Here is a 57,671-nt window from a genome sequence, read left to right on the forward strand (position 1 = left end):
CAAGAAGTTTATCTAATTGTGAAAATTGGATCACATTTTCAGTGCAGCAATTATCATCACCTGTTGCCTTGCTTTTAGCTAATTCTTTATGGTGATGATGCGTTGTTGAGCCTTCATGGTGATGGGAAGTTGCTGTTGCCAAAGAAACGGGATCATCATCATGGTGATGTTTTGCGTTAAACCCCATATTCAAACCTACAGCGCAAGCAAAGCCTACCAGCGTATTTAAGCTAAATACTACTAGTAAAAAGATCGCTTTTAACTGTATTGTTCTATTTGTTTTCATTGCAACTAATGCAAAATTATGAATATCATCGATGCAAATATCCTGCCAGCACTAATTAGCCCAAAGCAAAGGTTTTCAATGATTTAAATAATTGTATAATTATGAAAAAAACTTATATAAATATCAGGTATTCAACTATTCAGTTGCGATGCTTAATGGCCGCCCATAACACCAGTAAGGTGTAGGATGGCAAACATCAGCACGGCCAGACAAATCAGCCCAATCAGCACATACAGTCCCCAGGGTTTTCTGGTTGTAGAAATGCACAAGGGGCCCGTCTTACGCTGTTCATTCTCCTTGTTCACGCCATACTGGGTTCGGCCCCACGGCTTATATACCGAAATTGCTGTAATAACAAGCAGCACGAGCAAGGCTGCGCCTGCATCTGCCACAAAATGAATGCGCAGACTGGGATAATCGGCAACCCGGAAAGTCGCCAACATGGCTGTGTTAGCTACATGGCTGACGAGCTGCATATGTACCAACAAAACAACAGTGGCTACAATGGTTAAAAAGAGCTTCACCACAATCCAATAATACCTGAAAAAGCCCCACGGGGTGCCTAATGATTCGACAAGCCCGGTCAACAGAGAAGCAAGGCAGAATGGGACTATGACGTACCATCCAACCAACTCCAGAGCAAGGTAGAGGGATTGAGCCATCTGTGCATTCTGACTGATCAGACCCGCAATGGAAATGGCCAGGAAGGCGGCAACTGCACCCAGCCAGCCAATCGAAAAAGTGATATGTGTGGTAAGAGTAAGCTTTCGAAAAAAGGGAGAGAAGGTCATATATTTTGAGTTTTTAATAAATCAGTCCCCGCCGGGTATCAAAAGGATTGCTGCCGGTTTCCATTACCAGGTATAATATAGCTACTCACAAATACTTTGGCATCCATGCGCTTCAGTTCCACCACAAAGTTAGCCTGGCGGCTACCCAACCTGTTATATAATTGAAGGAAAGATTTACATAATTTTCAGTTGTTAAGCTGATTTGGCTATTTTTTCCATAATATGATGGCTTTCGCCAAATTTGCATAGCGCATCGCAATGTTGTTGCAGATCAGAAAACAGAATGAATTTGATAGGGACATTATTTTGCCTGATGGCTGGCCTGGATAATTGTAGAACCACATCTTTTACCCGGTTGTCTGGCACTATTAAATAAAATACCTCATCGCCATCAGCAATGGTGTAGCTTAAATCAGACAGGCGAAGGATGCCTGAATAAATACTTGTGCTTTTTTCTACTTCAAAGGCTGCTATCACGTTATTGGTGCCTTTTTGAAACCATAATACATCAATAAGCTGTATGGTATTCAGAACTTCCCTATCACAGTTCATGGAAGGAAATGCGGGCAGACTGATAAAAGAAAAGCTTTGCCCGTTACAATTTTTGGAACGATCGTTGGAGGCGGCAATTACATCATAACCCAGCGCATGGCCGATCTTCAGTAAGTGATACTGCATCTGTGTATGTAAATTTTCCTGCTCTTTTTCGTCCTGCACTTCTTTATGCCGTTTTTCTATGGCCTTCTCCAACTTTTTTCTTTCATCTTCATTCAAATATTCATCAGTCCCTAAAATCAATTTTTGAGTTCCTATTTCAAACAATAATCCGGCAATAGCGCCTAAATCGCTTGACAATTCAGCACGATGCTGATTGTTGGAATCTATCATTACCTCACGTAATTTTAAATATTCGCTCCAACTACCAAGTTTCTTTTTGTCTTTGAACAAAAAGTTGAACCCGTTAATGATGGCGGTATTGAAAGGTGGGATAATGGTAGGATGCAGAAAGTAAAGAATACTGGCTACGGCAGGCCCAAGACCTTTAATTTTTAAACTGTCCAGCCGGATGATTTCTTTTATAATCTGTTCTTCGCCTTTTGCATTCAGGCAGTTTTCCAGGAATTGCCCAAAAGCCTGCTTATTGGCTTCATGCTCATAAATATCAGGAATACGGAGTTTGGGTTTCCAGTAAAAAGGATGGGCTGCTCCTTCAAATACCTGCTTTTGCTCTGTGATACAGGTAAGCACAAACTCCAGGGAGGAACCTTTGAAGTCGTTGGGGAACCGTTTACACCTGATATCATCTATTACCTGCATTACGCCCCGCCGTATGGAACGGAAGGCTTTTAGCCGTTCTTCGTTATTGATAAACCAGGTATTGTAGACCGATTCTTTATCAGTTTTATATTGTTGAATGATCGGGTAAAGGGGGGTGTTCATTTTTAATAGCTCTAATCAGTAGTTTACCGTACCAAAAAGAGTTTCAAAATACTGAGTTTCTTTCATATTTAAAAAAGCCAGGCAGGAGAACCTGCCCGGCAACACTTAAAATCTAAAATAATAATGGGTTAGAATTTTTTTGAAAAATTTATAGGGTGGCGTTTTTCTATTGGTTATTCACTTTTAACAGACTTGCATTTATGGCTACAATAACTGTACTCACACTCATCAGTACAGCGCCGGCAGCGGGACTTAATAAAATACCTATCTTATATAGGACACCTGCTGCCAATGGCAATGCGACAACATTATAACCTGTTGCCCACGCCAGGTTTTGTATCATCTTGCGATAGGTCGCTTTGCCGAACAGAACTAAATTCACGATATCTTTCGGATTGCTGTTTACTAAAACTATACCGGCTGTTTCAGCAGCTATATCAGAACCTGAACCTACCGCAATGCCAATATCTGCCTGCGCGAGTGCGGGAGCATCGTTGACTCCATCGCCTGTCATTGCCACATATTCGCCTTTGTCTTGTAACTCCTTTATTTTTTCTAATTTTTGATGTGGAAGCACTTCTGCATAAAACTGATCAATACCTAGTTTTTTACTTACACTTTCTGCAACCTGTTTATTATCTCCGGTCAGCAAAACACATTTGATATGATTATTGTGAAGCGTTTGAATGGCTTCAGCAGATTCAGGACGAATTGTATCCGATAAGGAAATATACCCCGACAACTTATTATTGATCAGAACAAAAACAATCGTTTCCGCAGCATCCGATTTGAAGTTATCAGGCGAAGCTATATTCTTTTCTTTCAGGTAACCTGGGCTAACAACCTTTACTTGTTTTCCTTCTACGGTTGCCTCTATGCCTTGTCCGGTAATCGCTTGAAAGTTTTTAGCATCAGGAACAGCAATGGAAAGCTCTTTTACTTTTTGCATAATACCGGTAGCAATAGGATGCTCAGAGTTTTGTTCCAAAGCAGAAGCAATGCGAAGCAAATCATTTTCATTGATACCACTATCCAACGTTACAATTTTGGATACTTCAAATTTTCCTACTGTCAGTGTTCCTGTCTTATCAAATACCAGCGTGGTTATTTTCCTTGCATTTTCAAAAGCCGTTCTGTTTTTAATAAGCAAGCCATTCTTAGCCGACAAAGCAGTTGACTTAGCAACGACTAAAGGCACCGCTAATCCTAATGCATGAGGACAGCAAATTACGATCACAGTTACCATTCTTTCAATGGCAAAAGCCAAATCCTTACCGGAAAGATACCAAATTAGGAAAGTAGCAACACCTGCCATGATAGCAATAATAGTAAGCCACCTGGCAGCATTATCAGCCAATAATTGTGTTTTTGACTTTGATTGTTGCGCATCCTGAACCAATTTAATTACCTGAGACAGAAAAGAATCTTTCGCAGCATGCGAAACAGTTACTTTAAGGGAACCATTGCCATTAATAGCACCCGCAATTACTTTATCACCCTTCTTCTTTTCGACAGGTTTTGATTCTCCTGTTAACAAACTTTCATTCAAATAACTTTCACCTTCAGTTATAGTTCCGTCCGCAGCAATTTTTTCACCGGGTTTTATAAGAATAATATCATTTTCCTTTAAAGTTTCTGTTTTTACATCCATAATTTGATCACCACGAACAAGGTGGGCGTCATCCGGCATTAACTGCACGAGTAGTTCTAATTCCTTCGATGCGCCGGCTATTGACTTCATTTCAATCCAATGCCCTAACAGCATAATCAGGATAAGTGTGGTCAGTTCCCAAAAGAAGTCCATCCCTTTTAAACCGAAAACAGTAGCTACGCTATATACGTAGGCTACGGTAATAGCAAAGCCAATCAGCGTCATCATACCGGGATTTCTGCTTTTCATTTCAGCCAGCCAGCCTGTTAAAAATGGCCATCCACCATAAAAAAAAACTATCGAGGACAATGCTAATAAAACATCCCTGGAACCAGTAAAACTGATGTGTATGTTTAACCAATGCTGAATCATTTCGGATAAAAGCATAATGGGGATCGTAAGCACCAGTACTACGTAAAACCTTTTTTTAAAGTCATCAATCATCATAGCATGATGATCATGCCCCTCCGCCGACTTTTTAATCGGCACCAGCTTCATGCCACAGATAGGACAATTGCCAGGCCCACCCTGGATGACCTGGGGATGCATAGGACAGGTGTATTTCTGGGTGTGATCATGTGTCATAACAAGAGTACTGCTATGATCTGTATTTCTGGAACTATCATGAGAATGATGCTGTTCATTTTTCATAATAAAGTAGTTTTCTGATGAATGCCACCCCAAAAAAGCTTTGCATTTTCATGTTCCCCATCATGGGGTGGCATTGACTGCGTGCATTATTTTAGATTATCTTCTTACTGCTGTAGAATCCTTTTTCATTTTCATTTTTTTATTGGGCGATTTTTTCTTTTCTACCAAATCCATCCCGCATTTTGGACATTTACCAGGTTTATCGCTTGTTACATCCGAATGCATGGGACAGGTATACATTTTCATGACTTCCATTTTCATTTGCTCTTTTTTTGATAATGCCAGATCCATTCCACACTTGGGGCACTTGCCTGGGGTAGCACTTTTAACATCCGGGTGCATGGGGCAGGTATAAACGGCATGATGTTGTGCCGTATCCTTTTTGCCGGCTTTCTCCTGTGCAAAAATAGTAAGTGAGGTGATAAAAAAAGCTACGGTTAAAACGAACATTCTTTTCATAATTGTTTGTATTTTTTTAAAAGTGAGTATTGGGCCTAACTTATTCTTGGGTAACGGCAGCAGTCAGGAAGTAATGCATAATCATTCTTTGTTGCATTAAACTTTTCGGTATCATGTCCGGCATCGGCTATTAATTGCTGTATTTTATCCGGTTTGATTTTAAGTCCGTCATACTTAACAAGAAGTGTTTTGGAGTCTACATCCCAGTTGGCAAACCACATGCCTGGTAAATTTTTAATGGCATTTTCAATCCGGTGTTTGCACATTTCACACACACCGTTTACTTTTAATGTTTTAGTGATTGCAAATGGCCCATCCAGTTTATAGTTGTAGTTCTGTGCTTTTGCAAAGGATGTGATTGTTAATGCAATGACAATAACAAACAATCTTTTAAGCGTTTTCATACATTTAAAATTTAATTGTCCCAAAAGGGAAAAATAAGTGCTGTCAGAAAGTTGTGTAAATACTTTAAACCCAACAGATTGTTCGGCTATATAAAGAGTGGAATAAATCAAATACGGAAAACGCAATTACGAACGAAAAGTGGGGCGTACCCAGTTCGTGGGGGGGCATGGGTAACTGGATATTTTTCAGTTATTGAAGAAACGTATTCAAAGGAATAATCCGAAATGGTGTAGATTATTGCGTTAGCAGAAGTTGGGGAAAGGAAAATAGACGCTTCGGTAAGTTTCTGGTCATTTTCCAGCTTTATCTGCTTTTGGGTGTCTTTGCAGCAACCTTTGCCATCTTTAACACAATGTTTATTAGGAGTAGATTTGCTCATGCCGCAATTAGGGCATGATTTTTTAGCAGCTTTTTCATTTCCCAAACCCCAGGCAACCAATTTATCCATGCAATAATGCAGGTGCACCGTAGCTCCAATGGAACTGGTAAGATAAACGAGTGCTAATATGGTTACCAAAAACTTTTTCATTATTTTCTACATAAAAGTAGATACTATTCCTTCGATATCAAAAATAAGCAATGTTAATTCCACTAATGGTCAGCAGTCTGACAACCCCAGTTGAGCATACCTATTTGCAACACTCTTTTTTTCGAACAAATATAGATTTCAACAATTTAAAGAAAAGCCGACCTATGGTTGTTACAACAGACATTTTATGGGAATAATGATACAAAAGTATATATTATGCTAGAAAATAAATTTATATAATTCCTGAAATCTTTTATATAATTACCGATACTGATATCCCACTGCTGCTTTTACTATCTTTCCTGTTTTACACTTGCATTTCAATCTTACTTAAACTTATCCAACAGTACGCCTACAGTGGCAACGCCAAACGTTTTATGGGTCCCGTCATTTCTATGGCCCCTAATAGGAGCATCAGAGTCAGGCAATAGACGCAATTTTATTTTTGCATACCCTTTCGATAATATCCTGTAACTTTTTTACTTTTTCAATCAAAGTAGTTAATTCTTCTTCGGTTATAATGTATTTGTCGTTATACCTGGCATCAACGTAAGCCTTCTTCAGTAGAGTAAATAAGTGGATTTCGTTTTTTGAATTATTCGGAAACACTGTCGATAATTCAGGGGAAAACTCCCTGCTCATTTTTAACAGCTTGCCTAAATTGTGGGTCTTTGGTTTATAACCTGTAAATACTAACATGATAGTATTGTAGAACCTTTCTGCTGATTGATGTAAAAGGAAAACAGCATCATTTAAGGCTTTTTTCTTCTTGCTGGCACTTTCTGCAAATTCTAATAAATTTTCCCCACTATTAAAATATTTATCAAAATCGCGTTCTGCGATTATTCTTCTTTCTGTGACTGATAATTCCCTTTGTTCAGCAAGATCAACACTTCCAGCATCATACAGTAAAATACCTTCTTTCTTTATGTCAGTAAAGAAAAATTGCCCTTCTTCAATCTGCCGGTTAACATAATCAATTCCATGTACGATTATGTTTATGGGTATTGAGGTTAAAGGTTGGGATTTCGTTTCCGACAGCTCCTGTATTTGATGCTCTGGGCGGGTGTCTCCTTTGCGGGTTACTACTAACATATCATAGTCACTCACATATTCATAGGTTACATGCCCTTCGATGTGCCGATCTTCCTGCCACTTACCAGTAGCGTAGCTTCCAAACAGTATAATTTTTTCAGGCATTACCAGTTGGACAACACTTTCGGTTATTGCCTTTATCTCCTTTTGTTTATCTTCTGGTAAATGCTTCAACGATGACTTCACAGAAAATTTTTTTTATGCAAAATAGTTTTTTTTATCTTTAGAGAACATATTGCTATGAACCAGCGGTTTTAACGCCCTAATAACTTATAGCAATATGGACGTTAAACTTACAAAAAACCTAAGAACTCAATATTGGAAGTTCCTGGTTTACACCTGCCAATCTTCCCACCACATCCGGGAAAGGCTGGTTAATTTATCATCTACGCCGAAAATACGGCATTCCCTCTTATTATCACGATTTCAGCTTCAATTTAGAAGTTTTTTTTATTTGTTGGTTTTAGCCAAAGACCAATCAAAGAATACAGAGACAGGACCACCGGTTAGGAACATATGAACGAAGCATGGAAAATTCACTTTTCCGGCTTCGTTTTTTTCTGCCCGGTAAGGTTTAATCCTCTGTAACAGCAATTAATAGTTGCTCAAAACTTATTCTATGCCTGCAAATAAAAAAACACAACAAGAGCGTTTTAAATTACTTAGAAACGCAGTTGACCCTTTTGTTCTTTACCTGGAAGATGAACCATATATATTGACTGAAGAAGGTTTAAAAGGTCAGGTTGATACCAGTATTCAGAAAAAACGAAACTGGGATTATCCCACAATAAAGTTTATTTCCCTTCAGGGCCAGATTTTAAAACTTCGAATTTCAAATCGGGAAGTATCCTACGAATTGACTGTAAAAATTGAACCAGATAAGCTGCATATTTCATGTTCTTGTGGCTGCCAGGCTCAAACATTATGCAACCACGCCTATCAAACCCTAAAAAAATTAATTGCATTTGAGCGAACTGATTATTTTAAAAGGTATGCGCCCAAAGGTTTAATTGAAATTGCATTAACCAACAAAAAGCATTTTAAGATTGAACCCAACGAAACTGGATTGTATATAAAACCAAGTGCTGCATTAGGAAACATTTACAAAATAGCAGACAAAATGGGTGGTGTCGATCTGAATGGGGTATTGAATTTGCCACAACAGCCAGCCCAACAGGAAACGATAAGGGTTACTGATCTCACTTACATCATTCTTTATTCCTCCAGGGATAGCCACTTTCCATTTTTGTTGCCTTGTTTAGGGATACTTAATAAAGCAGGAACGGATATAAAAGGATTTTACAATTTCATTCTTGATACACTAAACGAGTACGATGCTGTTTTAACAAATGATCAAAAGGAATTAAATGGCTTATGCTATGAAATGCGGCAGGAAATTAAAAACGGAAGTGGCTCAATAATAGACTGCGATCCAGAACAAACCAGTTGCGCCGTTAACATTTTTAACCTGTGGAATAAAGCATTACCCATACTGCACCAACAGTCATTTATTTACCGGTATAACTTTTATTATAAGATTCAATTAACAGGTAGGCCAGAAAAAGGCAGACTACAGCGCATCAGCCTTTCAAGAGAAAAACCACTCCTGCACTTCCAGCTTAATGATAAAGGCGCTTTTTATCAGTTAGAAATGAATGTTTCTATTAAAGGGAAAAATCTTAAACATTTCGATACAGTTTCCACATTCTTCATTTGCAATGATAAAAATCTATACCTGCTATCGTCTTTAAAAGATGTAGGTATTACGCAGTGGATGCGCCGGTGCCATAACCGCATTACTGTTTTTAAAGAGCATTTCACGGAATTTAAGAAGGAATACTTAGACCCGCTTTGTAACCATTACCCGCTTAAAATTACCAATTCACAAAAATAAATAACCTTAAAAAACACTCTCATATGCATATCAACGGCCCCGGTAACAGGATAGAGTTTCACACCAATATTTTTTTAAATGAAGATGGTCATGCTAAGGATATAAGCAATTGGAAGGAGCGGTTACTCGCTATCATTCAGCATGTGCCTGACAAAGCAGATACTCTAAAGCCTATAATTCAATTTTTGGTAATGACTATTGCTCCTGCCAGGATCTATATGTTGGATCATAAAAATATTGTTAACCAACCAGCGCCCACTCACATTGATTTATTGCTGGTAATTCCCAACAAAAACAATATTCCATTTACAGAACTTGAACCTGTAATAGAAATACCCTACCTGAAAGAAAGCCGGGTTGCCTGTTCTCTGCATAATGAAGGTGTAGTACTGGAGGCTTTAAGAAATGGGCATATTTTCTATGCTTTACATTTTACTGCCGAAAACCTTATTTACGATAATACAACGATTAGTTATCCGGCGCTTTCAACCGAGGCAGTAAAGGAAATGAAGCAGCGGGCAAGAGAAAAATTCCTTCAGCATTTTGAAAGAGCAGAAGACTTTTACACCAGTGCTGAATTTTTATATCAAAAAAGGCCCGGTAAAATAATAGCTTTTTTATTACACCAGGCCGCAGAATTTAGTTACCGGGGTATTTTATTAAGCCTTAACGGATATGATAAACGTACACATGAGATACACTCTCTTAAAAAACATTCCCGGCGTTGCGCCCCCCAATTGAACACTATATTTTCCGGTGATGCGGAAGAAGAAAAAAGATTGACTGAACTGCTGAATAATGCTTATTTGGAATCCAGGTATGACAGTAACTATGAAGTAAATGAAAACGACCTAAATATAATTTTTGAGAAGGTAAAGGCCTTGCAGAACACTTGTAAAGAGCTTGTAGAAATAAAAACTAACCTGGACGCCTGAAAATGATAAAGATCAGCATCAAATTTACCCGATACAATGAAAAGACACTACAAATACAACCTACAACCGATGAAACTAATTACTGTTATCAGCGAGATTTTTTGCCCTGCATTTTCCCAACAGTGCATTCAGATACAAAATCTGCAACAGACTTTACAGATTTTGACTGAACATAAGAATGAAATAGCTGCCAAAGAAAGGATGCTTAGAAATGAATTGCAATTTATCTATTCCATTCTTATACACCGCAGTGGATGCCTGTTCCGGTTATTTCCAATGGTGCAGCAGGAATCGCTGCTACTGGCAGTTGCTCATAATATCAATCAGGTAAACTTTTTCCTGTACATACCCAACCAGCAGTCAAATGAGATCGCCCAGGCTTATACCAATGTAAAGGATAATACCCTTGTTATTCATGAATTGTATGTAAGCCCGTCCCACAGCAACCCGCAAATCTATAGTTTCTTACTGCATCAGATAAAATCGGAGGCAAAAACGCTAGGCTTATCTGTGATCTATGCTTATCAGCCGGATGCCGTCAAACCATTAACTACCCAACCATCAATGAATCCTTTATGAAACTCGTTCCTATAATATTGTTGCATTTTATCTTCATCAGTCAATGCTGTGTTGCTCAACCAGTTTCCTGGTTTGCAGGTGCTGGGGTTGGAATGACCCAATTGCATTCTAATCGATTTTCCGGCAATCAACTAAACCATAGCGGTAAGATGGCTATTGTTATGGGAGGCGTTGATCTGCACTTGCAGGAAAATTTACGATCAAGAATAAGAGCAACCCTTTCTATTTATAAAGCCCTATTCCGCACATCCCAAATCACAGACTTTTATGGGCAGGGTATCCTTGACACCTATACCATTCATATGAACAGTATAACCCCGGAGATATCATTTCTATATAATATAGTAAACAAGAAATTGAAAATATACATGGGAGCGGGTATAGACCTTAATTTTTGTTGGAGTGACGGTAGAATTTACAGGTCAGAGAATTTAACTACCGGCCAAATCTACCGTTTTAGGGAGCCTCCTGTAGAATTAATATCCGAATGGCCTTCTTATAATGTAAAAGCAGGAATAATGCTAGGTCACTGGGAGTTAGGAGCTACAGGTTATATCAGGGGGATAGTTGCTTCAGGGAACTATGAAATCCTGAATGGAGATCTCTATTTCATTTGGCTTGGATTTCATTTTAGTAAAAAAGCATTAATAAAACCAACACTGCAAAAGTGAAAATGCCTGTTATTTCAGCCACTACCGGCGCTGCAAAAGAGAGCCTATAAAAGCCATCTTCCGACATGAACTATAACATTATTTTCTCATATTCCGGTCGTAAATGACCTTTTACATCCATCCATTGTGGTAATACATAATAATAGCCCCTAACACCTTTGATCTTTTGTTGGAATATCCGGCCATATTTTACCGCATTACTTAAAAAAGCAGAAAAGTATTGCATTTTATTTGGGTGCTCGGCTAATGCTGGTTCTCGCTTTTCTAAGAGGCTTATTAATTCCGGGGAACGCAATGGCCGGTTTTCCTGCTGTAAGGTGAAAACAATTTTACTGATCCAACTGGAAGTGCTAGAATAACCATCACTGTTTCGCTGATCATACAGTTGTTTTTCCAGTTCTTGTACTTTACGGCGCAGTAATTCATTCTCAGCAACCGTTTCTTTCAGTAAATCGTATAGCTGGGCAATCGTTTTTTGTTGTTCCTGGATTGTTTGTTGCGTTTTTTCAAGGAAATCCGGTCTTATTTTCTCGGTGTTATGGGTTTTTAGGGGTGTTTGATTACTCATTTGTAATGATTTTAATAAAGGATAATGTTTTTTTAAATCGTAATCTTAATGAACTCTAATTAGAATCTAATCGGCCTCTTACACAAGTCTGGTAAATTCTAATGTGTTTCTAATTGTATTCTGTATTGATTTAATTGCATACAAAGTTAAAAATTTATTCTGAAGTTACTTTATTTTGCATTTTAAAATAACATTTCTATATTTATGCTATGGAAACCATCAAAAAGCCTAAAAAGATCACCATCAAATTTTTCTTGAACCGGTTATTAGAGCCTGTTACACATGACCAAAAGCAATCGTATTATCCTTTATATATCCAGGTTAGCTATAATCGTAAAAACATGCAGTTCAAAAGCATGTATGGGGAGTATTATAAGGATTTAAAGGATGTGCAGCCCGGATTAATGGATTTTGAGGAGCGGGTTATCCGTAAGATCATTACCCATGAAGCTGGTCAAACGCTAAACGATTATGAACTAAAAGGGTTAAAACGAAAATTCGAGGTGTATTCAAGGTCTGTTCTATATGCGCTGGAACTGTATTTAAAACCGAAACTCAGAACGGCTATTATGAAAACCAACGATGAATTAACAACAGTGCTTGCATTTGATACGGTTCATGCTACGGTAGCCCGTTTGTATAAAGCCGCCCAATTATTATTTAAGGATTTTGATGGCTATTTGTCCTCAAAGCTATCGGATGAATTGACCGCTTTGTGGAATTATCAGAAACTTTATCCAGAGCCCAATTTCGATTATACTTTCCCCACCATTATTGATTGGGTGGATGGCAGTTACCGGGTAGAACTGGAAAAGAAGCTAAAAGCCATCTATAAGAGCAAACCGGAAGTGGTAAAAAAAGTATTGGCGCTGATCGAGCAAGCGGTTGGAGAGAACCTGAAACAGTTGGGTACATAATTTTGCCCGATGAATTATTATAAGCATTCATTCAATATAACAACCATACAAACCAGTTTTCTATGAATTCAAAAATCCCCCAACCAAACACCGTCAAAGACTGCATTGCACTAGCTGAGTCTTTGAATCCGAAAAAACAACCATTAACCATTGAAAAACTAAAAACATTCCCTGGCTGTGAGCAGTACAGTGATGAAGAAGCCACCCAAATCATACAAACTTTTGAACAACTTACTGTTATAATATTTGAAGCTATGACACATTGTAACTCTGATGTACCAGTTATATCGTTACAAGATAAAATATCAGATAAACAAACCTTAAACCATTTAAATAAAGCAGCATGAAAACTAATTTTGATCTTTTTCACCAGTGGTCAAAAAGAACACCGGTAAAATATGTAAAGACTTCTGATGAAAAAGTAGCTGTAGTATATACTCGTGTATCCTCCAAAGAGCAATATGATACCAACCTCAGTTTAGACTGGCAAAAGAAGGCCATTGATGAATTTGCAATTAGGGCCACTATTAAAACAGCCGCTTATTTTGGAGGCACCTATGAAAGTGCCAAAACAGATGGCCGCAAGGAATTTTTGCGAATGCTTGATTACATTAAAAAGAACAAAGAAAAAGTTACCCATGTATTAGTATACCTGCTCGACAGGTTTAGCCGCTCAGGGGATGGAGCCATGCGACTGTCTAAAGAGCTACGCGAAAAATATGGGGTTACCATTATTGCAGTTACCCAACCTATTGACACCAGCAATCCGGGCGGTGTATTTCAGCAAAATCTGCAATTTCTATTCAGTCAATATGATAATGAACTACGAAGGCAGCGGGCTATGGCAGGTATTAAGGAACACTTGGAACAGGGAATATGGTGTAAAAGACCACCAATGGGGTATTCTGTTATTAAGGAAGGTAAGGAACGCAGGATTGTAGTCAATGAAACAGGTAAAAAATTACGCAAGGCTTTTGAATGGAAGGCACAAGGGATAAAAAATGATCAAATCCTGCAAAGGCTGCAAGCAATGGGCGTAGAAATCTATAAGCAGAAACTCAGCATGATGTTTTCAAACCCATTCTATTGTGGCGTAATAGCTGATAAAATGCTCAATGGAAAACTGGCTGAAGGTACCCATGAAAAGTTGATCTCCCCGGAAGTATTTTTACAAATACACCAGGTACGGGCTGCTGCAAAGGGGAAATATGGAGTAACCCATAAAAAGGAAAATGAGCAGTATCCCTTAAAGCTATTTATGAAATGTGAAAATTGTGGTATTGGCTATACAGGGTATGTAGTGAAGAAAAAGTATAAGTCGGGTAAAGTAGGCAAGTTTCATTATTATAAATGCCGTTCAAAGGGCTGCAATTGTAATAAGAATACCGAAGAGGTCAATAAGGATTTTGTGGGCTTTTTAAAAGACTACACCCTTCTGGAGCATTTACTGCCCCCATTGCTGTATCACATGAACCATGTATTTGATAAGCACTATGAATCGGCTGCTAAGCAACAAAAATTGTGCAAAGACAATCTGGCAGATATAGAGAAAAAAATCTCAGCATTGGAAGATGACTTTTACCTGGACAAGAAAGTACCGGAGGACACCTATTTTCGGTTAAGGTCAAAGCTAGGGGATCAAAGAACAAAAATACAGGAAGAAATCTCCAACCTGGACATAGAAAATTCGAACCTGAAAACATACTTCGAGTGGGGGATGACGATATCCACCAAACTCGCTACCAGTTGGCATTCCAGCGATGTTCCTACGAAAGAAAAACTTCAAAAATTGATATTCCCTGAAGGAGTAACCTATAATCGCGAAAAAGAGCAGTTTCTAACTAGTAAGATAAATTTTGTGTTTGCGCCAATAGCAGCACTGAACAGCATTACAGGCGGGGATAAAGAAAAACAGGACGGCATAAATGCCGTCCTGTCCAATTGGGTCGGGCAGACAGGATTCGAACCTGCGACCTCGTCGTCCCGAACGACGCACGCTACCGGGCTGCGCTACTGCCCGAAATTTTTAGCCTCATCAGGTAGCCCGCTTGCCCGGGGTCCCGACCTTCGTCGGGATCTGGAAAATCAATTGCTCCTTCGTCGCAATGATTTTCTCAGAGCTGCGCTACTGCCCGAAATTCTCATTTTCGGGTTGCAAATATACCTAAAATCTATATTACTCAACAAATTACGGTTTTTTCAGCTCTTTTAAGGCAAGCAAATACAGTAATCTGGCTACAAATCCGAAGGGGAAAGTCATGTTGAAGCTCATCTTAGGGAATTTGAGATCAGTAACGCAGCGGATGCGTTTGCCAAAAGCAGCATCAAGGAAATCCATGTATCTGATGAGTTTAAAAGCCGATACGCGGAAATAAAGGTTGATACCGGCTCTAACAACTATATGCCTGGTCGGAAAAAATGGCCATATAATTGACTTTGGGGATGATGGTGTTTTTTTAGGGCGGTTTGAAGAGGATGACCTTTACCTTCACAAAAAAAGGCAGCAATTATTGGCTGAATAAACCGGTTGCTGTAATTAACCTGGCTAAATAATGGTACCAATATGGTAGGGGGATGGCCTGGGTACTGTACCCGGTCCCTACAGAGATCCTACAGGAACTCTACTCCTGCATGAACATCGCCGGCCTGCCCATTTACACAGAATACCCTGGTTTTAAACACAACATTTGGAGCAAAGCTTATAATGAGCCGGGATTGTTTGAGTGGCTTTTTGAGCAGAGGAGGCGGGCTTACAAAAATGCGAAAGACAATAATTTATGACGTAATAATTTCGTTTTATAGACCTTTTACCTTAAAAAACAATGTCAGATTCTAAATCACCAATACCACCGTCAACACGTATCGGGGATCACATGCCTCTCCGCGTTCGATTAACCAGTTTAATCCCCTTTGTGATCATTTTGCTCAAGCTGTTCCGTGTACGGCCTGTAGCAGGCTGGTCATGGAAATGGGTACTGTCTCCGTTTTGGATCATCGCTATCGCAGGAGTTGTTTACATGTTGGGGATGGCGGCTATCTTTTATTTCGCCTCGCGGACGAAAAAGTAATTGCATATGAAAATAAACGGGTTCCCGGGAAGAAATCGAACATATTTCAAGAGGAGAAGCAAAAGACATTGGCTTTAATATTTTTATTATTGTTCTTGCGGTATTCATTGCGTGGGGCAGACAAAAGAAAGCGCCGCTAACATCTAAAGAAATTTAACAAGCATTGAATCCGTGTGATTCGACGAAAGTCGGGGGGGGCATGTTTCAAACCTCATCCAACCAAATATATCGGCCGTCCACTTTTTTTAATACATATTCAGCCCAAAAATGTTGATTCTCCATTGTTCGGGATGAATTCAAAAACCGATAGTCATTCCAATCCGAAATGCTTATTAAATCCGTGATCACATCCTCTGCATAGTGATAACTCCATTCGCTAAACCGAGGTTGCGGAAAGGTCCAGCGGTAGAATTTGCCGGGCGTTGAATTGTAGAAAAACCAGACAAGACGATGGCCTTTTGCGATATGCTTAGCCATTGCGACCACCAAAAAATACATTTTGCTGTCCGGAAATACCAGGGTATAGTCTTCACCGTATAGGGATAAAAATTCCGAGAAGTCTTCAAAGAACTGTATTCGCATTCTTTTGAGAAAGGGATGTACAACACTGGCGTTCATGTATTGTGTGAATGCTCGATTCACCTTTATCTTTTGCTCGATCTTTAAATAACTTACTATCCATGGAAGTTCAGAAAACTCCTCCGTTTCGATATCTCGCATTGGTTCATCGGTGACTGGCATATTCAAAGAACGAACTTTTTCAAATCCCCCCATATTCCAACGGTCAGGATGGTCGTCATATCGGTTCAAAAACGCTTTTGCCGCCTCCTCGGGCATATTTTCGCCAAAAAACAGTAATTCATTTAAAATAAACCATTCTTCCTCGTAATAAACACCGAAGAATTTTATTGCGTAAGCAGTGTAAAGTCCTTCCTGAATACACTCTTCCGTAGTCTTCATCTGGTAGGACCTTTCATCTACAAATTTCTGCAACTTTTCTAAGTCAACACCCGTAGAAGAACAACCTTCAGTAGTAAGCATGTATCTGTATGCCTCGAAGTCGATTGAATTCAATGAAACGTAGGTATATGCGAAAAATTTCGTTTGATCCGGGTTAATCTTTCCGCCATAGTAGCCTTGCAGTTGCTGCCGATCAACTCGTCGTTCAAGAATAAAAAAAATCTCGGGGCTGTAAGTTAGCATCGAATAAGTTTCAATTATGTGAGTGATCAATACAACCTCTCGTGGTAAGTATTGATCCCTATAGATAAGATTAAGGTGCTTTCAACATTCTCCGGATCTTCATGCGCGTATTGCGCTCAAAAACTGAATATATTATTTATATCAAATCACTAATCTATTCTTTCAATCCCTCCGCCACATTTTTGAATAGTGGTATGATTAAGTTTTGTCCAGTCTCTTACTATTTGTAATGCCTCCCAGTATGATTTACCTTCATTTGTATCATAAGGTATCCAGGCATTTTTAGGAAGCGTTTGTGGCGAGATATCTTTTCTAAACATTTCAGCTACTTTCATTCCATGTGTATAAAGGTTTGCTCCAAAACCACGGCTCCCATGATGGGTTACCATCATCGTTTCGCCGGTTTGTTTTGAGATACCTACGAATAAAAAGTGGTTGCCGTCGCCTTGTGTTCCTAAATGAGATTTTGCCAAATTTAAACTCGCTTGATTGTTAAAGAATTTGTTTGCTACAATTCGCTCTTCCAGGTCTTTTGGCAGTTCTGAAAACTCCAGCCGCCCACCGCCACCAAAATGCGTAACGGAATGCGCTTTATCTAAAACTTCTTTAGGAGATATGTTGCCAAAATTAGTCATCATTACAGAACAACGTATTTTTATTTTATTTTGATAACAACTTTACCTTTTGCACGCCCCGTTTCTACATAGGCCATGGCTTCATTGGTTTGTTCAAATGGAAATATCCTGTCGACAACTGGTTTTATGACACCAGCATCAATAAGTGAAGTTATTTGGCTTAATTGATTTCCCTGTGCCTTCATAAAAAGAAATGAAAAGCTTACATGAAGACGTTTTGCTTTTTTTCTCACTCCGGCGCTCAAAAGGCGCATTATTAATTTTACGAACCAGGGTGCGCTGATTTCTTCCGCAAAATCGGGATCAGGTGGACCAGAAATAGAAATAAGTTTGCCACCAGGCTTTAATATTCGAAGGGATTTTTCAAGTGTCTTTGCATCCTGACTATTTAACACTACATCGTATTCTTTAAGTATTGTTTCAAAATCATCCTTCCTGTAATCAATTACAATATCAGCACCGAGACTTTTTACTAAATCAATATTAGCCGCACTTGTTGTTGTAGCTACAATAGCACCCAAATGTTTCGCTAACTGAATGGCAAATGTGCCCACGCCACCCGAGCCTGCCTGAATGAAAACTTTTTGCCCTTTCTTCAGATTCGCTTTTTCAATGAGTGCCTGCCATGCAGTTAAGCCAACCAACGGAATAGAAGCTGCTTCTTCCATAGAAAGATTTTTAGGTTTTAGAGCAATATCATTTTCATTAATTGCAATTTGTTCAGCAAAAGTGCCAATTCTATGGTCTGCCGGTCTTGCATATACCTCGTCACCAGGTTTGAATTGCTTTACACCTGAACCTACTTTAACTACAACTCCTGCTACGTCATGCCCCAAAGTAAAAGGTGGTTTATAAGGAAAAATTAACTTAAACTCACCGTTTCTTAATTTGGAATCCAGGAGGTTTACGCCGGTAGCATGAACCTGAACCAATACTTCATTTTGACCTAAACCAGGTGTTGCTACATTGGTAAGTTGTAACATTTCTTTTTTGCCGTAGCGTTTCAATACAAATGCTTTCATTTACTAGCTTTTTATCGTGCAGAATTTTGTGGCAGCAATTGCTTTGCATGCTTCTTTGAATTAACCAAACCGAAAGCCATTTTAGGGAAGAGCCGGTTGATAATATAGAGCAATTTCGTATCACCAACGCGAATGGTAAATCGCTCATTTTTAAGTCCTGCAATAAGAGATTTTACCAGGTTCTCAGGGGTTACTTTCTTATCGTTCCTGGCGGCTGTCATGTCAGTTGCAACCACCGGAGGTAAAAGTTCAAACACTTTCACATTGCTGTTTAGAACCTCTAAATGTTTTCTGAGTGTTTCCGTATAAAAGCGTAGTGCCACTTTGGAAGCGGAATAGGTTGCTTCAATTACCGAAGGAACATAACTAAGAATTGAAGTTGTGTTGATAATTGCGCTTTCTTTTCTTGATTTCAACATTTCCATAAAAAGATTATTCAGGCGGATGACACCGAAATAATTGGTGCTCATTTCATACTCTGCTTCTTTTAAATGTCGGTCGTTTGCCACTCCCAAATTAGTTGACATGCTTAAAACACCAGCGTTATTATATAAAATGTCGATTCCACCGAGTTCCTTAATTTGGTTGAAAAGCCTCTGCGCATCATCGGTATTTGCAACATCACTTTTTATAGCAATCAGGGTTGGATGTAGTTTTTTCACTTTATCTAATCTTGACTGGTCCCGGCCTGTGATTATCACTTTTGCACCATTAGCTAAAAATTGCTTTGCTGCTTCCAGACCAATACCTGCTGTACCGCCAGTGATCAATATAGTTTTTCCTTGTATTTCCATGTTTTTGGTTTATTTAATATTGTTGAAAGTTTCCAGGTTTGTTTGTTTCTTTTCTTGTTGTTCTATAACTTTACTTGCAATATGCAAGTGCAAATATATAATTTACTTGCAAAATGCAAGTGTATTTAAGCAATTTTATTTATGTTAAAATCTAAGAAAAGGTCAGATTGCCCTATCAGCAGTTCGCTTGATATCTGGGGCGATAAGTGGTCGCTGTTGATAATCAGAGATTTGATGGATGCAAAAGAGTGTACCTATGGCGACTTTTTAAAGTCGCCGGAAAAAATAGCTACCAATATTTTAGCTGCAAGGTTGCAAAATTTGGAAGAAAACAAGCTTATTGAAAAATTAGAACATCCGGATAGTAAAGCCAAAGTGTTGTATAAGTTAACCCGGAAAGGGGTTGACTTAGTCCCCGTAATGATTGAAATAAGCTTATGGGCTGAAAAGTATTTTTCTATACCGGAAGACAGAAAAGCAATGTTGAAAGAAGTTAAAAAAGATAAGGCTGGATTTATTAAGGCAGCAATAAAAGAATTGGTGAGTTAAATCGTAAATGGAGGAACCGTGTTCAGGAAAGCTGCTCGCACGGGGCTGTGGGGGAGCGGGGAGGCAACGAACCGCTCTACCCGAAACCTGCTAATACAGGATTTAAAGATTTTGGGACAGTTGGCAATGCTTACCTGCCGGCATGAACGAAAATATGACCACGCCTTTTGAATTAGCCGCAAATGATGCTATATTGTGTAATTTTGGCATCAAAGACCCTAAAAACCATCTAACCTGTAATACCCGTCGAGAACATGCGCGCTTGTTTCTTAACCCTTGTATTAGTCATACTTTGCCTGACCGGTTTTTCCCAGGATCAGCATTTGCCTCCGCCAATAACGGCGACCAAACTTCCTCCAATACCCAAAAAAGTTCCGCTTTACAAAAGCAAGCCTTCGAATGCCCGCACAATGACCTTCGCCTTTCCCATAAACGACTGCGCTACCTATACTTTTAAAATGCTGTTAGGCAACGCAGCTTCTCAAAATCAGATCAGTGATATTCTTGGCAGCACGACAGGCTACAGCTTTCAGGCCGGCTATACCACCGTCAATGGTGGTCAGCAGGATGCATTATTGCAACAATTGGACATCAATGGCCAGGTTATGTGGTCCAAAACGCTGGGCACACCCACAAAAAACGAACGCATTCACCGCATCGCCCGTATGCCCGACGGTAATATTGTACTGGTAGGCACCAACGAAGATCCTGGCGGCGCCGCTCAGCAACCATTCATTGCACTCAGCGATATAAATGGCAACCTGTTATGGATGAAATTGCTGCAAACGACTACTAACTACAGGGGCGTGGCCGTATATGTAGGGGAGGGGGAAGACATTGGAATGGTGGCAGAAGATGATTCTACCATGCTATACGGCCGGTTCGATAAAACCGGAAGCCTGAGGTGGATGAACAAAGTGCAGGCGCTGCCGCAAAGCACTACCATTGGCATTACAGTGGGGCCGTACGATTATTTTGACTGGTACCTGGCTTATACGGGTGTACAGGCGGGCCGCAAAGTAGGAGGTATGCTCACCATCAACGCCGCTAATGGCGCTATAAAAGGCTCCAGGCAATTCGGGGGTGCGGCAGACAATGCCGATTTCATCTTCCACGATATGCAATTGATCAATATGCGGCCGCGGATCATTGGGGTGTATGCTGTAAACGGGGGGCCTTACCAGTTGTTCAAGATGTCGTCTTACAATGGTTTTGTAACGATGGGCTTATTCGAAACCTATCAAATGCCTGCCATTACTTTCGACGCCACTACGACCAGCGTGCTCACAGACCGGGCAGATGTGATTGCGTTTATGAACACCAGCGGCAGCAATGACCTTTATATGCTTAAGTGCATTGGTGAAGAAGCCAGTTCTTATAATGCGCCCATTGAATTTACAAAGCAATTTGCCGGGTTTGCCGGCTATCAGCCTTCGGCTATAGATCGCACGGCAGATGGCGGTTTTTTGATTGCCTGTAATGCTGCCGGTGCAAAACCGCTCTTTTTAAAAACCGATTCGTCAGGATGGGTAGGCGGTTGCGAGGGCACTGCGTTTACTGTTACCCGCACAGCAAGCTATGGTTCTTATACAACACAATCGGTATCGAATACGGCAACCGTGCTGGTGCCCCCTGTAACGTCACCGGGCTGGGTCTTCCAACCGGCGCTTATCGATACAGGGTTCACCTGCCGGCAGCTCAGTTGCCCGCCAAAACCAATAGAAGATACCTGTGTATATACTTTTTACCGCAGTTTCAGAAGTACTCATTTCTGTGACATGGCGTCAGACCTGTCAGTGAACGCTAACAACGAAGTAATGGTTACCGGCTCTATGCGCGATGATGGCTATACACCTGGTACAACGCATGCCATCCTCATCAACTACGATGCAAAGGGGAAACTCGTGAACCGTAAAAAGGTACAGCTTGGTGATAGAGCGGGTTTGGGAAGGCAATTTCAAATGCATGATGGCAACCTGCTGGTAATGGGCAGCTCCAGTTATAATGGAAAAGGCTATTTCACGGTCAGCAAATTCACCCCTAACCTTAATATACTCTGGAATAAGGCGTTGCCAGTGCAGGACGTTTATAACGACTATTTTGACCTGTTAGAAGATGCCAATGGCGACATCTATCTGCTCTTCCAAAACGACCCCTTTACCTTTGGCAATGAGCAGCTTTCCCTCATCAAATTAGATGCTGCCGGGAACCTGTTGTGGAGAAAAAACTATACATCTGGTAACAGTTTTATGACAGGTACATATGGCCATATGTGTCAGGATGAACAGTACCTGTATTTCGCAATGAATATGCCTAATTCAGCCAGCACCATGTTGTTTAAAATGGAAAAGGCCGGGGGGAACCTGGTATGGGCCAAAAGTATTACCGGGACCGGACGAGGTATTGGAATGGAGAGAGATCTGCAATTACTGCAGGGTAAATTGGTGTTGTCGGGTTATGTTGATATCAACAACGCCAGGACCGTAACGGCTATTCTGTTTCTCGATAAGAACGGTAACCAGGTGTACACAACGGCTTTCTCTTATAAGAATCAGTCGCTTTCCTCAACTACCCTGGTTACCAAAAACGATGAGTTGGTACTGAGCGGGTTTATGTTTGATAATACGTTAAGTCCATATGGAGGCTTTAATGTTTTTCTCAGGCTCGATGCAAATGGAAAGGTGTTGTACAGCAAGCGCATATTCTCTACAGATGCGGCCTTCCCCAGCCATGTAGCCGAAGCAACAGATGGCGGTCTTTACGAGGTGGGTAATTTTTATTATAACAATCCTTATACTACCGACCTGTACCTTAAAAAATACGCTTTTGACGGCACCATGGGCAATTGTATGACGGAGAGCTATGGCTATCTGCAGGAAACCCCCACTTTCACCATTACCCCGGTCAATTTTATTACCACTACTTCGCCACTTACCCTGATAACGCTTCCTTATTCGGAAGATGACTATTCGTTGCAGCAAAGCAGACTGGTATGCAGCTCGCCGATCACTTGTTTAAATCCTCAGCTAACGGGCCCTGCCAGCATTTGCAGTGCGGCTCCTGTATATGAATACCGGGTGAAAAAAAGTGCAGGCTGTACTGCTCCTGTAAGTTGGGAGTTTGATACCAGAATGGTGAAAGCCATCTCTACAAGCGATTCATTATTGAAAGTGCAATTCATAGGAAACGGCGTTTCAAAGATCTATTCGGGTATTTTTTCGGGTTGCCGCCTGTTGAAAGACAGTGTAGAGGTGCAGGCTTCCGTGGTGACGAACAACCTTGAGCTGGGCAACGATACCGTGCTGTGTACCGGCACTTCGGTAGTATTGAAAGCCAACCCGGGCTTTGTTGATTATACGTGGCAGGACGGTTCTACGGCTACGAATTATACCGTGACTGCACCCGGGAAATATTATGTAACTGTGTCAGACGCCTGTGGCGCGAAGTTGAGTGATACACTCGTTGTGTCAGCTGCCCCACCCATTGTGTTCGATATTGGTAACGATACCAGTTTATGTGTGCATGACAAGCTGAATGTAACGGCGCCAACCGGTTTCCTGCATTATACCTGGACGCCCAATTACAACATCGATAAAACCAATAGTAATGCAGTAACGCTTTCTCCGGAAGTTGATACCATGTACCGGATTGCAGTTGAGAAAACGCCGGGTTGTTTTGGCTATGATTCTATCCATATCACAGTCAAACATCCTTTGCCTTTGCATATCGGCAACGACACCAGTTTTTGCGAAGGCGCTTCCGCAACCTTCAGCCCGGGGGCCGGCTTTCAGCTGCCGCAATGGAGCACGGGTAGCAAGGATCCCTCTATTACTGTTAACCGAACCGGTACTTATTCCGTAATAGCCACCGGCAGCAATAGTTGTATATCGTATGACACCGTAACCGTGCAGGTGTATACCGTTCCCATGCATATTGCCAACGACACCAGCTTTTGTGCAGGCGGTGCTGCCACGTTCAGCGTGGGTACGGGCTTTCAGCAGCAGCAATGGAGCACTGGCAGCAAAGCTGGATCCATAACCGTAAGTAGCAGTGGCGTTTATTCGGTGATAGCTACAGCCATCAACAGTTGCATATCCTACGATACCGTGCAGGTTACGGTGTATACCAATCCCACCGTTACTTTACCAAAGGATGCAGAATTGTGCGCAGGAGCAACTGCCGTATTGGATGCCGGAAACGGATTTGCGAATTACTTGTGGCAGGATGGAAGTACGGCTTCCAAACAGACAGTGCAAAATACCGGCGTGTACTGGGTACAGGTAACAGATCGCAATAATTGTAAAGACAGCGATACCACTGCTATAACCCGCATCAATCCATTACCCGCTGCGTTTTTGCCTGGCGATACTGCATTGTGCAGTTATGCAAAATTAGAAATTCATCCTTTAAATAAATTCTCCAGTTATTTGTGGAGCAACAATGCTGTTTCTTCTTCTATCACTGTTCAGCAACCAGGTATTTACTGGCTGGCGGTACAGGATGCGAACGGTTGTTCCGGCCGCGACAGCATCGTTGTACTGCCAAAGCAATGCTTGCAGGGATTTTTTGCCCCCAACGCCTTCTCGCCCAATAAAGATGGGAAGAATGAAACCTTCAAACCCACCTTAATTGGCAATGTGGTGAAATTCCAGCTTCTCATCTTTAACAGGTGGGGACAGATAGTTTTCCAAAGTTCTGATTGGAATACCGGTTGGGATGGGAATTTGGCGGGTAAACCCCAAAGCGCGGGCGCTTTCGTATGGACGTGTTCCTTCCAATTTGAAGGTGCTCCAATGCAAAAAGAAAATGGAACGGTGATATTGGTGCGATGAATATTTATAAAAATAGACAATGAAAAGTTTTCAATTAATACTACTTTGTTTGGTATGTGTTGCCAAAAGTTATGGCCAGGGAGGCCGGATAGTTGTAGAAATTACAAAAGAAAAACATAAGAGCTATACTATTAAAGTGATTCAGTGGGTTAATCCCCGTGCAGATTCTTCCTGGCTGCCATCTATTGAGAAAGACCTTAACCGGTCAATTCCGGCTAATAAACACATCAAAAAAGGAAAATATGTAGTTTCAGCCCGTTTTATTGCAGACAAAGATGGTAATATATGTGAAGTAGAATGTGAAAATGATCCCGGGTTTGGAATAGGTGCAGATGTTGTGCGTGCACTTAAAAAATCTGGGAAATGGGTTTCCGGTAAGGGATATATAGTGCAGCCTTACAAGCATTGATGAGGGGCGCGGGTATGCTGAGTACGCGCTGGCAAAATGGTACTATCTTCTTCCTGTCCTTCCATTAAGCAGTTGTTCGGGGCCTGACGAATAAAACCCGGTTTTGATTCTTACTATTTATCTTTATCAAAAAGCCAGGCAGCAGTTCCGGACGGACGAATATAAAATTCCCCACCATCGGCAATACCTGCTCGTTAGCCGTAACTTTAAAAGTAAAATAGCAATGAAATTTGAATTTTTAAGTAACGACTATTTTATTAACCTCATTGAAATTCATCAACTTAAAAACATAATAAATACAATATGATTTATACCAGGTTCCATTGAAATAGTGAAAACACGGCGATGCGCATATCTGTTGTATTTATATATGTTATTTTCCCGTCTCCGGTCTCGGAAAGATACCCAAAAACAAGTAACTTCAAACTATACACTCCTTCGATTTTAGCAGATTGACAATATTTGGCAAAATAAGGGAACTGAAAAGACAATAGATGAAATGACGGTATGCGTTCAACCTGGCCCTGGAGGGTAAGTCGGAATAACTTTAGCCACCTTTCTAAAAAGAAATATTTGCATGAAAGTATTTTTCTGTAGTCTTTTCCTGTGTGTTAACCTGGTTTTCAGCGGCATGGCTCAAACGACAAAAGTATTTTACGAACAAAAGGAGCAGGAGTTTGTGATCTATGCCGACAATAATGAGTTGTGCCCTGTATCTCTTACTATAAACCTGGATTTGTCAAATCTGGCTTTTTCAGATAAGGATAAAAAAGTTTTTGTAATCCCACCCAAAACTGAACGATACAGAATTGGCGAACTGACACCAGTGAAAAAAAACGATGGAACAAAATTCAGTTACAATTACAAAACTGCGCTGGGCGATATAACGGTAAAAAAATACGATACGTCATTTGTATATGATCTGCCATTTCAAAAAGGTAAATTATTCAGGGTTCATCAGGGATACAACGGTATATTTTCCCATCAAAACGAAAAAGCCATTGACTTTACAATGCCGGAAGGCACTGAAATATTAGCGGCCAGGGAAGGCAGGGTTGTTAAAATTGTACAAAACAACACCGAATCGTGTCCAAGGGAAGAATGCAAAAAATACAATAACTATATTATAATCATGCATGCTGATGGCACTTATGGATACTATGCCCACATAAAATACAATGGATCGAAACTGAAGCCGGGAGACTACATACAGAAAGGGAGTGTTATTGGGTACAGTGGAAATGTTGGCTGGTCAAGCGGACCGCATTTACATTTTGCCTGTTTTCTGCCAGCCTTTGACAAATGGCAAACACTGGAAACCAAATTCAGGATTGACAACGGAGAAAATGTTGTACTCCTAATGGAAGACAAAGAGTACAAGAGGGATTATTAATGCCCGTGTCAATTTGAATAACTATCTGTTACAATAAATTGCTGACCATTGGAGCCTTTAGTGATAGCTATTGTACATTGGCCATTTCGATCTACCCAGCATATTCGACATTCATAGCATTGCCATTTTGTGAGAAGCGATCCTTCACCGTCAATGCACAGGTTAATTTGATATTTTTTGATACAAATAAAAACAAAAAAACACATAATCATTTAAATTACGTGGGCGTCTGTATTCTGTGAATCCTATGGTACAAAACTCGAACCTTTTTATATTAGATTTACGTAAATTAACTGAAATAGCATACAGATGGAAATACTTGGCAATTTATATATTCTGTAACTTAAAGAAACTAATTATGAAGTTTAAACTAATTTTATTGTTTTTGCTTTTAAACATTTGTTTTGTGGCATTTAGTCAAGACAAGCAATCTGAAAAATCCCAAAAACAGGACATTACTGTTACTGAAAAAGGCTTAATTAAGGTATCCATTATGTACCCGTACGCGGAGGGTAAAACCTTCAATATGGAATATTATGAAACTAAGCACATGCCTATGGTGGCGGGTTTTTTAGGGTCAAATCTGGTAAAATATACTATTGAAAAAGGGCTTTCCAGTGGTATTCCTAATCAACCTTTACCTTTTATGGCTATTGGCACATTTTATATAAAAAGCTTAAGTGAATATCAAGCGGCAATAGCTCCTAATAGAGATGCGATCCGTGCAGATTTTGTCAACTATACTAATGTTAGTCCTGTCATTTTGGTGAGTGAAGTGATAAAATAAAGTTAGCATTTATCAAAATAGCTCAGTTTGGGCATTTGAAACTTTGTAGCTCGAACCTAAATTACTTGTGTAATTGTATAATAATTCTGAAGGACAAGAAATCCAGTCAGTAAAATTCCTTGAAAACATTTGAGAAGGATTTTATCGACCTTTACCTCAATAACAGGTTTTTGAGCTGTCACTACGACTTCCTTAAGAATTTTAGCTGTTTTCTGCAATACGATTATTATATCGCCAGCTACGCTTGTGTCGCGAACAACCACTCTTCCGGAACGGGCGAAGGAATATCCTGTGTGTGAAACATCAATAAAATAACTTCCAACGGGAGCATTGAATGTAAACCGTCCCGCTGAATCCGATACACCTAATTTTACAACGGCCGAATCGACCGCTTTTCTGAGGGTAACCGATACATTTTTAACCCCATAGCCTCCTTCATCTTTTATGCAGCCGGTTATTACCTGTGCATGGCCAAAATACCATGAACATAAAAGGACAAGTGTCGCATATATCGGTTTCATAATAACGATCGTTGGAATTAAATCCTCACCCCCTTTCTTTCTGGCGGTATATATTCCAGAAGCCCAGCAGCAGCGCCAGCACAAAACAGGTCAGGCATATTCATTCGCCAGACGGTTATACCGGTGGGCGAAACCTACAAAGAATCGTTCTTTTGGTTATTGAATAACAAAAATCTTTTCTAACGCGTACATTTTACTTTTTTTACAATACCCGGAACTACTACAGGAATTTTGGTAAAACCTGAAAAGATTATTAGCGCCACTAGGATAAAGCTACCGCTTAGTTATGTAACGGCTTACTAACCATGTTTGCTACCAATAGCGATTCGGACGATTTTAATACATGCCAATTTTAGGTTGGTCAGGACGCTACTCGTCAGACAAACTAATTGACTTTAACAACAACTTTACCTTTTGTACGACCCGTTTTTCTGCATAAGCCATCGCTTCATTGCTTTGCTGCTATAAGGTAAACCGGTATTTACCACCTCAACAAAAACAATCTTTTACCCCTGTTTCTTATACACTCTACTGGCAAGGAAACAAGCGACGAGCATAATTCCGACGCACCATGCAAGGGCAACCCAAATTTCGTTGCCTACTGGCTGATTTAAAAGTAGTGCGCGTATGGCTTCCACTATCGGGGTCACCGGCTGATTTTCGGCAAAGGCACGAACAGGCCCCGGCATAGACGCTGTGGGCACAAACGCAGAGCTGATTAACGGCAGGAAGTGAACCGGATAGGCAATTACACCCGCGCCATCCACGGATTTTGCTGACAATCCGGCAATCGCGGCTATCCATGTCAGGGCCAGCGTAAACAGTGCGATTATACCGGCCACGGCAAGCCATGACAATACTCCTGCCGGTGAGCGGAAGCCCATAATGAGCGCTACAAGAATGATTACGACAAGTGAAATCGCATTGGACACCAACGAGGTCAGTACATGTCCCCACAACGCGGCCGAACGCGCAATCGGCATGGAGTTGAAACGCTCGAATATGCCCCGTTGCTTATCTAAAAACAGGCGATAAGACACGTAGCCTATACTATTTGCAACGGCAATTAACAGTATACCAGGCAATAGGTAATTCACATATTTATCCGTACCGGTTTGAATGGCGCCGCCTAATACATAGACGAACAACAGCATCATTGCAATTGGCATAATGGTGACCGTGATGATGGTATCAAGGCTGCGGAAAATATGGCGCATGCTACGTCCAAGCATAACGCCCATATCCATAAAATAATAGTTCTTTATCGTTTCCATTTAATTTTCCATTTTTTTGCCGATGATCGCAAGGAAGATCTCCTCCAAAGTCGGCTGTTTTTCAATATATTCTACTTTTGCGGGTGGGAACAGCTTTTTGAGCTCCGCAAGCGTGCCGCTCACGATAATCCTACCCTCATGAAGAATGGCGATTTTATCGGCGAGCTGTTCAGCTTCCTCCAAATACTGGGTGGTGAGGAATACAGTAGTGCCACTGCCCGCAAGCTCTTTGACGATCTTCCAAACCTCAATACGAGCCTCGGGGTCAAGCCCGGTAGTCGGCTCGTCGAGGAAAATAAGCGGAGGTCTTCCAATGAGGCTCATGGCTATGTCAAGTCTGCGGCGCATACCGCCGGAATAAGTAGAAGCCTTACGGTCGGCAGCATCGGTCAATCCGAAGCGATTGAGTAGTTCTTCTGCGACTCGGCGCGGATTTTCGAGGTGCCGTAACTTCGCGATCATGATCAGGTTTTCCCTCCCGGTCAATATCTCGTCCACGGCAGCAAATTGCCCTGTCAGGCTGATCGACTGTCGCACATTGCCGGGTTTTGACGAAACGTCGAACCCGTTTACCATAACGTTTCCGCTGTCCTGCTTCAGTAACGTGCTGAGGATTTTGACAATGGTTGTCTTGCCTGCACCGTTAGAGCCGAGCAGGGCGAAAACACTGCCTGTTTTTACTTCAAAATCAACTCCTGTCAACACAGGAATGTTTTTATAGGATTTTTTCAATCCCTGCACCGAAATGGCGATTTCACTTTGCAACATATTTTTTATCTCCTTATGCTGTTAATAATGTGATACCGGTTAAATCGGCTTTTCCGTTTTTCAAAAAAGCATAGGTCAACTTATCTGCTTTGCAGTCAATAAACTGGATCCGTTTTAATCTCCTGTTGTTTTTAAAGAAAATGTTAATAAGCGTTGAATGCTGGAATGTCACCCTGTTAAATACGCAGTTTTCAAAAATGCAGTCCTCCAATGTACCTTCGAAAACTATATCGGCAATATGTGTATCAATAAAAGAGGTGCGATTCCACACTACATTTGCAATTGTATTATTCCCGAAGCCTCCGGATTTAAACACCACTCCGGTAAAATCGGCGCCGGAGAAATCGCAACCTTCGATATAACTCCTTGAAAATTCAGTTTCTTTCAGTGAACAGTTCTTAAATATATTGTTGGATAAGTTAGAACTCTGAATGTGGCTGCCGCTGATGTCGGAACCCGAGAAGTCACAGCTATCAATATTATTGCTATTTAGAATAAGTCCCGACATATCTGAACCAATAAACAGACAGCGCTGCATGTTGGAGGAACTGAATTTCTCATGCAGATTTTTCAACCCGGAAAAGTCAGTGTCTACCAGGTTCTCGCGTGACATATCCCAACTAAGCTTTTTCTCCTGCTTTCCGGATGGCATCCGATAGCTATCGGATTCATCGGATCGTTTAACCAAAGGCTCAACGGGCGTCACCTCAGTGACCTCAGATTGGAAGTTTTCTGAAAAATAGTTAAGATCAACACCCAGAATTTCCGCGAGACTGTTAAAAGTAGTGATGTCTGGCATTGATTCTCCACGTTCCCACTTTCCGACTGCCTGAGAACTGATAAATAAACGCTGAGCAAGCTGGGCTTGAGAAATATTTATTTTCTTTCGTGCTTCGGCAATTTTATTGCCAATCATTTTAGCATTTAACATAGTACTATCTCTTTGTTTTGACACTTCAAAGATATTCAGATTCATTCCTGAATCAGTATAAAAGCAACAACTCTTAGTTGCAATTACGCTACTTATAGTAGTTATTTAACAACTATTAGTAGTTTAAGTCGGGATTTAAGATTAATGCTTTTTTTGTGAGTAGAAAACCACCTGCAACATGTTTTTTAGGGGGGACTTTCAGTGAAGGATAGATAGAATGAGAATAACCAATTATTTAGGGATGATTAAACGACAATTCCTATTAAATCCCATTGAAAATGATTAGAATTATATAAATTTATTTATTAATAAAAATCAGGAATAATACAGTCAAAATGAGATTAATCCTTTCTACGCTACTACTTTTTGCAGCCGTCCAGTCTATTGCACAAAATGAACTAAAAGGAAAATGGTACTGCTTTTCTTTTAAAATTTATAAGGTTATTGAATACAGTTTTGACTCCACGAATGTTGTAATGGGAATGCTTGATTGGGACCTTACAAAACAACCAGTAACCGATCCTGCCAGAATAATCAGGATAGTCAAAAACCGGGGTAATTTGTATTACTTAATAAAAGGTGGACAGGACACAAGTGTGGTAAGTTTACTTCTCTTTTCGTCTGTTAAGTCAGATAGTTCTTTTGTACTATCAACCACTTCTGATGGCCATACGAACTATGATGAACTGGTCGATGCTTTAGCTTTCATTCAAGCTGATACACTTCAGAGGCCCGGATTGATTTTTTATTCTGAAAAGCAGTTACACAGATTTAAAACTTTACGGGGCGTTTCGACTATTACAAAAGAAAATTACAAAAAATACCTGCTTGGTCTCATTCAGGCAAGGCAAGAATTTGAAAAGTTTGCCTCAAATAGCAATTCAGATTTTGGACCTATGTTTTTTGCAGGCTATTTGCCAAACCAGGCCAGGAAAGTTCTTGTAAGCCTTGGCTATAACCCGCTCATTGATGACGAACATTTATTTCGTATCGACGAAAAATTCAAAGATGATAAATCGTTGAAAGAGTTAAGGGATAAAGCCTTAAAGTTTGAATAAAGTTACTAAAGTTAACAGCGGAAGACAATCTTATACAGCTATTTAAAATATAACAATGACACTTCCTGTTATTATTGGAGCAATAGTGCTTCTTTTTATTATTCTTGGACTTTGTATTGCTCAGGAATATGAACGGGCAATTGTTTTTAGACTTGGTAGATTTCACGGAACAAAAGGCCCTGGATTGTTTTGGATAATTCCATTTATTGACAAAAAGAAAACAATCGACATTCGTACAAAGACCGTTGATTTAGAACAACAGGAAACAATTACAAAGGATAGCGTAACGATAAAAGTCAATGCTGTTCTATGGTTTAGAGTAACTGATCCTGAAAAAGCGATTATAAAAGTAGCTGACTTCTACAAAGCAGTTTATCAATTTTCAGTTACTGCATTGAGGAACATTATTGGTCAACATTCGCTTGACGAAGTTTTAAAAGAGCGGGAACAAATAAATGGAACGCTTCAAAAAATTGTAGATGCTGCGACTGAGCCCTGGGGAATAAAAATAGAAATGGTAGAAATGAAAGACGTTGAAATTCCCGAAGCAATGCAAAGAGCAATGGCGAGAGAAGCTGAAGCGATAAGAGAAAAAAGAGCAAGAATTGTAAAAGCGGAAGCCGAGCTTGAAGCATCATTAAAATTAACACAAGGAGCGAAAGAAATGGAAGGAAGCCCGATTGCACTCGAACTACGAAGAATGCAAATGTTATCTGAAATTGGAATTGACAATAACACAACGACAATTGTTTTATTGCCTTCTGAATTTACAGCAGCAGCCAAAAGTTTTACAGAAATGGTAACCACAAAAAAAATTGACAAAACCAGTAAAAGTGAGTAAACGCTGCAAGCAACATCAGGTTTTATATATTTGAAGGGCTTCATTTTTTAGTCGGGGCAACCGGATTCGAACCAGCGGCCCCACGTCGTACTTAGTGCGCTACTGGACTGCGCTACTTAATTTATTTTTCAAGTATATACTTCAGATTCGTCAAACTTGTATCCATATCCTTTGAAAGCATTTTTTCCATCATTGACAACATCATTTTCATGGGGTACTTCATCGTGCATGCATTACTCCCTTACTTTTGTTTGATTGTCTGATACAGGCTCTGTAATCATTTTTACATGGCAACAGCTGGAAATGGTCTCACAAAACGGATCTACCGGCGCCGCTATGCGTTCAGGGCCTATCGGGGCTTATTTTTATGAGGATACATCAGCAGTAATTGAGCAGGCAAAACTGGCGGCAGCAATTACGCATGCGCATCCGGAAGGTATTGCCGGTGGCATTGCGGTGGCACTGGCTGCCTGTGTTTGTGCCCGTTATGCATTGAATGAAACGGCTTTATCTGCCAATAACTTCTACGATTTTATTATCGATCACATGTCTGCAAGTGAAGTGAAAGCCAAAATACAAAAAGCCAAAACGTTGCCTGCGGGTTATGATGTTAGAACGATTGTGTCTGTATTGGGTAATGGTACTAATTTGACTGCTCAGGATACAGTGCCTTTTGCCTTATGGTGCGCTGCAAATAATACCGGTTCATTTTCTGAAGCCATATGGACGGGGATAAGCGCCCTGGGCGACCGTGATACTATTGCAGCCATTATAGGAAGTATTGTTGTATTATCTGCCGGTTCAACCAGCATTCCCGAACAATGGATACTACAGGCAGAGCTATTCAATACATCTCCTTTTTTTAATAAATCATAAAAGTAAGGCAGGTAACAATCACTACCTGCCTTCCCGTTTATTATAAGATCGATCTTATCAAACCGCCTTCCACCCGAAGGGCCGCGCCATTGGTGGCTGAGGCCAGCGGACTTGCCACGTATGCCACCATGTTAGCCACTTCTTCTGTTGTCGCAAACCGTTGTAACAGGGAGGTGGGCCTGAAATTTTGGAAGAATCTGGATTCCATTTCGTCAAAGCTCACATTTTCCTGTGTAGCCAGGCTATTCACAAAATCACCAACGCCCCTTGATTTGGTGGGTCCGGGTAAAACGCTGTTCACCGTTACGTTGGTGCCTTTTGTCAATTCTGCCAGTCCGCGGGCAATGGCTACCTGGGCGGTTTTCGTCATGCCATAATGGATCATTTCATCGGGAATGAATACGGCCGATTTGCTGGAAACAAAAATAATGCGGCCCCAATTCTGTTGTAACAATTGGGGAAACACATGACGCGATAGCCGTACGCCGCTCATCACGTTCACCTCAAAAAAGTGGAACCAGTCCTCGTCGGGGATTTCGGCGAAAGGTTTGGGCTCAAAGATGCCTACATTGTTAACCAGGATATCAATGGGTGGCAACTTTTTTATCAGGGTGTCTACTTCTTCTTTCTTCCCAAAATCAGCGGCAATACCGGATACCCTGCCGTTAGGAAAAGCCTGCTGAAGGGTTTTTACCACTTCCTCAACCTGGTTTTCTTTACGTCCGTTAATGATAACGGTAGCATTTTCTTTCAATAAAACTTCGGCAATAGCCAGTCCAATACCGGCTGTGGAGCCGCTTATAAAGGCCGTTTTGTTATGTAGTTGCAGGTCCATCGAATATTTTTATAGGATTACAAACAGACGGTGCAAAAAGTTGTTCGGGAGCCCTTCAGCCCTTTGAAAGGCCCACCTTACCTGCATACCTGCTTTGCATTTAAAAAAATAAGAATATCTTTGCCCTGTAACTTCTACAAAGTTTACCTCGTTCATTTCCCAACCAACGTTCGCAGTTAGTTTTCCCACGGTTTTCATTTTTAGCAGTGCGCTGTTGTCAATACGCCTTTTATTGACTTACAGGTACTTATACCCCTAATTGCAATGGAATTTTATGCGTGTATGCCGTTTGAACCCTAACTGGATATCGAAGATCTGTTTATCCCGTACTTTTCTGCCATTGTTTCTGATAACCATCAGTTGTATTGCCGTACAGGCCCAGGCGCCTTCAATAACGTCCTTCACGCCCAATCCCGTTTGCCAGGGAAGCACTATCACCATAACCGGCGCCAATTTTACAAATGTCAGTGCCGTGACATGCGGTAATCTCAATGCTGCCAGTTTTACCGTTAATGATGCCAACACCATTACTGCAGTGATCGCTGACTTAGCAACAAGCGGTTCCGTAACGGTAACCAACCCATCGGGTACGGTTACCAGTTCGGGAACGTTAAACATTTTATCGGCACCCAAACCCGATTTAACTGATGTGGGTAATCCAAATGCGCCTTTTACGAATTGCAATGGTAACGCCACCTATGTGCTCAGGGTAAGCAATAGCTCTTTAGCTACAGGTTCTGGCAATGCATATCAAATAAACTGGGGCGATAATACAGCGCCTTTTTCAGCAACCGACTGGGCGCCCAATGCGCAAACAACACATACCTATATGGCACAGGGTTATTTTACGATAACCATTACCATTACACCGCAAAACGGTTGTACCAAAAGCACTACCTACCAGTTTTACAATGGACAGAACCCATTGGCCAGCTTTACCACTTCGGCGTCAACTACGGGTTTATGCATTCCGGCAACGGTTGAATTTGTTATTGGCAACTGGTTTAATAATTCAGCGGGCACTACCTATAAGGTAATTTTTGGCGATGGCACCCCCAGTGTCACTTTACAGCATCCACTGAACACCGCCAATACTGTGCAGTTATTATCGCATATTTACAATACTTCGTCATGTCCTGGTGCAGTTGATTATACAGCGAGGTTAGAAGCAAACAATGGCTGTTTTACTACTACCTATACCCTGAACCAGATCATTATAAGAAAAAAGCCTGTCGCCAATTTCAGTTTCAATCCTTCGCCGGCCTGTGTAAACAGTGCAATATGTTTCACTAATCAAACAACAAATGGTTATAGTGGCAACTCCTCCTGTAATACGAACGCCACCTTCAGCTGGGATTTTGGCGATGGAACAACCTCCACGGCGCCAACGCCGCCCTGTCATACCTATGCAGCACCCGGTAATTATACGGTTGTATTATCTGCAGCCAATGCAGCTTGTGGTAGCGATGCGATCTCAAAAACAGTTATCGTGGTTGCGCCATCGCCGCCGCCTGTCGTGGTTAGTCCGGTTGTGTATTGCCAGGGAAAGATTGCTACCCAACTTACAGCCACCGGCACTAATTTGTTGTGGTATACGAGTGCTACGGGTGGAACCGGATCGCCAACGGCGCCCACACCTTCAACCATTACTGCTGGCAGTACAACCTATTATGTAAGCCAGCAATTACCCAACAGTTGTGAAAGTGCACGGGTACCTATTGTAGTTACAGTGAATGCTTCGCCTGCAGCGCCCGCCGCCACTACGCCGGTGCTGCTTTGTCAAAATCAAACGGCTGCGCCGCTTACTGCTTCGGGAACCGGTTTGTTATGGTATAATGGGGCAACCGGTGGTACGGGTTCTGCTATGCCGCCCACGCCTGGTACGGCCAATGTAGGAAATACAAATTTTTATGTGAGTCAAACGGTGAATGGTTGCGAAGGTCCACGGGCGGTGATAGCGGTTTCGGTTAGTGCATTACCGGGGGCGCCTGCGGTTTCTTCCCCAATAAATTATTGCCAGAACCAGCCGGCCCCTGTGCTGACCGCAACGGGAACCGGTTTGTTATGGTATAATGCAGCAACCGGTGGTACGGGTTCTGCAACGCCGCCAACACCTTCAACGGCTACACCGGGCAGTACTACGTATTATGTAAGTCAAACCACTTCCTGTGGCGAAGGACCCAGAGCTTCTATAACTGTAAATGTGAACGCCAGCCCATCTGCTGCTATCAGTTATACACCTACGGTGCTTTGTAATGTGGCGAATACGCCCACAACGCCAAACCCGCCAATAGCGGTTACACAAACCGGCAGCGCTGGCGGTACGTATTCGGTGTCGCCGGCTGGTTTATCAATTAATACAACAACCGGGGAGATCAATCCTTCCGGGGCTACACCGGGCAATTACACCATTCGATATACTGTGCCCGGTACGGGCGGTTGTACCAACTTTGTAGCTACTGCAACTGTTTCCGTGAGCGGCACTCCTAATGCATCCATCAGTTACCCCGGTATCTGCACTTCTGATAATCCGGTAAGGGTAGCGCTTACAGGAACTGCTGGCGGTTCTTTTTCTGCTCCCGGCGGGTTAACGATAGATCAAACCACCGGCACCATTACGCCTGCCAGCAGTACGGCTGGCACCTATACCGTAACGTATTCTGTTTTGCCTTCGCCTCCCTGCCCTGGTTTTACTACCAACACTTCTGTTACCGTAAGCCAGGCGCCTTCGGCTGCCATTAGTTACAGCACGGCTACACTTTGTAATGTGGTTAATACTGTTACAACACCAAATGGTCCGGTGTCTGTAACGCAAACGGGTACACCGGGTGGTACATATTCGGTTTCGCCGGCTGGTTTATCAATTAATACAACAACCGGGGACATCAATCCTTCCGGGGCTACACCGGGTAATTACACCATTCGATATACTGTGCCCGGTACGGGCGGTTGTACCAACTTTGTAGCTACTGCAACTGTTTCCGTGAGCGGCACTCCTAATGCATCCATCAGTTACCCCGGTATCTGCACTTCTGATAATCCGGTAAGGGTAGCGCTTACAGGAACTGCTGGCGGTTCTTTTTCTGCTCCCGGCGGGTTAACGATAGATCAAACCACCGGCACCATTACGCCTGCCAGCAGTACGGCTGGCACCTATACCGTAACGTATTCTGTTTTGCCTTCGCCTCCCTGCCCTGGTTTTACTACCAACACTTCTGTTACCGTAAGCCAGGCGCCTTCGGCTGCCATTAGTTACAGCACGGCTACACTTTGTAATGTGGTTAATACTGTTACAACACCAAATGGTCCGGTGTCTGTAACGCAAACGGGTACACCGGGTGGTACATATTCGGTTTCGCCGGCTGGTTTATCAATTAATACAACAACCGGGGACATCAATCCTTCCGGGGCTACACCGGGTAATTACACCATTCGATATACTGTGCCCGGTACGGGCGGTTGTACCAACTTTGTAGCTACTGCAACTGTTTCCGTGAGCGGCACTCCTAATGCATCCATCAGTTACCCCGGTATCTGCACTTCTGATAATCCGGTAAGGGTAGCGCTTACAGGAACTGCTGGCGGTTCTTTTTCTGCTCCCGGCGGGTTAACGATAGATCAAACCACCGGCACCATTACGCCTGCCAGCAGTACGGCTGGCACCTATACCGTAACGTATTCTGTTTTGCCTTCGCCTCCCTGCCCTGGTTTTACTACCAACACTTCTGTTACCGTAAGCCAGGCGCCTTCGGCTGCCATTAGTTACAGCACGGCTACACTTTGTAATGTGGTTAATACTGTTACAACACCAAATGGTCCGGTGTCTGTAACGCAAACGGGTACACCGGGTGGTACATATTCGGTTTCGCCGGCCGGGTTGTCAATTAATGCTGCAACTGGTGCCATTAATCCTTCAGGTGCTACGGCCGGCGTCTATACCATAAAATATTCGATCCCCGGCTCGGGTAGTTGCACTGCATATGCTATAACAACAACTGTTACTGTGAATGCAACCCCAGTTGCTACTATACAGTATCCGGGATCGCCCTATTGTAGAGGTAATAATACGCCGCAACGGGTTAATTTATCTGGCACCACGGGTGGCGCATTTAGCGCCGGTGCGGGTTTGTCAATTAATTCATCAACTGGTGAAATCAATGCTTCACTCAGTACACCCGGCGTGTATACAGTAACATATACTATTGCCGCAGCACCACCTTGTCCGGGTTTTGTAACAACTACTACTGTGCAGATAGATGATAGTCCGGTCATAACATTCCCTGCAGCTACGCAAGCTATTTGTTCGGGCGGCACGGCCCTTTTTACGCCTTCTTCAACAGTGCCCAATACTACGTATAACTGGCGGGTCACAACGCCGTTACCAGCCAATGTATCGGGCATAAGCACTGGCAGTGCTGGTGGCGCTAACCCCATACTATCTCTATCGTTTACAAATACCGGCACCACCAGTCAAACGCTTACCATTCAGGTAACGCCGGTTAATCCGGGGCAAAATCCATGTCCGGGTACGCCCTATACGTTAACGCTGATCGTAAACCCTATTCCGCCTGCACCGGTTATCGATACCCTGCACCTGTGCATGGGTACGCCGCCTGTTGCATTGAGTATTTCATCATTGCCAGGCACTACCATTAAATGGTACGATCAAAATCAGGTATTATTGAACGCCGCTCCCGTTATCAATACTACCAATCCTGCTTTACTTACCTATTATGTGAGCCAGTCGTATGCCAGTGGTTGCGAAAGCCCGAAGTCAAAAGCTGTTGCCATGGTGCATCCCACGCCGGTAATTGTTGGTTCGTTGTACAGGGATCCAACTGCCTGTGGCATTCCATCGGGTTCCATTGTATTAGACCTGCTCGATCTGAATAACAATCCCATTCCCAATGTGCCGGTAACCGTGTATTATACAAAATTTCAAACCCCGCTTACATATACGGGTAATACCGATGCCAAAGGAAAGGTCACCATCCCTTTAACGGCTGGCACCTATTCGGGTATCTCCGTTGAAACGTATGGCTGCTCATCACAAAAAATTGCTCCTGTATTTGTGTTGAAAGATCCTTCGCCACCAGCACAACCGGTGGCGGGGTATAACCCGCCGGTCTGCAGTGGAACGCCATTGACCCTTACTGCGTTGTCGCCCACAAGCACCGTGGCCGGACCTATAGATTATGTGTGGGCCGGTCATGCGTTTGGACCAACACCCGATACCGTTAAAAATACCTCCATCACTTTCTCTTCGGCATCCGTTGCCGATGCCGGCACTTATGTGGTGTATGCAACGCAGAACAATTGTATTTCGTTGGCAACGAGTTTGCTGGTCGAAATAAAACAAGCGCCCTCAAAACCAGTGATCGTTACCAGAACACCTTTATGCGTGGGCGATAATCTTTATTTGCAGGCTTATAGCTCCATACCCGGTGCGAACCCGGTATTGCAGTATGTATGGAGAGGACCGGGCACGGGTTTCCCGGTAAATGCGCCTATGGCCGGCATCAATAATGTAAAGGTGGCCGATGGTGGCATCTATTCCATAACGGTGAGCTCGCCCCAAACGGGTTGCAGCTCCACTTCCGATACTTTAATACAAATAGGAGGGTACCCAATTGTAAAATTTGCCCGGGATTCATTGGTATTGCCAACAGGTTATTTGTTGCCATTAACGCCTGCGGTCACCAATGCTGCTGACCCTGGTATTTTGCCTATGAAGATCTTTACATGGACACCCGCGGAGGACATAGCCTGCAATGATGCCGTGTGTGGTTCTCCGGTTGCTACCATTAAGAACAATACTTGCTTTATTGCAAAGGGCACCAACATCTATGGCTGCAGCGGTGCCGATACGCTTTGTGTGAAAGTATTTTGTAAGGAGTCGCAGGTGTTGATCGCTAATGCTTTCACGCCGCGTGGCGCGGTGCCTGAGAATACAAAGCTGGTCGTACGCGCCACCGGTATTGTATCGGTGAAGTCATTCCGGGTATTTAACCGTTGGGGGCGCATCGTTTTTGAAAAGAATAATTTCCCGCCCAACGATCCATCATTTGGCTGGGATGGACAGGTGAATGGCAAGCCAGGGGATACCGGTGTATACATTTATACAATTGATGTTATGTGCGAGAATGGGGTGCCATATACATATAAGGGGAATGTTACATTACTTTAAAATATTTGTGTATGAAACGGAATGGGAAGTTGCTTTTCATAGTCGTTCTATTGCAATCATCGTTTGACGGCTTTACACAGGATGTGGGGTTCTCCCAATTTTATGATCAACCGCTTTTGCGCAACCCGGCCTTGGCCGGTGTTTTTACCGGTGATGTGCGGGTTACGGCCGCTTTCCGGAACCAATGGCAAAGCGTTACTATTCCTTACAGGAGCTATGCGCTGAATGCCGAGTTTAAAATGCCGGTACTGGGTGATAAAAACCTGACATGGGGAATGCAATTGATCAGGGATGTAGCAGGCACTTCGCAATTCAGTACCACGCAAATTTTACCGGCGGCCAACCTGAGTTTGCCGTTGAGCAGCGACCGGCCTGCTTATTTATCGTTTGCTGTGATGGGCGGTCTACTGCAACAGCGGTTCGACCCCACCAAGTTGGTGTTGAACGATCAGTTTGTTTCGGGAAGCAATGGGAGTTTGAGCGTGTCACCCGCTTCGCGCCAGGTATTTGATAAAACGGATGTAAATTATTTCGATCTCTCAGCGGGTATAAGTTACAGCAGCGAGTTTGGCAACGATATAGAATATTTTGCCGGGGGCGCCCTGTTCCATCTTACAAAACCAGGGGTGGGGTTTTATAATGGCAATGTTATTACCCGTAACCGCAAGCTCGCAATAAACGGCGGACTATCGGCCCCCACAAGTGAAACAGACAGGTTTATTATGTATGCAGATTATTTTAAACAATTTGCAACAGGTTTTCAACCTGCGGGTAAGGGGTCGTTTCAATATGGGTTTATGTTCAGCCACGATCTTTTTGTGGAAGGTGATGTGCAAAAAACGATCACGTTTGGCGTGTTGCATCGATTACAGGATGCGGTTATTCCTGTTGTAAAATTACAGATATCCAAATTTATAGTTGGTATGAGCTACGATGTTAACGTAAGCAAACTGGTGACAGCCTCTGCTTACCGCGGCGGGTTTGAGCTTACCATTTCTTACCGCGACCTGTTAAACATCCATAATAGTGATCTGCGGCAGGTAGACTGCTGGGGCCCGCAATTTAAAAACTGAGAACTGAATTATGACCCGGGCATGCTGCTTTTGGGATAAAAAAATTTCAGGGCTTCCAGATCGACACAGCTTCTAATTTATCTCAATCCACACCGGCGCATGGTCGCTTGATTTTTCCCAGCCCCGCACGTCGCGGTCAACACCTGCTGCATGCAGTCGTTTGGCTATTTCGGGATTTAATAAAAAATGATCGATGCGCAGCCCGGCATTTCGTTCGTAGGCATTGCGGAAATAATCCCAGAACGTATAGATGGTATCGTTAGGGTACAGTTTTCGGATAGCGTCTGTCCAACCCTGATCGACCAGCTTTTTAAATGCTGCACGGGTTTCCGGCCTGAACAAGGCATCGTTCACCCAGCGTTCGGGTTTATACACGTCTTTCTCTGTGGGCATCACATTATAATCGCCGGTTAAGATAACCGGTCTTTTCCCTTTCAACAGTCCGGCCGCATGTTGGGTCAGCCGTTCAAACCAGGCAAGCTTGTAATCGAACTTGGGCCCGGGAGCGGGGTTGCCATTGGGTAAATACAGGCAGCCGATGGTTACATTATTAATGGTAGCTTCAATATAACGGCTATGAACGTCTTCCGGATCGCCGGGAAGCCCTCTTTGCGTTTCTTCGGGTTGGCCGTATTTTGACAATATCGCTACGCCATTCCAGCTTTTTTGTCCATGCCAGATAGCGTGATACCCCACGTCGAGTATGGCTTTTTCAGGAAATTTCTCCTGCGGCGCTTTCAGTTCCTGCAAACAAACCACATCGGGTGCGCTTTCCTGTAACCATCTTAATAGTACCGGCAGGCGGCCGTTGACCCCGTTCACATTATAAGTGGCAATTTTCATTTTCATGTTCTACAATTCTACTGTACCTCGAATTTAGTGATTGTTCCAGCAATTTACACATATGCAGCAATCTTTATAATTCCCAGCCGCATCATGGAAAACGGGCCCGACCAAAACCTGAACCAAATTGACCGGTTTTTGAACTCTCCCGAAAAGCACTCCCGTTAGTTTTGTACTGCTTGCAAAACCATCAACAACAAGCCCGGGCTTTGATGGTTCGGTATCATTTATAACAACCAACAAAAAACGATTACGTATGAAAAAAACTATGGTAACGGTACCAATGGTTTGCCTCCTTATGGCAGCCTGTAGTAAAAAAGAGACGCCTTCCACTAACACCACCGACTCGCGAACACCCTCCACTGAATCAGTTTCTGTACCCAGCATTCCCGCCGGCACTTTTAACATCACCAGTTACGGCGCATCAACCGGTTCTTCCGATAATACAACGGCTGTGCTGAATGCAATAAATGCCGCTTCTGCAGCCGGGGGCGGAACCGTAGTGGTGCCTTCCGGAACATTTTTGTGTGGTCCGCTCAAATTAAAGAACAATGTAGGCTTACAGATCTCCAGTGGCGCCGTGCTGAAAGCATTGGCTTATGGAACTTATCCGGGTTCGGGTGGAACCGCAGACGTTGCATCATTTATAGACCTTACCGGCCTCACCAATGTTAAAGTGAGCGGCGCCGGAACCCTGGAAGGGCAGGGGGCTGCCTGGTGGAGCGCCTACAACTCGACAAAAGCGTCTGGAAACGCCATTGCAAGGCCGGCCATGATCGGTTTTACCAGTGCCACTACTGTTGAAATTTCAGGTATCACCATTCAGAATGCACCCAACAGCCATATCAGTGTAAGCAAGAACAACAACAGTGTTACGATCTCAGGCGTTACGATCAGCTCGCCTTCCAATTCACCCAATACCGACGGCATCGATACCTGGTCGCCCAATATTAATATCACCAATTGTACTATCAGTTGCGGTGATGATAATATTGCCATGAATAACAACAGTAAGTATGTGACCATTACCGGTTGTACGTTCGGGGCCGGACATGGCCTGTCGATTGGCAGTTATACGGCCAACATCGATCACATAACCGTTGATAATTGTACTTTTAACGGTACAGGTAATGGCATCCGCATGAAATCGAACCGCACCCGCAGTGGCACCGTGCAATATCTCACCTATACAAACCTGACGATGACCAATGTGCCCACGCCCTTTTTTATGTGTGAATATTATCCCGATAATACGATCCCTTCGAGCCCAACAGCAGATGCAGCGCAAACAGTAACCACTACCACGCCGGTATGGAAACATATGACCTTCAAAAATATTACGGCAACAGGCGCCACCAGGGCCGGGTTTTTATGGGCCGTGCCGGAAAAACCCATGGGCGACCTGGTTTTTGACAATGTAAAAATTACTGCCTCCACCGGCATGACGGCTAACTATATTAATGGGGCTTCTTTTATAAACGGGTCAAAGATTACGGTGTCCAGCGGCAATGCATTTGTGAGTACCTATTCTTCAACGATCACCGGCATTAATTTAACCACAGGCGCCGCGCAATAATTCCTTTTGCTGATACTACAACCATTTTTTTACCATAAAACCAATCAACCATGAAACTTGTAAAATCCCTTTTACTGATCCCGGTATTAGCCGGTGTTTTTTCCTGCAAAAAATCACAGGACATAGCAACCACCGCTAATGAAAACAGACTGGCCACCACCGAGGCTACCACTATAGTTGTGGCCAAAGACGGCAGCGGGAACTATACCACTGTTCAGGCCGCGCTGAATGCGGTGGCTAACAACAGCAGTACCCGCACTGTCATCAAAATTAAGAATGGCACTTATAAAGAAGTGATCACGTTGGCGTCTACAAAAAAGAACGTCTCCATTATTGGGGAAAGCGCCACCGGCGTTAAACTTACTTACGACAATTACGCCAGCAAGATCAATCCGGCTACCGGCGCAGCGTATGGAACCAGTGGCTCTGCGAGTACTTTTATAAAAGCCGAAGGTTTCTATGCCCAGAATATTGTTTTTGAGAACTCCTCGGGCCCGGTAGGGCAGGCGCTTGCCATTAACATCAGCGGCGATAAATGCGTTTTTAATAACTGCCGTTTTCTCGGCCGCCAGGACACCTGGTATGCAGGCTACGTGCGAGTGTATTGTAAGAATTGCTATATAGAAGGAACAACTGATTTTATTTTTGGACCAGCCACCGCCTTTTTTGATGGTTGTAGTATTTACAGTTATGGCGGAACCGCATTAACCGCAGCCAGCACCGAAAGCTACGTTACTTATGGTCTTGTATTCAATAACTGTACGGTTACCGGTGCTTCCGGCGTATCTACCGTTATGGGTAGAACCTGGAGACCTTATGCCGCCACTGCTTTTTTGAACAGTTCGCTGTCTTCGATCATTGCGGCGGCAGGATGGAGCGATTGGGGAAGCTCCTCAAACGATGCCACAGCCAGGTATCGCGAATATAATAATAGGGGCGCCGGCGCCTCCACCTCGGGCCGCGTTTCCTGGAGCAGATTGCTGACCAGCTCGGAAGCTGCTAATTATAGCAATTTTAAAACCGTACTGAAGACCACCTATGCCAGTTCACCCGTTACCGATAACTGGGACCCTTCTATTGTTATTGCTAACCCTTAAGGTACTATCACCAGCAGTGGGGCGCTGATACAGCAATATACTTTTGCAAACGGTTCTAACCAGCTTTGGCAGTTGAACAGGCTTTAGTCGTTAGCTTCGAGCGTTTTTTTTGCGCCGTAACAAGGCATCTTTTGAATAAGCTCCAGGTCAAAAGATGCCTTGCTTTTTCAGATGCCTTTAACATATTAAACACCCATTTCTTAAAAAAAGACCAATTAATGGTATTCGCTATGCGTGCCGGTTATGAATGCCCTTAAATTATCTACTTTACAGGCATTCTTAACCTACAAAAACAACCATGTATCGTAAAACTTTACTTGCACTTGTATTAATACCATTAACATCAACGGCCTTTTCGCAAAACTTACCCCAAGTGACCGTTCCGGATGTAACCGATATTACAAAGGTCACGTTTCATCCTGGCCTTTCTTATGAAAAAAGGATTGGAAGGTACCAAACCCTGTATGGACAGGTATTCCCGGCCATCAATTTCTCCCTTGACATTTCTGACGGATTTGGCGGTTACAATTCAGATGCTTCTTTTTATGTTGACCCGGCTGTGTATTTGCAATACCGGTTTTATTATAATGGCGGAAAGCGCCAGCGGAAAAAGAAAAGGACTGAGCTAAACTCCATGAATTATATTGGCGTTGTTGACCGAACGGTTTTGTCGAAACATCCTGTCAACTCGGATTATGATATGGAAAAACATTATCGCACGATGAACACATTGGGTGCAGTGTGGGGATTACAAAGAAATTTCGATCGCAGCAGGATCAGTATCGATCTCAATGTAGGCCCGGCTATTGCCTTCGCAAAATCAACCTATACCGACCCCCAGCGGCCATCAGCAAAACTATGTATATAAGGAGCTCACTTTGCTGACGCAATTCGATATTGGTTTTTGGTTGAATAAGAGGAAATAAAAAATAGTTCCCTACATCCGCCAAACAGCCAGACAGGCCGCTGCCAGCGTTAAACCGATCAGTGCATAATAGGCCGTTTTGGAGTAGGGCTTTTTTTCGAATTTTATATTTATGGCTGTAACGATCGCGAACATACTTGTTTTGGGCACCACCTTGAAATAATTGATATTAGGAGCTTTCATCACTACAAGTAATATACCGGTCACTAAAATTAAAATACCCAGGATAAGACTTTTTTTGTCCCTTACCTGGGTATTATAAGTTTTCCATAATGTGGCTAATGAAAATACGTAACCCAGGAAACAGATAAAATGTGATAACAGCACGATGTTAAATACTATATGTTGCATTGTTTATTGATTATGCAACAAAACTAGCGCGGGCTTTCTGCCCGTTCATGCACCTGGGTTAATAAATTGAACAAAGGTTAAAAATATTTAATGTACCGGCGTTTCACTAAATTTACCCGCACCCGCAATTGCTTTTGATAGCCCGGGTTGTTCTCTCCGTTCCCGGCTAAGCACCTTCCAGATAATAATAATGCTTAACAACATGCACACGGCGCCAATCAAAAAATGTATCCCGGGGAAATAATAGGGGGCTTTGTTCGACGTAAAATATGCAAACGTACTGTTCATGAGCAAGGGCCCAATAACAGTAGTAAGGCTCATTAAACTGGTAAGCGCACCCTGCAGCTCGCCCTGTTGATTGGGCGGTACATGTACCGAAATAACAGATTGTAACGAAGGGCCACAAATGCCACCGAGACAATACGGGATCAAAAATGCAAACATCATCCAGCTTTGTGTGGCAAATGCGAACAGGATCAACCCCAGCGTATAAAGGCTTAAACCGAAGTAGATGCTTTTTTCATTACCCAATTTAGGTACGGTTACCCTGGTTAATCCGCCCTGAACTGCTCCTACCAAAACACCCACGATGGCCAGGGAAATACCAACCATTTTTTCGGTCCAGTGAAACCGGTAGATGGTGAAAAAGTTCCAGTTACCCTGTACCGCCTGGCTGCCAAGATAGATCAGAAAAAAGCTAAACGCCAGCCCTCTGATCTCTGGATGCGCAGTCAAAAACTTTAATGAGCCAAATGGATTGGCACGTTTCCATTCAAAAGTCCGGCGGTTTTCTTTGCTTAAAGATTCTGGCAATAAGAAATATCCGTATAAACAGTTAAGCAAACAAAGTGCTGCTGCTGCATAAAAAGGCGCTCTGATGCCCCAGGTTGCCAGCAGGGCTCCCAATGCCGGACCTAACACAAAGCCTAACCCAAAGGCAGCACCGATAAGGCCGAAGTTCTTGGCCCTTGAGGCATCATCGGGACTAACATCTGCAATATAGGCGGAGGCAGTCGTAAAGCTGGCCCCGGTAATACCGGCAATGATACGCCCTAAAAACAACCAGCCATAACTGGGCGCCAGCGCCAGGATGATGTAGTCAAAGCCGAAACCCAATAATGACAACAGCAAGATCGGGCGGCGGCCGTACCGGTCACTAAGGTTGCCTATAACGGGTGCAAACAAGAATTGAACAATAGCAAAAACTGATAATAAAAGAGCGCCATAAGTACTGGCCTGGTTAACGGGAATACCTTTTAATTGCGCAATAAGATCGGCCATTACAGGTATAATAAGGCCCCATCCCATTACATCGATGAGTAATGTGACAAATATAAAGCCCATCGCTGACTTCATAGGTTTCTTCATAAAGCTTGTGTTGATTTCGGCGGTAAACTTAAACCGAAATACTTAATACGCAGGGAGGCAATTGCGACAAATTTGAGGTGGATTGCGACATGAAAAGTAGATGTTGAAAAAAAGCCGCACTGTTCGTTTAGATCAGTGCAGCTTTTTGCAGGCTATAAACAGGTCAGCGTTCACTTATTTTTAACATATACCGGTATACCGTAGTTAATACCCCAGTACTGAGTTCAGGTATTTGATGTGCTTCATACAAAGGGGTTTGGTATATTTAAATGATTCTATTTACAACGTGTATACACATCAAAAAATTGCTCATTCCGCCTTCACCACCGTCTGGTTCTTAACAGCGGTCACTGCTGCCAGTTGTTTGGTATAATAATCACTCAGGTCCTTTTTTCCGCATAATGCTGCGGATTGGGCCGCGCCGTTCAAGCCATTATACCTGTTGGGATGTTTTTCCAGATCAGCCTGGTAGGCATCCAGCGCTTTGTCGCTTTGTTTCAATTCCAGGTACATATCGGCCAGCAGCTCCCGCGCCGGTAATACTTCACCGGGCGTTACGGGGTGTTTTTCAGTCTTGTCTTCCATATCGGCCGACTGGTTCATTTTTTCCAACGCCACTGTATTATTGCCTTCTTTCAGGGCTATCCAGCCTTCTGAAGCTTTTATCTGTATGTCGAGCTGGTTGGCTTTATAGCTTTCTTTTTTGGCCAGCAGCTCGTTCCGTAACCGGTTCAAAACGGCCAGTTCGTTTTTGGCGCTGTCTAATTTATTTATATGTACAAAACCAAGCAGCCGGGCAAAATGGATGATGCCACTTTGCCAGGGAAATTGTTGCATGGGAAAACCAGCCGGTGTGGTGTTCAGTTGGGAAGCTTCCTTCCATAACCGGTTCTCGAGCACATACCGGGCAGGGATAGCGGCAAATGTATACGCCCCTTTCATATTCGGGGGGCTCACATTATTGAAGGTGTTCAGGTAATCCCATTGTTCTTTTGCTTTTTTTATTTCTTTCTTTTGCAGATACGCATATACGAGGTAATCCATGCCATGTAATTCTTCATCCCAATGGCCTTTAATGCCTGCACTTTCGGCATAGCATTTGGCGGCGGCAATGGATGCCAGGTTGCTGGCTATGCTTTCATCCCACAAACCCAACCGGGTGAAAATATGCGAGGGCATGTGTTGCGCATGTGCCGATGCCGGCGCTACGGATGCATATTTGCGGGCTGCCGGTAAGGCCAGTTCGGCCAGTTCGGGCACATCGTACGTATGAATAATATAATGAATGATGCCGGGATGGAGGGGCGCGCTGGGGTACAGGCTGTTGAGGATCTGGCCGGCCTTTTTTTGTTTGGCATACGTTTTATCGGCAGGGTCAGCGGCGGCATCCAGCGCCAGTGCATAAAAGATCGCTGCTTCTTTATCGTTGGGATATCGCTCGTACAGGGTTTTCATCGCTGCTTCATACTGCAGGCAACGGGTACGGTGATCTGCTTTTTCCCAATTGCTGTAATAGGTTGATAAGGCGTTGATGTAATCCGATTCCCTGGTTGTTTTTGCTTCTATTGACCGGGCCACTTCCAGTGCTTTATTGCCTTTGATCAGTTCCGGCGTTTCGGGTGGTGTCCATAATGGATGATAATTGCACATGGCAACACCCCAATATGCCATGGCGCAATGCGGGTCGCGGTTAATGATCTGCGCAAATGCTTTTTCGGCTTCATCGTATTCGAAGGAGTGTAAAAGGGCTATGGCAAAATTGAATTGCTTTTTGATGCTGTCATCACCTGATATTATAAACGATACTTTACCTACACTTTTATCATCGGGGCCACATAAAACCACATTGCCTGTTTTCAGGTTGATGGCGCTGATCTCTTTGGCAAGCTGGGGCAGTTGCCGTTCCCTGCACGAAAACAGCAGGACAAAAACAACCAGCACAACTGTTGCCGTTAATATGATCTTTTGCATGTTCATTCTCCCTTTAAATGGGTTACTAAATGGCAGGATGCGGATATGGTAGTGTTATCAACGGGGACAAACTGTTTTTGCGGTGGTTAAAGGTAGATATATTATATGTTATAACCATTTTGGCATTCCCGTAATGTGGTATTTTGGCTTGCTGTACACTTTTTTAGGAATATTTTATAGGTTTTGAATCTATCTTTATTTTGGTATTTTTACCGGTCGGTTCCTATTTAACCTTAAAAAACAACTAATGAACCAAAAACCCTCAAACGCCTTTATTGCTGCCTCGTGGATTGCCCTTGGCGCCGGTATGCTCGGCTTTTTGATTGGCTTATGGCGCGCCGAAATGCAATTGAATGAAAAGGGATATTATTTTACGGTTTTAATGTTCGGTCTTTTTGCTGTTATCTCTGTTCAAAAAAGTGTTCGCGACAGACTGGAAGGTATTCCTGTTACTGATATCTACTATGGCTTAAGCTGGTTCTGCACCATTCTGGCCATTATTTTGTTAGTAGTGGGGTTGTGGAATGCTACCATTTTACCGAGCGAAAAAGGTTATTATGCATTTTCTTTTTTACTGGCTTTGTTTGGCGCTATTGCGGTGCAAAAAAATGTACGCGATGCCAAAGGTGTAGAAGTTAAAAAGGATGGGGAGAACAGGCAATAATGTAGCTCGTAATTAAACTAAATAACAAACAGGGAATGTTGATCGCTCAGCATTCCCTGTTTGGTTTTATACGAAAACCTAAAACACAAAAGCCTTCCCGACTACCGCCGGGAGTGCTTTTGAAAAAACAATGCGCAGTATTTTCGCATTGATGATACAGGGTGTTTGGTTGTGTCTGAAAGATCCTGTATTGTATGGGTTTTCATATAGGAATTCTGATGTGTAGCCGGCAGCCTTTTTCCGGCGCCGTAACGATATCGCATTGGCCATGCAGGTGTTTTGCCCGCTCTCTGATGTTGATCAGTCCAATCCCGTCTACCTGGTGGTTAGGGTCGAAACCGATGCCATCGTCATCTATGATCAACTCTACATGTCGGTCATCGGTTTCGAGTGTCATAACCACTGTTCTGGCTCTGCTGTGCTCTATGATATTCCTGAACTGTTCCTGAAGAATACGGTAAATATTAATTTTCTTATGGTCGGATAGTTGTTCTTCATTAAAATGGTGGATCCCAAAAATGATATTGATCCGGTGGATTATTTTGGTGTCTTCAATGAAAGCTTTTACACTTTCAAGCAGGGTATCTTTGGGCAGTTTGTGCAGTACCATTCCGCGCGACAATTTCTTGATCTCTCCAATTGCTTCCTTGAGTAATTGAATGGTAATGTTTTTTGCCTGCCGGTTTTCATCCTTATACACTTCAACCATGTCGAGGTGCAGTTTGGCGGAACAGAGCAGCTGGTTCACATTATCATGCAGTTCCTGTCCAATTACCAGCCGTTCATGCTCCAGCACTTTGAGTAACAGGTCGCTCAGTGCATTATTGGGGTTTTCCGGGGTAGGGGATTGGGGTTGAATGGCCGTTGCATTCTCGGCCTGCAGGGCCCGGTCATTGCTGTGTCCGGCGCACAGGATACATCCCTTCGGATCTTTGCCGGATACCAGCTGAAAAAATGACCATTTATAAACAGACTGCCGCTCGGGGCCGGCATAGGTATACAGATTAATAGGGATTGTTTGCAGGGTACCGTCGTTGTTGGCCAATAGGGTATTGAATACTTCCCGGTCGGTTTCGGATAAAAGGGATTGAAAATAATCCAGTTGGCGCGGCGTTCCGGGTCCGAAGGCATTGTTCATGGCGGTATTCATTGAATGAATACGGCCTTCCAGGTCAATGATTGCATAATACACCGGTTCCTGCCCCCGCCAGCTGGCGTGGTCATGTTGTGACCATCCGTCACTCCTGTTCATAGCTAGTTTACTTTTGTTTTACAAGGCTTTCCAGGGCCTTCTCTGTTATGCCTGTAATGGAGTCGAACCCCAAAGACTTCTCTACGTAGTAATCAGCTCCAAGGCGCATGCATGTTTCATAGTATTCACCAGGGTCGTTATTCGTCAGCATCACAATTGTTACCCGCTTGTTCATTTCCCTGATCTTGATCAGCATATCAATGCCGCTCCGGTCGGGGAGGTTGATATCAAGGAAAATAAGGTGTGGCGTTTTTCTGGCGAACATCGTTAGGCCTTCTTCAAAGCAGCCTGCGACTGCAATAGAGATCTCGTCGTAACGTTCTGATAGCAGTTGTTTGATACGATGAACGAATAAGGCAGAATCGTCAATTAAGAGGATACAGAGTGTGCTGTTCATTCATATCGTTGTTTGGACTGCAAAGATGCAACGATCCAGTTCCCCGCACAATAGGGTCAAATGTTGTTTTGGTGTCATGATGACATTTACTGTTTGTGGTCGTTTGTACTACAGGGGAGAGTAGTTAGAAATTTGTGGCAGGCAGTGTTGAATGTAGCTGTTACCGGTTTCCGGTTCCCGGTCACCAGGTAAAAAATTCGGAGACCCAGATTGTAATCAAAAAGATCGAAATTCAAGGCCTGGTAACAGGTAACTGGTAACAGGCAACTGTTCCTCCATGTCTCTTATTTTCATTTTCAAATCAACTTATTCTCTACCGCATACAATGTTAACTCCGCATTATTCTGCATGCCCATTTTTTCAAGTATCCTTGACCGGTAGGTGCTGATGGTGTTAACGCTTAAGGAGAGGGAGGCGGCTATTTCGGATACTGTTTTTCCTGAGGCAATGCGTTTTAATACATCAAATTCCCGTTCACTTAATTTCTCGTGCGGTAGCTGGTTGGGATCATCGCCAAATGAAGCGGCCAGTTTTTCCGCGCCTTCTGCACTGATGTATTTCTTGCCCTGCAGCAATTGCCGCACGGCTTTTAACAGCTCATCGGGATGGCTTTCTTTATTCAAATATCCGCTGGCGCCGGCTTTTAATGCCCGCACCACATACTGGTCTTCGGGATGCACACTGAGTATAAGCACCGGTGTTGATGGCAATATTTTTTTCAGCTGCCGCAGGGTTTCCAGGATGTTGCGGCCAGGCATGGAAATATCTGAAATAATGAGGTCCCATTTTTTTACAACGGCCTCTTTAATGAGTTCCGACGAATCGGTTACTTCGCTTACTTCTGCGCCGGGGTATTCTTCCCGTAATAAAGTGCTGAGGCCTTTCCGGATAAGGCTGTGATCATCGGCGATTAAAAATTTTGTCACAGTTGGGTGATTTCCTGGTTAGTGATTAGTATGGGTATTGACAAGTGTATATAGGTGCCCCTGCCCGGCTTGCTATCAATAGTAAACTCGCCGTCGATCATAAGCGTTCTTTCGCGCATGCCTTTTAAACCCAGGGTCTTTTTGCCCGCCATGTCTTCCATGCGGAACCCTGTTCCGTTGTCGCGAATTTCCAGCACAATTCTGTTTTCTTCCTGTGAAAGCACGGCGTCTACCTGCGTGGCATGGGCATGCCGCGCAATATTGGTGAGGGCTTCCTGGTAAATCCTGAACAGGGCATTGGATTGGTTGGTGGTAAAATGAGGTTCAGCAACCAGGCTTTCAAAAATGCACCGGATGCCAAAATTCTTTTCAAATTCCCGGCTCTGCCATTCCAGCGCACTTACCAGCCCCAGGTTGTCGAGAATGCTGGGCCGCAGCTGCGTGGCTATTTTACGTACCGATCGCATGGTTTCAAACAGCAATTGATCGGCCTGTTTCATTTTTTCTATCATCTCCTCTTCTTCAGGCTTCAGTTTTTTGCTCATCTGTAACAGATCGAGCTTCAGCAGGGTTAACTGCTGTCCCAGTTCATCATGAATTTCGCGGGAAATATGTTTGCGTTCTTCTTCCCTGATGTTTTCGAGGTAGGAGGTAAGCTCCCGTAGCTGGTGGTGCGATTCTTTCAGCTCCCGTTCCACTTTTACTTTGCCGGTGATGTCGTTGGCCACTATATATATATGCCTATGACCGAAAGAAACAAAAAACTCTATGGTCTTTTTCGATCCGTCTTTGCACGTAACATCATACTGGCTAACAAATGTTTTTGATTTAGTAAGGCTTTGCGCCTTTTCCCAATCACGGTTGGTGATCACTTTGTTGCGATCGTCAGGATCGGGAAATGCTTTTTTGAGCCATTCCATTCGGTTGGGAATATCTTCCTTTGTATAACCAAACGTTTCTGTAAAGGCATTGTTCAGGAACTTTGTTTCTTCCCGGTCACTAAATACACAAATGGGGATGGGCAATTGTTCTGAAATGTTCCTGAATTTCTTTTCACTTTCCTGTAAAGCCCTGGTGGCGCAATTCCTTTCGGTTACATCGTTAAAGGTTACATACAACAAATTGCTATCTGTTGTAAAAGACATTTCCAGGTCCTTGCTGCTGCCGTCCCTGCAATAAATAGTGGCATCAATAGGCCTGGATTGTTGCTTTTCTCCATTCTGCACTTTACTTAATTCATCATACCATTCTTTTTTTATTTTTTCAAAATAGGTTTTGTTACGGTATGCGGCCCTTCTCCAGTGTTCTATATCAGGTATGTCTTCGATCGTATAGCCGAACCACTCGGTGAATTTGGGGTTGATGAACAAAAATCGTTGGGGTTCCTGAATTTCATAAGCGGCAACAGGCATGGCAAGCTTTTCAAAGATACGCCTGAACTTATCCTTTGCCTCCCGTACCATTTGCTCTGCTTTTGCCTTTTCAATCATCTCAACGGCGATAGCCGGTTCACTGGCGTTTATGGCTATTGGTTGTTGCCGGTTTTGTATTACCAGTACAAGTGGTTGTTTTCGCATATGCCAGATGGAACAGGCATAGGTGGCAGCCGGTAATTTTTTCGAACACAGATGAAGCTCAATAAAAGTTTCGGGCTGAATATGCTTTTTTGAAATGGCCGTTTTAAAAGCCGTTTTAGCCGCCGGGGTTAGAAAGGACTGTATCTTTTTGCCGATGCACCGTTTGGCGGCCACTCCGTGCAGCCTGGCTTTTGCCGGCCAGATGGCATTTATAATACCTGTTTTTTTTTCAATAGATACTAAAATGACATCGCCTGAACGGTTATATGTAGCAATCATACTTTTTCCCATTAACCGGAAATTGATTTAAGTATGTATAATGGGTTTGGTTTATAAGTTAAGCTATTTCTATGTTAATTATAATGGCAGGCCGGTTATTTTTTATTGAATCCCCTTTTACCCCCATAAAAGAAAAAGATCATATGGTGTGATAACATTATATTAGTCGTTATTATTGCATCATGAAAAAACAAATGAGGGACCTTTTCAGCAAGGGCGCGTTCAGGGTGAACGGCAGTTTGTGGATCGAAGGGGATGGCACCCGCTTTTTTGGTCCCGGCCCGGTTGAATTATTACTACTCATTGAAGAAACCGGATCTATAAACCAGGCAGCCAAAAAAATGGGCATGTCGTATAAAAAGGCCTGGGAAATCGTAAGCCGCCTCAATGAGATCGTTGGCAGCCCCATGGTGATAACGGCCACCGGTGGCGAAAAGGGCGGCGGGTCAACTATTTCGGAAGAAGCCCGCCAGCTCATCGAATATTACCAGTCTTTACGTGAGCGCTTCCGTAAGTTTATGGAACAGGAGTCACAGAAACTACAGTAGAATCTCAAAAGCTACATTAAGTGTTCAGTGGTTATTTGAGGAAGTAGGTTAATGAAGTAAGAAGTATGAAGTATGAAGATCCTGATTTTCGATCCTCGTACTTCAATTTTGAACTTTAAACATCCGGCTTTGCGCCTCGAATTTCAACAGCTTCTTACCTCTTACTTCCTACGTCTTACTTCTGCTCTAAACTTTCCTACAAAAAATCAATATAACAAACTACCACAATATAAACCTTCCGTTATATCTTAGAGGGAATAACGATTAAAATCTAACTGTTTAAGTTCAAAAAGGTAATGATTGTATTAATTACTTATTACAGGGCAGTGATACCGTTGTAGAAGGCTATGCAGAACGGGCAGGAACAATTTTGTAAATTTAATTTACCGCTTATAAGTGTGATATGCGTAATTCATTGCTGATAATAATTGGGATAGTGGGTGTTTTGGTCTGCCTGTCGGCCACGGTCATGAACCCGCGTGGGGCCACCAATACGCCAACGCCCCTGGCATTACAGTTATTCTGCAGAAAAATGCTCAGGGTGCGGCTGGCCTGCATATGATCGCTGTAATGATTAATTCAAACACGCTACATGGCAGCCAGCTGAATTTAACGCAACAGGAGAAAAAAGACCTGATCGCGTTCCTGAATATGCTCACTGATTCCACCTTTATTACCGATAAACGTTATTCGAACCCATTTGTAAATAAATAAGTATGTACATAAAGCAACTGTTCGCCCTGGTATTTTCATTGACTGTTCTATGTGCCCTGGCCAATGCCCAGGCTTTTTTTCAGGTTACGGGCGAAGTAGGTACGCCGTTGAAGTTGAATGAAGCTGAGATCGCGAAGATGAACAGGACCTCCGTTACGTTGACCGACAAGGATGGTAAAGACCATAGTTATACAGGAGTACCCGTGCTCGACCTGTTAAACCGCGCCGGCGTTACCACCGGAAAACAATTGCATGGGGAGAACCTCACCAAGTACGTATTGGTGAAATGCGCCGATGGCTATGCCGTACTTTTCTCGCTGGCCGAAATGGATACCGCTCTTTCAAAGAAAACGATCATACTGGCTACGGAGGCCGATAACAAACCCATTCCCGAAGGCAAGGGACCGTTCAGGTTAGTGGTGCCCGGCGAGGGCCGTCCCGCCCGCAGTTGCTTTCAGGTGGTGGAGTTTATCGTGAAGTTTGCGAAGGATTGAGGTTATTTAACGATCATCAATGATTTAATGATCTCGTCCTTATAATTAATGAACTGAACGAGGATATTATCGCGGCTAACCGAGAAGGTGCAAAAGCCCTGTTGTGCCGCAATGAAATGGCTGCCGGTGGGCTTTACAAAGGCCGGTCTGGCCTCGGAACCCGCGCCTGAAATTACATAATGGGTGCGGCCTTCGGGTTTGTAATACTCGAGGTGGTGTTCGTGCCCGGCAATGTATACATCCACGTTATACTTTTTGAAAAGCGGTTCCAACAGGTCATGCATATTCTTTGTGTCGGGACTATTATACCGCCAGCCACCGGTGTAAACGGGATGATGCCCCACCACCATTTTCCATTTTACGGTATTGTCGTTTAACATGCTTTCGAGCCAGGCGATCTGCGCTTCGGCGCCGCCGGTCGGATATTTGGCAGAATCGAGGTTGCCGCCGCGCATTTTCTTTTCGAGCGGATCGGTATCGAGGAAAGCGATGAGCACGCCCAGCGAAGTATCGCCATTGATATAAAACTTTTTCGAATAGTAACGCGCGGGCATGGTCCAGCGGGAGCTGATCTTTGAATACTCTACCTGGGCCTGCGGGTTGCTGATATAATCGTGATTGCCGAGCACGGGATACCATTTAACATGGAGCGACTGTGCGCGGTAGATGGTTTCAAAAGAGCTGATCCAGTGATAATCCTGGGTGCTGTTAACGCCATAGGGATAAAAGTTATCGCCGGTGGCGATCACAAATTGAGCGTCG

General features: G+C 43.0%; 52 protein-coding genes, 1 tRNA gene and 1 pseudogene (1 of these 54 running past the window's edge). 24 read left to right on the top strand and 30 right to left on the bottom strand.

Annotated elements, in window-relative coordinates; translation table 11 throughout:
- The 8 genes from A3860_RS30075 to A3860_RS30110 form a co-directional block, all read right to left on the bottom strand.
- A partial coding sequence (locus A3860_RS30075; protein ID WP_216823539.1) for a hypothetical protein occupies positions 1-286 on the bottom strand: 286 nt, incomplete at its 3' end.
- A 152-nt stretch (positions 287-438) separates the two neighbouring features.
- Positions 439-1,077 (bottom strand): hypothetical protein, encoded by a 639-nt coding sequence (locus A3860_RS30080; RefSeq protein WP_216823540.1) that lies wholly within the window; start codon positions 1,075-1,077, stop codon positions 439-441.
- A gap of 192 nt (positions 1,078-1,269) precedes the next feature.
- Positions 1,270-2,517: a hypothetical protein gene (locus A3860_RS30085; RefSeq protein WP_081153684.1), complete on the bottom strand. Its 1,248-nt coding sequence runs from the start codon at positions 2,515-2,517 to the stop codon at positions 1,270-1,272.
- Between the two features lie 166 nt (positions 2,518-2,683).
- Positions 2,684-4,819, bottom strand: coding sequence for a copper-translocating P-type ATPase (locus tag A3860_RS30090; RefSeq protein WP_081153686.1), 2,136 nt, complete (start codon positions 4,817-4,819; stop codon positions 2,684-2,686).
- Between the two features lie 96 nt (positions 4,820-4,915).
- Entirely contained in the window at positions 4,916-5,278 is a 363-nt protein-coding gene (locus tag A3860_RS30095; RefSeq protein WP_081153688.1) for a heavy metal-binding domain-containing protein, read from the bottom strand.
- A 35-nt stretch (positions 5,279-5,313) separates the two neighbouring features.
- Positions 5,314-5,682 (bottom strand): heavy-metal-associated domain-containing protein, encoded by a 369-nt coding sequence (locus tag A3860_RS30100; protein ID WP_081153690.1) that lies wholly within the window; start codon positions 5,680-5,682, stop codon positions 5,314-5,316.
- 107 nt (positions 5,683-5,789) lie between these two features.
- On the bottom strand, positions 5,790-6,212 hold the full coding sequence (locus A3860_RS30105) for an HYC_CC_PP family protein (RefSeq protein ID WP_081153692.1): 423 nt from the start codon (positions 6,210-6,212) through the stop codon (positions 5,790-5,792).
- A gap of 420 nt (positions 6,213-6,632) precedes the next feature.
- Complete coding sequence (locus A3860_RS30110; protein ID WP_143774330.1) at positions 6,633-7,493, bottom strand: HEPN domain-containing protein; 861 nt, start codon at positions 7,491-7,493, stop codon at positions 6,633-6,635.
- 433 nt (positions 7,494-7,926) lie between these two features.
- Here A3860_RS30110 and A3860_RS30115 point away from each other — a divergent pair, with 433 nt between their 5' ends.
- The 4 genes from A3860_RS30115 to A3860_RS30130 all read left to right on the top strand — a co-directional run bounded on the left by A3860_RS30115 (position 7,927) and on the right by A3860_RS30130 (position 11,386).
- Entirely contained in the window at positions 7,927-9,201 is a 1,275-nt protein-coding gene (locus A3860_RS30115; RefSeq protein ID WP_081153696.1) for a hypothetical protein, read from the top strand.
- 23 nt (positions 9,202-9,224) lie between these two features.
- Positions 9,225-10,136 carry a HEPN domain-containing protein gene (locus tag A3860_RS30120; protein WP_081153698.1) on the top strand — a complete coding sequence of 304 codons (912 nt, stop codon included), beginning with the start codon at positions 9,225-9,227 and terminating at the stop codon, positions 10,134-10,136.
- 69 nt (positions 10,137-10,205) lie between these two features.
- Positions 10,206-10,715, top strand: a complete 510-nt coding sequence (locus A3860_RS30125; RefSeq protein ID WP_081153700.1) for a hypothetical protein — start codon at positions 10,206-10,208, stop codon at positions 10,713-10,715.
- Complete coding sequence (locus A3860_RS30130) at positions 10,712-11,386, top strand: hypothetical protein (RefSeq protein ID WP_081153702.1); 675 nt, start codon at positions 10,712-10,714, stop codon at positions 11,384-11,386. Before A3860_RS30125 ends, A3860_RS30130 begins: the two co-directional genes overlap by 4 nt.
- A gap of 70 nt (positions 11,387-11,456) precedes the next feature.
- On the opposite strand, the gene A3860_RS30135 is transcribed toward A3860_RS30130, so the two are convergent.
- The gene (locus A3860_RS30135) at positions 11,457-11,954 is read right to left on the bottom strand and encodes a hypothetical protein (RefSeq protein ID WP_081153704.1); all 498 of its coding nucleotides are present in this window, start codon (positions 11,952-11,954) and stop codon (positions 11,457-11,459) included.
- A 209-nt stretch (positions 11,955-12,163) separates the two neighbouring features.
- On the opposite strand from A3860_RS30135, the gene A3860_RS30140 reads away from it, so the two are divergent.
- The 3 genes and pseudogenes from A3860_RS30140 to A3860_RS42375 all read left to right on the top strand — a co-directional run.
- Entirely contained in the window at positions 12,164-12,871 is a 708-nt protein-coding gene (locus tag A3860_RS30140; RefSeq protein WP_081153706.1) for a hypothetical protein, read from the top strand.
- Between the two features lie 62 nt (positions 12,872-12,933).
- Positions 12,934-13,218, top strand: coding sequence for a hypothetical protein (locus A3860_RS30145; protein WP_081153708.1), 285 nt, complete (start codon positions 12,934-12,936; stop codon positions 13,216-13,218).
- Positions 13,215-14,048 (top strand): annotated as a pseudogene (locus A3860_RS42375) (recombinase family protein); the annotation flags it as partial. The gene A3860_RS30145 and the pseudogene A3860_RS42375, both read left to right, overlap by 4 nt.
- A 769-nt stretch (positions 14,049-14,817) precedes the next feature.
- Here the strand turns inward: A3860_RS42375 and A3860_RS30160 are convergent.
- The 6 genes from A3860_RS30160 to A3860_RS30185 all read right to left on the bottom strand — a co-directional run bounded on the left by A3860_RS30160 (position 14,818) and on the right by A3860_RS30185 (position 19,593).
- A tRNA-Pro gene (locus tag A3860_RS30160) sits at positions 14,818-14,891 on the bottom strand.
- Between the two features lie 168 nt (positions 14,892-15,059).
- Positions 15,060-15,209: a hypothetical protein gene (locus tag A3860_RS41305; RefSeq protein WP_158085410.1), complete on the bottom strand. Its 150-nt coding sequence runs from the start codon at positions 15,207-15,209 to the stop codon at positions 15,060-15,062.
- A gap of 934 nt (positions 15,210-16,143) precedes the next feature.
- Positions 16,144-17,142 (bottom strand): hypothetical protein, encoded by a 999-nt coding sequence (locus A3860_RS30170; RefSeq protein WP_081153714.1) that lies wholly within the window; start codon positions 17,140-17,142, stop codon positions 16,144-16,146.
- 149 nt (positions 17,143-17,291) lie between these two features.
- Positions 17,292-17,780 carry an RtcB family protein gene (locus A3860_RS30175; RefSeq protein WP_245843665.1) on the bottom strand — a complete coding sequence of 163 codons (489 nt, stop codon included), beginning with the start codon at positions 17,778-17,780 and terminating at the stop codon, positions 17,292-17,294.
- Positions 17,781-17,797: 17 nt separating this feature from the next.
- On the bottom strand, positions 17,798-18,799 hold the full coding sequence (locus tag A3860_RS30180) for an NADP-dependent oxidoreductase (protein WP_081153716.1): 1,002 nt from the start codon (positions 18,797-18,799) through the stop codon (positions 17,798-17,800).
- 11 nt (positions 18,800-18,810) lie between these two features.
- Complete coding sequence (locus A3860_RS30185; protein ID WP_081153718.1) at positions 18,811-19,593, bottom strand: SDR family oxidoreductase; 783 nt, start codon at positions 19,591-19,593, stop codon at positions 18,811-18,813.
- Positions 19,594-19,734: 141 nt separating this feature from the next.
- Here A3860_RS30185 and A3860_RS30190 point away from each other — a divergent pair, with 141 nt between their 5' ends.
- The 5 genes from A3860_RS30190 to A3860_RS30215 all read left to right on the top strand — a co-directional run bounded on the left by A3860_RS30190 (position 19,735) and on the right by A3860_RS30215 (position 27,563).
- A complete protein-coding gene (locus A3860_RS30190) occupies positions 19,735-20,142 on the top strand; it encodes a winged helix-turn-helix transcriptional regulator (protein ID WP_081153720.1) in 408 nt (135 codons plus the stop codon).
- Between the two features lie 410 nt (positions 20,143-20,552).
- On the top strand, positions 20,553-24,974 hold the full coding sequence (locus A3860_RS30195) for a gliding motility-associated C-terminal domain-containing protein (RefSeq protein WP_158085411.1): 4,422 nt from the start codon (positions 20,553-20,555) through the stop codon (positions 24,972-24,974).
- Between the two features lie 19 nt (positions 24,975-24,993).
- Positions 24,994-25,383, top strand: a complete 390-nt coding sequence (locus tag A3860_RS30200) for a hypothetical protein (protein ID WP_081153724.1) — start codon at positions 24,994-24,996, stop codon at positions 25,381-25,383.
- A gap of 577 nt (positions 25,384-25,960) precedes the next feature.
- Positions 25,961-26,776: a M23 family metallopeptidase gene (locus A3860_RS30210; RefSeq protein WP_081153728.1), complete on the top strand. Its 816-nt coding sequence runs from the start codon at positions 25,961-25,963 to the stop codon at positions 26,774-26,776.
- A 358-nt stretch (positions 26,777-27,134) separates the two neighbouring features.
- The gene (locus A3860_RS30215) at positions 27,135-27,563 is read left to right on the top strand and encodes an EthD family reductase (RefSeq protein ID WP_081153842.1); all 429 of its coding nucleotides are present in this window, start codon (positions 27,135-27,137) and stop codon (positions 27,561-27,563) included.
- A 56-nt stretch (positions 27,564-27,619) separates the two neighbouring features.
- On the opposite strand, the gene A3860_RS30220 is transcribed toward A3860_RS30215, so the two are convergent.
- The 4 genes from A3860_RS30220 to A3860_RS30235 all read right to left on the bottom strand — a co-directional run bounded on the left by A3860_RS30220 (position 27,620) and on the right by A3860_RS30235 (position 31,102).
- The gene (locus A3860_RS30220; RefSeq protein ID WP_081153731.1) at positions 27,620-28,084 is read right to left on the bottom strand and encodes a carboxypeptidase-like regulatory domain-containing protein; all 465 of its coding nucleotides are present in this window, start codon (positions 28,082-28,084) and stop codon (positions 27,620-27,622) included.
- Positions 28,085-28,590: 506 nt separating this feature from the next.
- Positions 28,591-29,358 (bottom strand): ABC transporter permease, encoded by a 768-nt coding sequence (locus A3860_RS30225; protein WP_081153734.1) that lies wholly within the window; start codon positions 29,356-29,358, stop codon positions 28,591-28,593.
- Positions 29,359-30,126, bottom strand: coding sequence for an ABC transporter ATP-binding protein (locus tag A3860_RS30230; RefSeq protein ID WP_081153736.1), 768 nt, complete (start codon positions 30,124-30,126; stop codon positions 29,359-29,361).
- Between the two features lie 13 nt (positions 30,127-30,139).
- Complete coding sequence (locus A3860_RS30235) at positions 30,140-31,102, bottom strand: pentapeptide repeat-containing protein (protein WP_216823541.1); 963 nt, start codon at positions 31,100-31,102, stop codon at positions 30,140-30,142.
- A 290-nt stretch (positions 31,103-31,392) separates the two neighbouring features.
- On the opposite strand from A3860_RS30235, the gene A3860_RS30240 reads away from it, so the two are divergent.
- From A3860_RS30240 to A3860_RS30250, 3 genes are all read left to right on the top strand, one after another.
- Positions 31,393-32,115: a hypothetical protein gene (locus A3860_RS30240; protein ID WP_081153741.1), complete on the top strand. Its 723-nt coding sequence runs from the start codon at positions 31,393-31,395 to the stop codon at positions 32,113-32,115.
- 55 nt (positions 32,116-32,170) lie between these two features.
- Positions 32,171-32,956, top strand: a complete 786-nt coding sequence (locus tag A3860_RS30245; RefSeq protein ID WP_081153743.1) for a slipin family protein — start codon at positions 32,171-32,173, stop codon at positions 32,954-32,956.
- A gap of 303 nt (positions 32,957-33,259) precedes the next feature.
- Entirely contained in the window at positions 33,260-33,832 is a 573-nt protein-coding gene (locus A3860_RS30250; protein ID WP_081153745.1) for an ADP-ribosylglycohydrolase family protein, read from the top strand.
- Between the two features lie 40 nt (positions 33,833-33,872).
- Here the strand turns inward: A3860_RS30250 and A3860_RS30255 are convergent, their stop codons facing one another.
- On the bottom strand, positions 33,873-34,667 hold the full coding sequence (locus A3860_RS30255) for an SDR family NAD(P)-dependent oxidoreductase (protein WP_081153747.1): 795 nt from the start codon (positions 34,665-34,667) through the stop codon (positions 33,873-33,875).
- 274 nt (positions 34,668-34,941) lie between these two features.
- Here A3860_RS30255 and A3860_RS30265 point away from each other — a divergent pair, with 274 nt between their 5' ends.
- A complete protein-coding gene (locus A3860_RS30265) occupies positions 34,942-40,854 on the top strand; it encodes an Ig-like domain-containing protein (RefSeq protein WP_081153751.1) in 5,913 nt (1,970 codons plus the stop codon).
- Positions 40,855-40,865: 11 nt separating this feature from the next.
- On the top strand, positions 40,866-41,927 hold the full coding sequence (locus A3860_RS30270; protein ID WP_081153753.1) for a PorP/SprF family type IX secretion system membrane protein: 1,062 nt from the start codon (positions 40,866-40,868) through the stop codon (positions 41,925-41,927).
- 72 nt (positions 41,928-41,999) lie between these two features.
- Here A3860_RS30270 and xth read toward each other — a convergent pair whose 3' ends face one another.
- Complete coding sequence (xth, locus tag A3860_RS30275; RefSeq protein WP_245843666.1) at positions 42,000-42,776, bottom strand: exodeoxyribonuclease III; 777 nt, start codon at positions 42,774-42,776, stop codon at positions 42,000-42,002.
- 250 nt (positions 42,777-43,026) lie between these two features.
- Here xth and A3860_RS30280 point away from each other — a divergent pair, with 250 nt between their 5' ends.
- The 3 genes from A3860_RS30280 (at position 43,027) to A3860_RS30290 (ending at position 46,311) form a co-directional block, all read left to right on the top strand.
- The gene (locus A3860_RS30280) at positions 43,027-44,346 is read left to right on the top strand and encodes a glycoside hydrolase family 28 protein (protein WP_081153755.1); all 1,320 of its coding nucleotides are present in this window, start codon (positions 43,027-43,029) and stop codon (positions 44,344-44,346) included.
- 50 nt (positions 44,347-44,396) lie between these two features.
- Positions 44,397-45,443 carry a pectinesterase family protein gene (locus A3860_RS30285; protein ID WP_081153757.1) on the top strand — a complete coding sequence of 349 codons (1,047 nt, stop codon included), beginning with the start codon at positions 44,397-44,399 and terminating at the stop codon, positions 45,441-45,443.
- A 373-nt stretch (positions 45,444-45,816) separates the two neighbouring features.
- Positions 45,817-46,311, top strand: coding sequence for a hypothetical protein (locus A3860_RS30290; RefSeq protein ID WP_143774332.1), 495 nt, complete (start codon positions 45,817-45,819; stop codon positions 46,309-46,311).
- A gap of 69 nt (positions 46,312-46,380) precedes the next feature.
- On the opposite strand, the gene A3860_RS30295 is transcribed toward A3860_RS30290, so the two are convergent.
- The 3 genes from A3860_RS30295 to A3860_RS30305 form a co-directional block, all read right to left on the bottom strand.
- Complete coding sequence (locus A3860_RS30295; protein ID WP_081153761.1) at positions 46,381-46,719, bottom strand: hypothetical protein; 339 nt, start codon at positions 46,717-46,719, stop codon at positions 46,381-46,383.
- Between the two features lie 87 nt (positions 46,720-46,806).
- Entirely contained in the window at positions 46,807-48,087 is a 1,281-nt protein-coding gene (locus A3860_RS30300; RefSeq protein ID WP_081153763.1) for a TCR/Tet family MFS transporter, read from the bottom strand.
- Positions 48,088-48,396: 309 nt separating this feature from the next.
- Entirely contained in the window at positions 48,397-50,058 is a 1,662-nt protein-coding gene (locus A3860_RS30305; protein ID WP_143774333.1) for a hypothetical protein, read from the bottom strand.
- Between the two features lie 247 nt (positions 50,059-50,305).
- On the opposite strand from A3860_RS30305, the gene yiaA reads away from it, so the two are divergent.
- The gene (yiaA, locus tag A3860_RS30310; protein WP_081153767.1) at positions 50,306-50,722 is read left to right on the top strand and encodes an inner membrane protein YiaA; all 417 of its coding nucleotides are present in this window, start codon (positions 50,306-50,308) and stop codon (positions 50,720-50,722) included.
- Positions 50,723-50,924: 202 nt separating this feature from the next.
- Here the strand turns inward: yiaA and A3860_RS30315 are convergent, their stop codons facing one another.
- The 4 genes from A3860_RS30315 to A3860_RS30330 form a co-directional block, all read right to left on the bottom strand.
- On the bottom strand, positions 50,925-51,974 hold the full coding sequence (locus A3860_RS30315) for a sensor histidine kinase (protein ID WP_081153769.1): 1,050 nt from the start codon (positions 51,972-51,974) through the stop codon (positions 50,925-50,927).
- A 7-nt stretch (positions 51,975-51,981) separates the two neighbouring features.
- Positions 51,982-52,371, bottom strand: coding sequence for a response regulator (locus A3860_RS30320; protein WP_081153771.1), 390 nt, complete (start codon positions 52,369-52,371; stop codon positions 51,982-51,984).
- Positions 52,372-52,667: 296 nt separating this feature from the next.
- Positions 52,668-53,297 carry a response regulator gene (locus A3860_RS30325; protein ID WP_081153773.1) on the bottom strand — a complete coding sequence of 210 codons (630 nt, stop codon included), beginning with the start codon at positions 53,295-53,297 and terminating at the stop codon, positions 52,668-52,670.
- A complete protein-coding gene (locus tag A3860_RS30330; RefSeq protein WP_081153775.1) occupies positions 53,294-55,165 on the bottom strand; it encodes a PAS domain-containing sensor histidine kinase in 1,872 nt (623 codons plus the stop codon). The genes A3860_RS30325 and A3860_RS30330 overlap by 4 nt, the downstream gene beginning before the upstream one ends.
- A gap of 170 nt (positions 55,166-55,335) precedes the next feature.
- Here A3860_RS30330 and A3860_RS30335 point away from each other — a divergent pair, with 170 nt between their 5' ends.
- The gene (locus A3860_RS30335) at positions 55,336-55,701 is read left to right on the top strand and encodes a winged helix-turn-helix domain-containing protein (RefSeq protein ID WP_245843667.1); all 366 of its coding nucleotides are present in this window, start codon (positions 55,336-55,338) and stop codon (positions 55,699-55,701) included.
- A gap of 390 nt (positions 55,702-56,091) precedes the next feature.
- On the opposite strand, the gene A3860_RS41310 is transcribed toward A3860_RS30335, so the two are convergent.
- The gene (locus A3860_RS41310; RefSeq protein ID WP_158085412.1) at positions 56,092-56,259 is read right to left on the bottom strand and encodes a hypothetical protein; all 168 of its coding nucleotides are present in this window, start codon (positions 56,257-56,259) and stop codon (positions 56,092-56,094) included.
- 12 nt (positions 56,260-56,271) lie between these two features.
- Here A3860_RS41310 and A3860_RS40735 point away from each other — a divergent pair, with 12 nt between their 5' ends.
- The gene (locus A3860_RS40735; protein ID WP_216823542.1) at positions 56,272-56,415 is read left to right on the top strand and encodes a hypothetical protein; all 144 of its coding nucleotides are present in this window, start codon (positions 56,272-56,274) and stop codon (positions 56,413-56,415) included.
- Between the two features lie 2 nt (positions 56,416-56,417).
- Positions 56,418-56,909, top strand: a complete 492-nt coding sequence (locus A3860_RS30340) for a molybdopterin-dependent oxidoreductase (RefSeq protein WP_216823543.1) — start codon at positions 56,418-56,420, stop codon at positions 56,907-56,909.
- Between the two features lie 2 nt (positions 56,910-56,911).
- Here the strand turns inward: A3860_RS30340 and A3860_RS30345 are convergent, their stop codons facing one another.
- A protein-coding gene (locus A3860_RS30345; RefSeq protein ID WP_081153777.1) for a purple acid phosphatase family protein crosses the window boundary here: on the bottom strand, positions 56,912-57,671 show its 3' portion. It continues 227 nt past the right edge of the window; only the last 760 of its 987 coding nucleotides appear in the window; its start codon lies off the right edge, out of view; it ends in the stop codon at positions 56,912-56,914.

This window comes from Niastella vici, from assembly GCF_002077945.1.
GTDB lineage: Bacteria > Bacteroidota > Bacteroidia > Chitinophagales > Chitinophagaceae > Niastella > Niastella vici.

Excerpts from the sequence above, each read along its gene's own strand:
- A3860_RS40735 (WP_216823542.1), top strand. The coding sequence starts at position 56,272 with ATGATTAATTCAAACACGCTACATGGCAGCCAGCTGAATTTAACGCAA.
- yiaA (WP_081153767.1), top strand. The coding sequence starts at position 50,306 with ATGAACCAAAAACCCTCAAACGCCTTTATTGCTGCCTCGTGGATTGCC.
- A3860_RS30190 (WP_081153720.1), top strand. The coding sequence starts at position 19,735 with ATGTTAAAATCTAAGAAAAGGTCAGATTGCCCTATCAGCAGTTCGCTT.
- A3860_RS30200 (WP_081153724.1), top strand. The coding sequence starts at position 24,994 with ATGAAAAGTTTTCAATTAATACTACTTTGTTTGGTATGTGTTGCCAAA.
- A3860_RS30170 (WP_081153714.1), bottom strand. The coding sequence starts at position 17,142 with ATGCTAACTTACAGCCCCGAGATTTTTTTTATTCTTGAACGACGAGTT.
- xth (WP_245843666.1), bottom strand. The coding sequence starts at position 42,776 with ATGAAAATGAAAATTGCCACTTATAATGTGAACGGGGTCAACGGCCGC.
- A3860_RS30140 (WP_081153706.1), top strand. The coding sequence starts at position 12,164 with ATGGAAACCATCAAAAAGCCTAAAAAGATCACCATCAAATTTTTCTTG.
- A3860_RS30230 (WP_081153736.1), bottom strand. The coding sequence starts at position 30,126 with ATGTTGCAAAGTGAAATCGCCATTTCGGTGCAGGGATTGAAAAAATCC.
- A3860_RS30300 (WP_081153763.1), bottom strand. The coding sequence starts at position 48,087 with ATGAAGAAACCTATGAAGTCAGCGATGGGCTTTATATTTGTCACATTA.
- A3860_RS30185 (WP_081153718.1), bottom strand. The coding sequence starts at position 19,593 with ATGGAAATACAAGGAAAAACTATATTGATCACTGGCGGTACAGCAGGT.
- A3860_RS30255 (WP_081153747.1), bottom strand. The coding sequence starts at position 34,667 with ATGGACCTGCAACTACATAACAAAACGGCCTTTATAAGCGGCTCCACA.
- A3860_RS30235 (WP_216823541.1), bottom strand. The coding sequence starts at position 31,102 with ATGAATCTGAATATCTTTGAAGTGTCAAAACAAAGAGATAGTACTATG.
- A3860_RS30250 (WP_081153745.1), top strand. The coding sequence starts at position 33,260 with ATGGTCTCACAAAACGGATCTACCGGCGCCGCTATGCGTTCAGGGCCT.
- A3860_RS30330 (WP_081153775.1), bottom strand. The coding sequence starts at position 55,165 with ATGGGAAAAAGTATGATTGCTACATATAACCGTTCAGGCGATGTCATT.
- A3860_RS30130 (WP_081153702.1), top strand. The coding sequence starts at position 10,712 with ATGAAACTCGTTCCTATAATATTGTTGCATTTTATCTTCATCAGTCAA.
- A3860_RS30210 (WP_081153728.1), top strand. The coding sequence starts at position 25,961 with ATGAAAGTATTTTTCTGTAGTCTTTTCCTGTGTGTTAACCTGGTTTTC.
- A3860_RS30175 (WP_245843665.1), bottom strand. The coding sequence starts at position 17,780 with ATGATGACTAATTTTGGCAACATATCTCCTAAAGAAGTTTTAGATAAA.
- A3860_RS30320 (WP_081153771.1), bottom strand. The coding sequence starts at position 52,371 with ATGAACAGCACACTCTGTATCCTCTTAATTGACGATTCTGCCTTATTC.
- A3860_RS30095 (WP_081153688.1), bottom strand. The coding sequence starts at position 5,278 with ATGAAAAGAATGTTCGTTTTAACCGTAGCTTTTTTTATCACCTCACTT.
- A3860_RS30120 (WP_081153698.1), top strand. The coding sequence starts at position 9,225 with ATGCATATCAACGGCCCCGGTAACAGGATAGAGTTTCACACCAATATT.
- A3860_RS30080 (WP_216823540.1), bottom strand. The coding sequence starts at position 1,077 with ATGACCTTCTCTCCCTTTTTTCGAAAGCTTACTCTTACCACACATATC.
- A3860_RS30100 (WP_081153690.1), bottom strand. The coding sequence starts at position 5,682 with ATGAAAACGCTTAAAAGATTGTTTGTTATTGTCATTGCATTAACAATC.
- A3860_RS30315 (WP_081153769.1), bottom strand. The coding sequence starts at position 51,974 with ATGAACAGGAGTGACGGATGGTCACAACATGACCACGCCAGCTGGCGG.
- A3860_RS30195 (WP_158085411.1), top strand. The coding sequence starts at position 20,553 with ATGACCTTCGCCTTTCCCATAAACGACTGCGCTACCTATACTTTTAAA.
- A3860_RS30295 (WP_081153761.1), bottom strand. The coding sequence starts at position 46,719 with ATGCAACATATAGTATTTAACATCGTGCTGTTATCACATTTTATCTGT.
- A3860_RS41310 (WP_158085412.1), bottom strand. The coding sequence starts at position 56,259 with ATGCAGGCCAGCCGCACCCTGAGCATTTTTCTGCAGAATAACTGTAAT.
- A3860_RS30335 (WP_245843667.1), top strand. The coding sequence starts at position 55,336 with ATGAAAAAACAAATGAGGGACCTTTTCAGCAAGGGCGCGTTCAGGGTG.
- A3860_RS30285 (WP_081153757.1), top strand. The coding sequence starts at position 44,397 with ATGAAACTTGTAAAATCCCTTTTACTGATCCCGGTATTAGCCGGTGTT.
- A3860_RS30280 (WP_081153755.1), top strand. The coding sequence starts at position 43,027 with ATGAAAAAAACTATGGTAACGGTACCAATGGTTTGCCTCCTTATGGCA.
- A3860_RS30225 (WP_081153734.1), bottom strand. The coding sequence starts at position 29,358 with ATGGAAACGATAAAGAACTATTATTTTATGGATATGGGCGTTATGCTT.
- A3860_RS30145 (WP_081153708.1), top strand. The coding sequence starts at position 12,934 with ATGAATTCAAAAATCCCCCAACCAAACACCGTCAAAGACTGCATTGCA.
- A3860_RS30105 (WP_081153692.1), bottom strand. The coding sequence starts at position 6,212 with ATGAAAAAGTTTTTGGTAACCATATTAGCACTCGTTTATCTTACCAGT.
- A3860_RS30085 (WP_081153684.1), bottom strand. The coding sequence starts at position 2,517 with ATGAACACCCCCCTTTACCCGATCATTCAACAATATAAAACTGATAAA.
- A3860_RS30215 (WP_081153842.1), top strand. The coding sequence starts at position 27,135 with ATGAAGTTTAAACTAATTTTATTGTTTTTGCTTTTAAACATTTGTTTT.
- A3860_RS30245 (WP_081153743.1), top strand. The coding sequence starts at position 32,171 with ATGACACTTCCTGTTATTATTGGAGCAATAGTGCTTCTTTTTATTATT.
- A3860_RS30135 (WP_081153704.1), bottom strand. The coding sequence starts at position 11,954 with ATGAGTAATCAAACACCCCTAAAAACCCATAACACCGAGAAAATAAGA.
- A3860_RS30125 (WP_081153700.1), top strand. The coding sequence starts at position 10,206 with ATGAAACTAATTACTGTTATCAGCGAGATTTTTTGCCCTGCATTTTCC.
- A3860_RS30240 (WP_081153741.1), top strand. The coding sequence starts at position 31,393 with ATGAGATTAATCCTTTCTACGCTACTACTTTTTGCAGCCGTCCAGTCT.
- A3860_RS41305 (WP_158085410.1), bottom strand. The coding sequence starts at position 15,209 with ATGGATTTCCTTGATGCTGCTTTTGGCAAACGCATCCGCTGCGTTACT.
- A3860_RS30090 (WP_081153686.1), bottom strand. The coding sequence starts at position 4,819 with ATGAAAAATGAACAGCATCATTCTCATGATAGTTCCAGAAATACAGAT.
- A3860_RS30305 (WP_143774333.1), bottom strand. The coding sequence starts at position 50,058 with ATGCAAAAGATCATATTAACGGCAACAGTTGTGCTGGTTGTTTTTGTC.
- A3860_RS30340 (WP_216823543.1), top strand. The coding sequence starts at position 56,418 with ATGTACATAAAGCAACTGTTCGCCCTGGTATTTTCATTGACTGTTCTA.
- A3860_RS30270 (WP_081153753.1), top strand. The coding sequence starts at position 40,866 with ATGAAACGGAATGGGAAGTTGCTTTTCATAGTCGTTCTATTGCAATCA.
- A3860_RS30265 (WP_081153751.1), top strand. The coding sequence starts at position 34,942 with ATGCGTGTATGCCGTTTGAACCCTAACTGGATATCGAAGATCTGTTTA.
- A3860_RS30115 (WP_081153696.1), top strand. The coding sequence starts at position 7,927 with ATGCCTGCAAATAAAAAAACACAACAAGAGCGTTTTAAATTACTTAGA.
- A3860_RS30220 (WP_081153731.1), bottom strand. The coding sequence starts at position 28,084 with ATGAAACCGATATATGCGACACTTGTCCTTTTATGTTCATGGTATTTT.
- A3860_RS30180 (WP_081153716.1), bottom strand. The coding sequence starts at position 18,799 with ATGAAAGCATTTGTATTGAAACGCTACGGCAAAAAAGAAATGTTACAA.